Raw genomic sequence first — 56,674 nt, forward strand, 5'->3', positions numbered from 1 at the left:
GGCCGCGCTGACCTTGACCGCGACCAGCAACACGAAAACCTACGATGCGACGACGGGCGCGGCCGCTGGCCCCTCCATCAGCGGCCTGCAAGGCGCGGATACCGTAACTGGACTGTCCGAATCCTACGCCGACAAGAATGCCGGTACCGGCAAGACCCTGTCGGTCAATGCGGGCTACGTCGTCAACGATGGCAACGGCGGCGGCAACTACACCGTCTCCACCGTCAACAACACGACGGGCGTCATCAACAAGGCCGCCCTGACCTTGACGGCAGTCAGTGACACCAAGACCTATGACACCACAGCCAGCTCGGCGGGCGCACCCACCGTCAGCGGGCTGTTCGGCAGCGATTCGGTAACCGGAATCAGCCAGTCGTTCGCGGACAAGAATGCCGGCACCGGCAAGACCTTGTCGGTCAATGCGGGCTACACGCTGAACGATGGCAACGGCGGCAACAACTACACCGTCTCCACCGTCAACAACACGACGGGCGTCATCAACAAGGCCGCCCTGACCTTGACGGCAGTCAGTGACACCAAGACCTATGATGCCACGGCCAACTCGGCGGGCGCTCCCACCGTCAGCGGCCTGCTCGGCAGCGATTCGGCAACCGGAATCAGCCAGTCGTTCGCGGACAAGAATGCCGGCACCGGCAAGACCTTGTCGGTGAATGCGGGCTACGTCGTGAACGATGGCAACGGCGGCAACAACTACGCCGTCTCCACCGTCAACAACACGACGGGCGTCATCAGCAAGGCCGCCCTCACCGTGATCGCCAACAACGACGCCAAGTTCGTGAGCAAGGCCGACAATGCCGGCTATGCGGGCGCCAGCTATACCGGCTTCGTCGGTGGCGAAGATGCGAGCGTGCTCGGAGGCTCGCTCAACATCGTGCGCAGCAACGCCGGCGTCGGCGAAGCGGCCGGCACCTATCATGGTGTCCTGAACGCCAGCGGATTCACCTCCGGAAATTACACCATCGCTTATGTCGCGGGCAATTACACGGTGGTGCCGGCCAACCAGTTGCTCGTGCGTCTGAACAACGTGAGCGCGACCTACGGCAGCACCCCGGCTTACGGCGTGCAGACGGCGCAGTACATGCTGCTTGACGGCACGGTGGTCAACGTCAATTCGACAGTCACCGGCTCGCACGTGAGCGTGAACGATGGCGCCGGTGGCAATGTCGACTTCAATATTGCGGTGACCGGCGCGGCCTACAGCACTGGCAATAACCTGAGGGTCAACAGCTATCAGCTCGACGGTGGAAACGTCACGGGCAATTCCGCGAACTTCAGCAACACGCTGACCGTGCTGGGTGCGCGCACGGTCAATCCGTTGGCCATTACCGTTTCACCCACCGGCGTCAGCAAGACCTACGATGCCACGACGGCGATGACGGGCCTGACGCTGAATCTCAATGGCGCGCTGGCGGGCGATATCGTCACCGCCGATGGCAACGGCAGCTTCGCCAGCAAGAATGCCGGCACCAACCTGGCGTACACCGTCAGCAACCTGGGCCTGTCCGGTGCCGACGCGGCCAACTACACGCTGGCCAACGGCGGAAGCACTTATAACGGCAACGATGGCGTCATCAACAAGGCCGCGCTGACGTTGACGGCGACCAGCAACACCAAGACCTATGACGCGACGACGGGCGCGGCAGCCGGTCCCACCGTCAGCGGCCTGCAGGGCGCGGACACCGTAACTGGACTGTCCGAATCCTACGCGGACAAGAATGCCGGTACCGGCAAGACCCTGTCGGTGAATGCGGGCTACGTCGTCAACGACGGCAACGGCGGCAATAACTACACCGTCTCCACCGTCGACAACACGACCGGCGTCATCAACAAGGCCGCGCTGACCTTGACGGCAGTCGCCAACACCAAGACCTACGACGCGACGACGGGCGCAGCCGCTGGTCCCACCGTCAGCGGCCTGCAAGGCGCGGATACCGTAACCGGACTGTCCGAATCGTACGCGGACAAGAATGCCGGCACCGGCAAGACCTTGTCGGTGAATGCGGGCTACGTCGTGAACGATGGGAACGGCGGCAATAACTACACCGTGAACACGGTCGACAACACGACGGGCGTCATCAACAAGGCCGCCCTGACCTTGACGGCAGTAGGCGACACCAAGACCTACGATGCCACGACCAGCTCGGCAGGCGCCCCCGCCGTCAGCGGCCTGCTCGGCACCGATACGGTGGCCGGGACAAGCCAGTCGTTCACGGACAAGAACGCCGGCACCGGCAAGACCCTGTCGGTGAACGCGGGCTACGTCGTCAACGATGGGAATGGCGGCAACAACTACACCGTGAACAAGGTCAGCAACACGACCGGCGTCATCACACCGCGGTCGATTACCGTCGCGGCACCCGATAACGTCACCAAGGCTTTCGATGGCACTAACAGTGTCCCATCATCGTATGTGCCGGTCATCAGCGGTGGTGTCGGGGAAGGCGTCCAAAGTGCATTGCTGTCGTATGGCACGCCGGATATCGGGTCTGGCAAGACGGTGAACGTGAGCAATGTGGTCATGAATGACGGCAACGGGGGGAACAACTATGCCGTCACGGTCGTCGCCAATACCACCGGGATCATCAATCCCGTCGCCGCCCCTGTCATTCGCAATGTGCAGCCCGTGCCGGAGGTCGCGTCCGCGGTGCGCCGTAACGTCCCGTCCAACGCGTCCGACATCGCGCTGGAAGTGCCGATTTCGCTGGAGGGAAGACTGCAGGCCGACGGCTACATCCAGCTGACAGATATCTTGCCGCAAATTCCCGAGATCACGACACTCACATCGGTCGCCGAAACTGGCTTGAATTCACTGCCGGCCGGAGTCAGCTACGATGCGATGCGCGGGCAATTGCAATACGAGAAGCTGACAGACATCCCATCCAACCTGACGGCCACGGGCCTTGACCGCAACAATAGGCTGCGTCACATCAAGCTCCGGCTCAGGTTCCGGCAACCGCAGGCGGACAGTCTTGCAGGTACGTTGTAATCAGACCTTGGCACCGACCGCATGCTGATGGAGGGCCGCAGCGACTGATGGAATCGCTGCGGCCATGACCACCGTCGATGCCGCCCGCGGCTGAAGCAGACCGGCAGCATGTCATCGATGGTCATGTCCCTGCTGCAATAACCGGTTGCGCATCGCGGGCGCATTTGTCACTATGCCCGCACACGAACACATCCACCGACATGCCAATCTCTTCCTACCTCGATACCACACCCCAGATCGCCGAGCGCGTCTACCTGCACCCATCGGCCCAGGTGATCGGCAGCGTCCGGCTGGACGCCGACAGCTCGATCTGGTGCAACGCCGTGCTGCGCGGCGACGTCAACGACATCGTCATCGGCCGCTGCACGAACATCCAGGACCTGACGATGGGCCACGTCTCGCACAGGACGCCCGCCAAGCCGGGCGGCTCGCCCCTCGTCATCGGCGACCACGTCACCATCGGCCACGCCGTAATCCTGCACGGCTGCCGGATCGGCAACGAATGCCTCGTCGGCATGGGCACCATCGTGATGGACGACGTGGTCGTCGAAGACCGCGTCATGATCGGCGCCGGCAGCCTCGTCCCGCCCGGGAAGACGCTGGAAAGCGGCTTCCTGTACGTGGGCCGGCCCGTCGCCAAGGTCCGGCCGCTGACCGACGCCGAGATCGCGTACCTGCGCTATTCGGCCGAGCATTATGTGCGCGTCAAGGACAACTACCTGAACGGTCCCGCTGGCCAATAGCCGTGCGCGGCAGGAACGGGGCGGGCGCGTAGAATCGGTTATCGGAACGACAACCGGAGACATCCATGCCGAAACAGCAGACGCCATCGATCACCTGGCAGGACGACGCGCCACCGTCCGACTACGAGGCTGCGGGCCACTACCTGGCCCTCGTCGACGTGCAGAAAAACATCGACAAGGCGCTGGCCGACCTGCACGCGGGCGCGATCGTCGAATACAAGGCGACGGACTTGCTGCGCGCCGCCCAACTCGCCGTGCCCAAGGCGGACGACCGCCCGACGCGCGAACAGATCAAGAAGATCAAGCGTGGCGAACCCGTGTCGCCCGTGCTCCTCGTGCGCGTGCCGGCGCTGAAGAAGGTCATCGTCGCGGATGGATTCCACCGGATTTGCGCGGCGTATCGCATCGATCCGGACGTCGTGCTGCACTGTAAGCTGGCAGGGGGGTGAGATTGCGTGCATTTTTCGGCATGGCAACCCGATACACTCGACATCATCCGCGCTGCCGTCCGTTCGGCGGCAGCGCGGTTTCCCAACGCTTGCCGGAGTGACGACCATTCGACCCATGAACACCTTCAGCCGACCGCATGCGCGTCCGGCACTGTTGCTGGCTGCCGCCCTGCTGGCCAGCCCAGTGCACGGGGCGGAAACCCGCCGTGGTCCGATGGCGACTTTGAGCGCCCTGGCCGATCGGATCTATACCCTGGGCGAAACGAGCGGCAGCGCCGCGGACATGATTGCGGCGGAGACGGCCGCAGCCGCCGAAGTAGGCCAATACATCGCCAGCGGTGCAACCGATGGCCTGTTGGGGCCGGCAAAGGGTAAATCCCCTCTTGCGACGGCGGCGTACATGGGCTACCCCGACGTCGTTGCCGCGTTGCTGGCTTCGCCGCTCGTGCGGGCGCACATCGACGATGCCGATGACATGGGCGTTACCCCTTGGATCGCGGCAAACTTCTCGATGAAGCAGAGCTTGTGGGCATGTAATCCCGCCGTGTTCGGTGACCCGTTCAAATTCGTACCGATGCTCGTCACCCAGCCGTATTACGTGTCCAACGCCGTGCCGCCGTACCGGAAGACCAGGGAACTCCTGGAGCAAGCGGGCGCCCATGCGGACATGGCCAAGGCAAAGGACGTGTGGCTCGCGAATTGCAAGAACAGGTCGCCCGCCATCGAATCCGGGATCCGCGGCGCGACCGATTTACAGAAAACCGTCCAGGCACTCGGCGCAACGACGTTGACTGAACAATTGCAGCGGATGCAGAAAAAGGCGGCGGAAGCACGGAAGCAATAAGCCGGCAGCCGAGGATGCATCTGCGCACCCTCACTCCCCCTGCGCCGCACATTCCACCGTGTGCCGCCCTCCGCCACTCCCGATCTGGTGCACGACGGCGCTGCCGTCCTCCCGGCGCGCGACGCAGAACCGCGCTTCGTACGCCGACGCGGCCCGCGCGCCGCCCGCCCGCGCGTCGATGCGCACGTTGTAGACCCGCCCCGGCGAGAGCGCCGTGGACGCCGTGCGCGGCAGCGCCGCCACCCGGCCGCCATACGGCACACACATGCCGTACGTGAGCGGGAACGTATGGCCCTTCGGCATCGCCATCTTCCACACGGGACGTGTACCGTCCCACACGGCGATCGCCTGGAAATCCGGCGCGCCCAGGCGTGCCTCGCGCGCCGCGATGGTGAAGCACGGCCCGCCGCGCGGCCCTTTGCGCACCTCGGCCTCGCCTACGCGCGCGTACGTGTGCACAGGCAGCGTGGCATACAGCAGCAGGATGGGCACTCGGATGCGGAAGGCGATGGGCATGACGGCCTCGCGGGACGTGGACGCAAGCCGCAAGCCTACGACGCCACCGCGACCGGATTTTGATGACGCGCAAGCTCAGGTGGATGCCGTCGCGCGGGCGAAGCGGCGGGCGCCGCCACGCGGCAGGTTGTCCGGGTCGCGCGGATCGGCGAGGAACCGGGCCAGCACCCGTTCGTACAAGGCCAGTTGGCCCGCGTAACGGCGCTGGCGCATGATGCGCGTGTTGCGCATGTATTTCAGCGCGAAATAATCGGCGAGCAAATCGCCCTGCGCTTCCATGTTGTAGTCGGCAAGCGTTGCATCGGGCCGCAACTCGTAGCGGTACGACAGGCCGATGCGGAGTGCGCCACGCAGCCGCACCGGGTAGCCCAGCTGGTGCTGCCATACGTGCACCATCTCGTGCATGAACCAGTGGATCGTGTGCGGATCACCCGCCGCATAATCGGGCAGGAAGCAGGAAGGGTGAAAATAGATGCTGCCATTGGGCGTCATGGCGCAGTTCTTCGGCTGCACCAGCGGCAGGTAGCGGCGGCCGTGCACGCGCACGCGCGCGAGGTCGAGGGCGCCGCCGAACAGCAGCGACGCCATCTGCATCTCGCCCGGGGTCAGGCCCCGGACCCGCAGTTTTCTCACCTTCGCTGCATATGACGGAACTCAGGCCGCCTTCAGTGCGGCCGCGGCTTTCGCGAGCTCGGTGATCAGGCCCCAGTTGCCGGCCTTCATCGCGTCGGCCGGGGTCAGCCACGAGCCGCCCACGCACGCCACGTTCTTCAGCGCGAGGAATTGCGGTGCCGTCTCGATCGAGATGCCGCCCGTCGGGCAGAACGTGATGTCCGGCAGCGGGCCGCCGATCGCCTTCAGCATGCCGACGCCGCCCGCTGGCACGGCCGGGAACAGCTTCAGCTGCTTGAAGCCGGCTTCGCGCGCCACCATCACCTCGGACGGGGTCATGCAGCCCGGCAGCATCGGCAGGCCGCTCTTCTTCGCGGCGTCGATCAGCGCCGGCGTCAGGCCCGGCGACACGCCGAACACGGCGCCCGCATCGCGCGACGCGGCCAGTTCTTCCGGCTGCGTCAGGGTGCCGACGCCGACGATGGCGCCTTCCACCTGCGACATCGCGCGGATCGCCTCCAGGCCGTGCTTCGTGCGCAGCGTGACTTCGAGCACGCGGATGCCGCCGGCGACGAGCGCCTTGGCGAGGGGGACGGCATGGTCCGGGTCGTCGATCGCGATCACGGGGATCACGACGGCGGATTTCATGATGTCCAGCAGGGTCATATCGTTACTCATCGTTGCGCTCGCTTTGCTTATTTGGATTTACGAAACAGGAAGTCTTCATCCGAGCCCGGCATGATCTCGCCGCTGTCGGTGCCTTCGTGCAGGGGAACGGTCGTCTCGATCGGCGACGGCAGCGGGAAGTGGGCGGCGCCCTCCTCGGCCGCGCTGACGGATTTGCGGAACACGTCGAACAGCTCGCGGCCCATGCCGATGTGGTTCGAGCTCAGGTCGGCCGTCGCCATCTTGCGCGCGGCCCATACGTCTTGCGGCACCAGCGCTTCCAGCGTGCCCGCCGTGGCGTCGACACGGATGATGTCGCCGTCACGCACGAGGCCCAGCGGACCGCCGGCCAGGATTTCCGGCGACACGTGGATCGCAGCCGGCACCTTGCCCGACGCGCCCGACATGCGGCCGTCCGTGACCATCGCGACGTGGAAGCCGCTGTCCTGCAGGTTCGCCAGCGCCGGCGTCAGCGCGTGCAGTTCCGGCATGCCGTTGGCGCGCGGGCCCTGGAAGCGGATCACGGCGACGAAGTCGCGGTTCAGCTTGCCGGCCTTGTAGGCATGCATGAAGTCTTCCTGCGAGTCGAACGTCAGCGCCGGCGCCTCGACGACGTGGTGGTCCTTCTTGACGGCCGAGATCTTCATCACGGCGCGGCCCAGATTGCCCTGCACGAGGATCAGGCCGCCGTTGTCGCTGAACGGGTTCGTATGCTTGCGCAGCACGGACTCGTCGCCGCTCTGTTCCGGCAGGTCGCGCCAGACGACCGTGTCGCCGTCCAGGAACGGTTCCTTGCAGTGGTTGCGCAGGCCGCGGCCCAGGATCGTGTTGACGTCGTCGTGCACGAGGCCCGCGTCCAGCAGTTCGCGGATGACGAAGGTCGGGCCGCCGGCGGCCTGGAAGTAGTTCACGTCGGCGTCGCCGTTCGGGTAGACGCGCGTCAGCAGCGGGATCACTTTCGACAGCTCGTCGAAGTCGTTCCAGTCGATGATGATGCCGGCCGCGCGCGCGATGGCGACGAGGTGCAGCGTGTGGTTCGTCGAGCCGCCCGTCGCGTGCAGCGCGGCGATGGCGTTGACGATGCACTTCTCGTCGACGATGTGACCGATCGGCATGTACTCGCCGCCCTGCTGCGAGATCTTGACGGCATGCTGCGCGGCGGCGCGGGTCAGCGCTTCGCGCAGCGGCGTGTCCGGATGGACGAACGCGGCGCCCGGCAGGTGCAGGCCCATCATCTCCATCAGCATCTGGTTGCTGTTGGCGGTGCCGTAGAACGTGCAGGTGCCGGCGCCGTGATACGCCTTGGCCTCGCCTTCCATCAATTCCTCGCGCGTGGCTTCGCCCTTCGCATAGCGTTGGCGGATGGAGGCCTTTTCCTTGTTCGAGATACCGGTCGCCATCGGGCCGCCCGGCACGAAGATGCCGGGGATGTGGCCGAAGTGCAGCGCGCCGATCAACAGGCCCGGCACGATCTTGTCGCAGATGCCGAGGTACAGGCTGGCGTCGAACATATTGTGCGACAGCGCGATGGCGGTCGACATGGCGATGGCGTCGCGCGAGAACAGCGACAGCTCCATGCCCGGCTGGCCTTGCGTGACGCCGTCGCACATGGCGGGCACGCCGCCGGCGAACTGGGCCACGGCGCCGACTTCACGCACGGCGTCCTTGATGACCTTCGGATAGGCTTCGAACGGCTGGTGCGCCGACAGCATGTCGTTGTACGAGGAAACGATGGCGACCGAAGGCTGCTTGTATTCGCGCAGCTTGAGCTTGTCGTTGGCCGGGAACGCGGCGAAGCCGTGCGCCAGGTTCGTGCACGCCAGCACGCTGCGCTGCACACCCTTCACGCGCGCCGCGTCGAGATGCGCCAGGTAGGCCTGGCGCGACGGCCGGCTACGCTTGATGATCCGGTTGGTGACCTGTTCTACTACGGGGTGCAGCGCCATGATCTGTTCCTTGTGAATTAGATTTATGAAATTTTACTACGAAATGCGCATTGCCGCGCATTTGTCGAATAATGTGGGAATTGAAAGCGGGTGTCGGATGTGGATATCGCACGGTCGTCGGCAAGTGCGTCGCGGTAGGGTGGGCACCCCGTGCCCACGCGTCCAACCAGCCCATACTCATCCGCAGCTTCGCAACACGACGAATTTTGTGTAGTGAATTTACGCTCGCATCCTGTATGATTCGATAACCTGCACAAAATGACATCATACCGTCCATCACCATGCGCCAACCATCCCTGACCAGCACCGCAAGTTACCAGGCCCTCCAGTCCCACGCCAAGGACGCCCAGCAATGGCAGATGCGCGACCTGTTCGCGCAAGACCCGCAGCGCTTCGAGCGCCTGTCGAGCGAAGCCGCGGGGCTGTTCCTAGACTATTCAAAAAACCGCCTGGACGGGCGCACGCTTGCACTGCTGGCAGACCTGGCGCGCGAACGCGGTGCCGAGAAGCTGCGCGACGCCATGTTCAACGGCGACAAGATCAACCTGACGGAACACCGCGCCGTCCTGCACACGGCGCTGCGCGCGCCGAAGGACAAGCAGATCACCGTCGACGGCCAGGACATCACGGCCGACGTGCACGGCGTGCTCGCACGTATCAAGGCCTTCAGCGACGCCGTCCGCAACGGCCAGTGGCTGGGCCACACGGGTAAGGAAATCACGGACATCGTCAACATCGGCATCGGCGGTTCCGACCTCGGCCCGAAGATGGTCTGCCTCGCGCTGCGCCAGTACGCGCACCCGCGCCTGACCATGCACTTCGTATCGAACGTCGACGGCCACGACATGGACGCGGCGCTGTCGCGCGTGAATCCGGAAACGACGCTGTTCATCATCGCGTCGAAGACGTTCACGACGGCCGAGACGATGATGAACGCGAACACGGCACGCCAGTGGTTCCTCAAGCACGCATCGGAAGCGGCGCTCGCGAAGCACTTCGTCGCCGTGTCGACGAACGTCGAAGCGATCAAGAAATTCGGCATCGATCCGGACAACATGTTCCCGTTCTGGGACTGGGTCGGCGGCCGTTATTCGGTGTGGTCCGCGATCGGCCTGCCCGTCGCGCTGTGCGTGGGCTACGGCTATTTCGCCGACTTCCTCGCGGGCGCGCACGCGCTGGACGAGCACTTCCGCACGGCCCCGATCGAAGAGAACTTGCCGATGATCCTCGCGCTCGTCGGCTTCTGGAACCGCGAATTCCTGGGCTGCGCGTCCGTGTCGATCGCGCCGTACCACCAGGACCTGAACCGCTTCCCCGCCTACCTGCAGCAGCTCGAGATGGAAAGCAACGGCAAGCGCGTCACGCGCGCCGGCGACACCATCACCGACTACGAAACGTGCCCCGTGATCTGGGGCGACGTGGGCACGAATGGCCAGCACGCCTACTTCCAGCTGCTGCACCAGGGCACGGACGTGACGCCGATGGACTTCATCGCCACGCTGCGCCCCGCGCACGAATTCCAGAACCACCACGCCGCGCTGCTCGCCAACTGCTTCGCGCAGTCGGAAGCCTTCATGAAGGGCAAGACGGCGGACGAAGTACGCGTGGACCTCGCCGGGCAAGACCCGGCCGAGATCGAGCGCCTCGTGCCGCACAAGACCTTCCCCGGCAACCGTCCGAGCAACACGATCCTGATGGAGTACCTGACCCCGGCCACGCTGGGCGCCCTCATCGCGCTGTACGAGCACAAGACGTTCGTGCAGGGCGCGCTGTGGGACGTGAACAGCTTCGACCAGTGGGGCGTCGAGTTGGGCAAGGTGCTGGCGAAGAAGATCGAGGCGGAACTGAACGGCGACGCGCAGCCGGCGCAGCACGACGGCTCGACCAACGGCCTGATCGCGCGCGCCAAGGCCGCCGTCTGAGGAGCGTTCCATGAAGAGCGAAAAATTCCACATCGTGCATGACGAGCCGATGCTGGTCGGCGAATCGGCCGTCTGGCATGCGATCGAATCGGCACTGTACTGGGTCGACATCGACGGCAAGTCGGTGCATCGCCTGCATCCGTCGAGCGGCAAGTACTCGCGCTGGAGCACGGCGACGGAGCCGTCGGCCATCGCCGTCGACCAGGACAACAACCTCGTGCTGGCCACGCGCGCCGGCTTCGTCTACCTGAACACGACGACGGGCGAGCTCACCGACATCGCGCCCGCGCCGTACGACACGAACATCATGCGCTTCAACGACGGCCGCGTCGACCCCGTCGGCCGCTTCTGGGTCGGCACGATGTACGAGCCGCGCGACCAGCCCAAGGCCGAGATGTACGTGCTGGACAAAGGCCAGCTCAGCCAGGCGTGGGCTGGCGGCATGACGAATTCGAACGGCCTGTCGTTCAGCCCGGACGGCAAGACGATGTACCACGCCGACACGACGACGCACCGCGTCGACGCGTACGACTACGACGTCAAGACGGGCACGGCATCGAACCGCCGCAACCTCGTCACCTTCTCCGACGACAAGAAAGCGCCGGACTACGGTGGCCGTCCGGACGGCGCGGCGGTGGACAGCGAAGGCAATTACTGGGCCGCGATGTTCGAAGGCGGTCGCCTCGTCAAGCTGTCGCCGACGGGCGAGCTGCTGCAGGTAATCGAGCTGCCCGTGCGCTGCCCGACGTCCGTCGCGTTCGGCGGACCGGACCTGCGCACCCTGTACGTCACCAGCGCCAGCAAGGGGCGCTCGAACGACGAGCTGGCGAAGTATCCGCACAGCGGCAAGGTACTGGCGTTCAGCGTCGACGTGCCCGGCATCGAGCAGGCCGAGTACCGAGCCTAATCCAACGGCTGTGCATTATTGTAGGGTGGGCACCCCTGTGCCCACGCGAACGCAGGCATAACGCGAACGTACGCTTGGGCACGGGGTGCCCACCCTACGCGCCTTTTTCTCTTGCGCCCACACCTCCACGGATGTGGCACCATTAACTCCAAGCCCATACGAATTCGTAGTAAATTTTCTTGCGCTATCAATAATCGTGTAGTAAATTTACAGCATTTCCTTCCTCGACAGACACCATGGCTCTTTCCGATTTCGATCTCGTTTTCTTCGGCGGCAGCGGCGACCTCGCGATGCGCAAGCTGCTGCCGGCGATGTTTGCCCGTGACGTGTGCAACGACCTGCCCGCAACGGCGCGCATCATCTGCGTCGGCCGTGACGAAATGTCGCAGGAGGCCTTCATCGAGATGGTGGAAACGAACGCGAAATCGCACGTGAAGGAGAACGTCGACGCGGCCGCGTGGCAGAAATTCCTCGATCGCATCACCTATGTCGCCGTCGACGCGGGCAACGTCGCGACCTATGCCACGCTCGCCGAGGCGCTGCGCAAGGACTCGTCGCTCACGCGCGTGTACTATCTCGCAACGCCGCCGCAGCTGTTCGCGCAAATCTGCGAGAACCTGGCCGCCGTGGGCCTGGCCACGCCGAATTCGCGCGTCGTGCTGGAAAAGCCGCTGGGCCGCGACCTCGCGTCGGCCAAGCAGATCAACGCCGACGTCGGCAAGGTGTTCGCGGAATCGCAGATCTACCGGATCGACCACTACCTCGGCAAGGAAACCGTGCAGAACCTGCTGGCGCTGCGTTTCGGGAACATCCTGTTCGAGCCGCTGTGGCGCCGCGAGTGGATCTCGGACGTGCAGATCACCATCGCCGAAAAGATCGGCGTCGGCAACCGCCTCGGCTATTACGACAACTCGGGCGCGCTGCGCGACATGCTGCAGAACCACCTGTTGCAGCTGCTGTGTATCGTCGCGATGGAACCGCCGACGTCGATCGCGCCGGACGCCGTGCGCGACGCCAAGCTGCAGGTGCTGCGTTCGCTGAAGCGCTTCACGCCGACGACGCTGTCGCAGAACATCGTGCGCGGCCAGTACCGCTCGGGCTATGTCGACGGCCAGCCGGTGCCGGGCTACCGCGAGGAACCGGGCGCGCCGAAACAGTCGAAGACGGAAACCTTCGTCGCGATGAAGGCCGAGATCGATACGTGGCGCTGGGCCGGCGTACCGTTCTACCTGCGTACCGGCAAGCGCATGGCCGACCGCCTCGCGGAAATCGTCGTGCGCTTCAAGCAGATTCCGCATTCGATCTTCAACCAGCCGACGTCGAGCTTCCAGCCGAACAGCCTCGTGATCCGCCTGCAGCCGGACGAAGGCCTGTCGATGAACCTCATGGCGAAGACGCCGGGCGACTCCATGCGCCTGAAACAGGCCGAACTCGAGCTGGACTTCCGCGAACAGTTCAAGTCCCCGCGCATGGAAGCGTACGAGCGCCTGCTGCTGGACGTCCTGCGCGGCCAGCTCACGCTGTTCATGCGCGGCGACGAGCTGGAAGCCGCCTGGGAATGGGTCGAGCCGATCCTCGAATACTGGGACCAGGACGACACGACGCCGGCACCGTACACGTCGGGCACGTGGGGCCCTGCCGCCGCGTCCGCGCTGATCGGCCGCGACGGCCTGCAATGGCGCGAAGAAGCGCTGCCGGAAGATTAAGGAAGACGCCGTGCTGCTCGATTCGATCCGCACCCAGCTCGACTCGCTGTCGAAATCCGAGCGCAAGGTGGCGCTCGCCGTGCTGGCCGCGCCCAGCGCCACCGTGAGCCAGAACATCACGGCGCTGGCGCGCAGCGCGCAAGTGTCGGAGCCGACCGTCGTGCGCTTCTGCCGCACGCTCGGCTACGACGGCTGGCACGAGTTCAAGCTGAAGCTCGCGCAGGGCCTCGCGCTCGCGCTGCCCGGCGCCAGCGAGCAGCCGGCGCAGGACGACCTGGCCGCGGACCTCGTCAACAAGATCTGCAGCCGCTCCATCAACACGCTGCTCGACCTGCGCAACAACCTGAAGCCGGAACTGATCCAGAAGGCGCTCGACATCCTGTCGCGCGCCAACAAGATCGAGTTCTACGGCCAGGGCACGTCGGGCTTCGTCGCGGCCGACGCACAGCACAAATTCTTCCGCTCCGGCGTGCCGACCGTCGCGTACACCGACCCCGCGATCCACGCCATCGCGGCCGCGCTGCTGCGCGAAGGCGATGCGCTCGTCGCGATCTCCCAGCGCGGCAACAACCCGTCGCTCACGCGCTCCGCGAAGCTGGCGCGCCGCGGCGGCGCCGAGGTGATCGTGCTGGCGCCGTCCGGCACGCCGCTCGCCGACATGGCGAGCCTCCTGATTCCGATCGACCTCGTGTTCGCGATCGACCCGTACACGCCGATCTCCGCGCGCCTCGCCTACCTCGTCGTGATCGACGTGCTGGCGGTGGGCCTCGCGCTGCAGCGCGGTCCGGAATTCCGCAAGAAGATGCAGAATGCGCAGAAGGCGCTGCAGGAATTCGACCTGCAGTTCGATTCGTTCATCGGCTAGCTTCTTTACAAACCGTCCGTCGGCGCCTAAAGTCGAGCTATTTGAACGTGGCTCGACACATGACCTTCAGCGCTTCGAAATGCCTGCTCGCCGCCGCCGCGCTGGCGGGTGCCGCATTGTCCTGCACCGCGTCCGCGGCGTGTCACAAACCGCAATATCCGAAACTGTCCCTGCGGGAAAGTGAAGACGGCGTCGCCATCGTGGCGTTTCTCGTCCACGCCGACGGCACCGTTGGCGATTCGGTCGTCCTAGCGTCCACCGGATTCCCCGCCCTGGACCGGGAGACCCGGGAAGCGCTAGGGAAATGCGTGTTCAAGCCCATGACAGAAAACGGCAAACCCGTCGAGGCTTGGCAGCCCGTCCAATACTTCTGGAGACTCGTGGACGACCCCGACATGGCCAATGCCAAGCATGTCGCTGCCGAGGCGGTCCGCAAAGGCGACGTCAATGCGCTGTATCGCTTGAGTATCCTGCTGAACGCGGCCCCTAAATCCGGCGAGGACCGCGAGAAGGTCGTCGTGCTGCTGAAAAGCGCCGCGGAGCGGGGCGCTGCAGCCGCCCAGTACGAACTGGGCCGCCGTTACGAGAAGGGTGACAAGATAGAGGCGAATCTCGAGGAAGCGATGCGTTGGTACGAGAAAGCCGCCGCGCAGGGCGACGTGCTTGCCATCCAGCGCCTGCGCATGGGCGAACTCACCTACCAGCCGTAAGCCTTCATCGGATGACCACCCCCGTTTTCTTCGAGGACGCACAAGCCTTCCGCACCTGGCTCGCGGCACACGCGCACGAAGCGCGCGAACTGCTCGTCGGTTTTCATAAAGTCGGCACGGGCAAGCCGTGCATGCGCTGGTCCGACTCGGTCGACCAGGCGCTGTGCTACGGCTGGATCGACGGCGTGCGCAAAGGTATCGACGAGCACACGTACACCATCCGCTTCACGCCGCGCAAGGCCGGCTCGATCTGGAGCGCCGTGAACATCGACAAGGTCGCGAAGCTGCGCGAGCAGGGCCTGATGACGCCGGCCGGCGAAGCCGCGTTCGCGGAGCGCTCGGAAGCGCGCTCGCGCGTGTACTCGCACGAGCGCGAAACGCCCGCCGAACTGGAAGCCGCGGACCGCGCCCGCTTCAAGCGCCACAAGGCCGCGTGGGCCTATTTCGAGGCGTGTCCGCCCGGCTACCGCAAGCGCATGCTGCACGTCGTGACGAGCGCGAAGAAGCCGGAGACGCGGGCCGCGCGGCTCGAGCGGCTGATCGAGGCGTGCGCGGAGGGGCGGCGGCTCGACGAGTGGCAGCCGGCGAAGAAGACCTGACACGACCTGTCGAGCGGACACGCCCGCACATCCGATAGAACCTTTTGCCATCGAAGGGGCATCAACCGGGGAACACGCATTACTCGCCCTCGCGCCGCGCTCGGTGCGGGAAGGCGGAAGGAGGAACTATCATGCGTACGACAACGACATTGGCGCTGGCCCTGCTATTGGGTGGCTGCGCAACGCAGGCGGACCGCGCCGCAGAGCAGCAGCGCGAAGTGGACGAGATGATCGCGGTGTACGGGCCGGCGTGCGAACGGCTCGGCAACGCGCGCGACTCCGAACAGTGGCGCTCGTGCATTCTCGCGCTGGATACGCGGAATGCCGTGCGCTACCGGACGGCGCCGACGACGACCACCTGCTTCGGCCATCGCGGCTTCTTCAACTGCTCGACGTTCTGATCAATACCCGACCGTGAACCGCTCGCGCACGTGCGCGGGCTTCTCGATCTCGTCGACCAGCGCGACGGCATAATCTTCGTACGAGATCGTGCTGCCCTTCTCGCTCACCAGCAGCTCGTCCTTCGCGAGGCGGAACTTGCCTGTGCGCTCGCCCGGCACGAACAGCGCGGACGGCGAGATGAACGTCCAATCGAGATCGGTCACGCCACGCAGCGCGTCGAGGAAAGCGGCGCCCTTCGTCGCCTCGTCCTTGTAGGCGGCAGGGAAATCGGGCTGGTCGAGCAGGCGCTTGCCCGGTGCGACGAACAGGCTGGCGGCACCGCCCACGACCAGATAGCGTTTGACGCCGGCCTCGCGCACGGCACCGATCAGCGCCTGCGGATCGCTGTCGAGGAAGCGCACGGCGCTGATCACTGCGTCGTGGCCCTTCAGCACCTCGGCCAGGCCGGCGGGGTCGGCGACGTCGCCGCGCGCCGCGGTCACGCCCGCGCGCGCCGGGACTTTCGCCGGGTCGCGCACGATGGCCGTGACCTGGTGGTTGCGCGAAACGAGTTCGTTCAGGATGCGCGTGCCGACGTTTCCGGAGGCGCCGATGAGAGCAATGCGTGCCATATGGTTCCTTTAGTCTGTGGTTGATGGCAGGTCTAAAATCCAGACCGATAAAGCATCTTATGCTAGTCTGCGCATGCCGCACAAGAAGTCAGCGCGGCGTGATCAGGTCAGCGCGAACTGACCGCTACCCCCAGGAACATCATGGTCAAGACGAATCTGTTGGCCGCCGACGGCGGCTTCGAACAACCCTGCCCCATCCGCGACGTGCTGGACCGCATCGGCGACCAGTGGAGCCTCCTCGTGCTCGAGGCCCTCGAAGGCGGCACGAAGCGTTTCAATGAATTGATGCGCGAACTGGGCGACATCTCCAAGCAGATGCTGTCGCTGACCTTGAAGCGCCTGGAAGAAGACGGCTTCGTGCGCCGCACCGTGTATCCCGAAGTGCCGCCGCGGGTCGAGTACGACCTCACGCCGCTGGGCCACTCCTTCCTCGTGCCGATGAAAAGCCTCGTCGCATGGGCCGACGAGCATCACCGGCTGGTGTGCGAGGCGCGTACCCACTACAGGGCCGCTGCGAGGTAATGAAAATAATTCCCTGGATTGATTTTTATTTATAATAAACAATCGACGATGCGCACCCGGCATCACCGACTCACAACAATCACAGGAGATAACATTGGGCAAAGCAGGTCATCAACACATCAACCTCGGTCGGCGTCGCGTGCTCGGTACGATGGGCCTCGCCGCCGCCGCGACCGGCATGCCCGGCCTGGCCGGCGCAACCGTCGTGGCGCGTACGGAGGCCGGACGTGAACAGCTGGCGCTGTGGTACGAACGCCCTGCCAGCCCGTGGGTCGAAGCCCTCCCCGTCGGCAACGGCCGGCTCGGCGCGATGGTGTACGGCCGTCCGTTGCAGGAGCGCCTGCAACTGAACGAGGACACGCTGTGGGCCGGCGGTCCGTACCGATTCGACAATCCGGAATTCAAGACGGCGCTGCCGCGCGTGCGCGCGCTGATCGACGCGGGCCGCTTCATCGAAGCGCGTGACCTGGTGGCGCAATCGCTGATCTCGAAGCCGGCCACGCAGATGCCTTACGGTACGGCCGGCGACCTGCTGCTCGATTTCCATGGACTCACGCCGACGCAAGCGTACCGCCGCTCGCTCGACCTCGACACCGCCATCGCCACGACGCGCTTCGAGAGCAACGGCGCGCGCCACGTGCGCGAGGTGTTCGCGAGCGCCCCCGACCAGGTTATCGTGTTGCACCTGAAGGCCAACGGCGGCGGCACCCTGGACTTCGACGTCGGTTACCGCCATCCACGCCAGGTCGATTACGGCAAGACCAATTACGACGGCAAGTCCGCGCAGGATCCCTCGGCCGCCACGGGCGGCCCCTGGGACATGAAGGAAGATCTGGAAGAATCGAAGCGACCGGCCAGCCTGGTCGTCCGCGCGGACGGTCCACGGGCCCTGCTGGTCGAAGGCGGCAATGCGGACGCCGCCGGCATCAAGGGCGTGCTGCGCTACGCCGTGCGCGTCATGGCGCTGGGCGACGGCAAGGTGACCGTCGAAGGCGACCGCCTGCGCGTGCGTGGCGGACGCGACGTCACGGTGCTGATCGGCGCCGCGACCAGCTTCGTCAACTTCCGCGACACGAGCGGCGACCCCGCGCAGTCCGTACGCGCGCGCATGGACGCCGCCGCGCGCAAGCCGTATGCGCGCCTGCGCGCCGACCACGTCGCGGCGCACCGTGCGCTGTTTTCGCGCCTGTCGCTGCGCCTCGGCCGCGCGGACGCGGGTGCCGCCGTCCCCACCGATGCGCGCATCGCTGCCGTCCCGCAGACGGACGACGCCGCGCTCGCGGGACTGTCCGCGCTGTACGCCCAGTACGGCCGCTACCTGCTGATCTCGTCGTCGCGGCCGGGCAGCCAGCCCGCCAACCTGCAAGGCATCTGGAACGAAGGCATCTATCCGCCCTGGGGCGGCAAGTACACCATCAACATCAACACGGAGATGAACTACTGGCCGGCGGAAGCGGCCAACCTGGGCGAGTGCGTGGAGCCGGTCGTGAGAATGGTCGAGGAACTGGCCGTCAACGGCGCCGACGTCGCGCGCGACAGCTACGGTGCCCGCGGCTGGGTCGCGCACCACAACACCGACCTGTGGCGCGCGGCGGCGCCCATCGACGGTCCGAACTGGGGCATGTGGCCCTGCGGCGGCGCGTGGATGTGCAAGACGCTGTGGGACCATTACGAGTACACGCCGGACGACGCCTATCTGCGCCGCATCTACCCGCTGCTGAAGGGTGCCTCGCAGTTCTTCGTCGACGTGCTCGTCGAGGACCCGCAGGGCCGCGGCCTCGTGACGTCGCCATCGATCTCGCCGGAGAACACGCACCATCCGGACGTGGCCGTATGCGCGGGTCCGGCGATGGACCGCCAGATCGTGCGCGACCTGTTCGCGTGGACGCTGGCCGCGCACGAGCGCGTGGGCGATCCGGACATGGAGTTCCGCAAGGCGGTGGAAACGAAGCGCGCGCGACTGGCGCCGGACCGCATCGGCGCCCAGGGCCAGTTGCAGGAATGGCTGGAGGACTGGGACGGCCAGGCGCCGGAACAGCATCACCGCCACGTCTCGCACCTGTACGCGGTCTATCCCAGCGAGCAAATCAACGTGCGCGACACGCCCGACCTGATCAAGGCCGCCAAGACGACGCTGAACACGCGCGGCGACCTTTCCACCGGCTGGGCAACCGCATGGCGCCTGGCGCTGTGGACGCGCATGGGCGAAGGCGAGCGCGCCTACGGCATCCTGCGCGGCCTGCTGGGCCGGGAGCGCACCTACCCGAACATGTTCGACTCGCATCCGCCGTTCCAGATCGACGGCAATTTCGGCGGCTCGGCCGCGATCCTCGAGATGCTCGTGCAGTCGTGGGGCGGCGAGATCCGCATCCTGCCCGCGCTGCCGCGCGCATGGCCGGAAGGCGCGGTGCACGGCGTGCGTGCCCGCGGCGGCGTCGAGGTCGACCTGGACTGGGCCGGCGGCCGCGCCACGCGGCTCACGCTGCGCGGCAAGCCGGGGCAAGCGGTGCAGGTGCGGATCGGCCAGCGTCTCGCGTCCATCAAGCTGGATGCCTCCGGACGCGCGCGGCTGTCCGGGGCGGCGCTCAGTTGACGGCGCCTTCCGCGACCGGCGCAGGGACGGCCACGCGGCGCCGTCCCGCCAGCACGACCAGCGCGGCGATGCCGCACGCTACCGCTGCCGTGTAGACGGCAGGCGAATACGTGAACGAGATCGTGCGGACGCGGCCCGCGCCGTAGGCCGCCACGGCCGCACCCAGCTGGTGGCCGGCGAACACCCAGCCGAAGATCATCGGCGCGCGCTTGCCCCAGGCCTGGGCGGCCAGGCGGACGGTCGGCGGCACGGTCGCGATCCAGTCGAGGCCATAGAACATGGCGAACAGCGACAGGCCCGTGAGCGTGAAGTCGGCCGACGGCAGCCAGGCCAGCGACAGGCCGCGCATGCCGTAGTACCAGCACAGCAAATAGCGGCTGTCGTAGCGGTCCGACAGCCAGCCGGACAGGATCGTGCCGACGAGGTCGAACGTCCCCATCATCGCCAGCACGGACGCGGCCGGGACGGCGCCGAGGCCCGCGTCGCCGCACAGCGAAATGAAGTGCGTCTGGATCAGGCCATTCGTCGACAGGCCGCAGATGAAGAAGCTGCCGAACAGCACCCAGAACACGCGGTCGGCGCGCACGCTGGCCAAGGTGGTGAACGGCGTACGGATCGACACGGCGCCACGCGCCGGCACGACGGGCTGCACGGACGTGTCGCCACCAAACGGCGCGAGGCCCAGTTCCTGCGGATGGTCGCGCACGAACAGCAGCGCGAGGACGGCCACGAGCGCGCAGCTGGCCATCACGGGCAGCAGCGCCATGCGCCAGCCGCCGTGCTCGATCAGCCACGTGCCGACCGGCAGGAACACGAGCTGGCCCGTCGCCGAGCTGGCGGTCAACAGCCCCATCACGAGACCGCGGCGCCGTTCGAACCAGCGGTTGGCGACGACGGCGTTGAGCACGAGGGCCGTCATGCCGGAGCCGATCCCCAGCATCACGCCGAGCAGCAGCACGAGCTGCCAGAAGGCCGTCATCTCGCGCACGAGCGCGAGGCCGGTCCCGATGACGGTCAGCGCCGTCACCATCACGTTGCGCAGGCCGAAGCGCTCCATCAGCAGCGCGGAAAATGGGCCCATCAGGCCGAACAGGGCGAAGCGCACGGCAAGCGCCGACGAGATCTGGTCGACGCTCCAGCCGAATTCCTGGCTCAGGGGTTTCAGCAGGGCGCCAGGCAGGCCGAGGGCGGCGGACGACGACAGGGCCGTCAGGAAGGTGATCGCGGCGACGAGCCAGCCGTAGTGCAGGCCGTGGCGGCCGAGCCGCTGCGCAAGACGTGTGGAAAGCATGGTGATCCTCGATGAAGGCGCGGGTGCACGTGCTTACGCGCGGGTGGATGGGAGCAGGCGGTCGACGGCGGCCGCCAGGATGTGGCGGGCGTACGCGTCGTCGTCGACGGCGCGCGCCAGCACGAGCGCGCCGACCATCGTCGCGAACGCGGCGAGCGCATCGTCCGGCGTCGCGGCCGGATCGGCCTGGCGCAGGGCGCTGCCGAGGATCTCGACGAAGGTCTTCACGCCCGCCTCGAAATGGCGCGGCAGGTCGGGGCCGTGGCGGGACGCGTCCGCGCCGAGCGAGGCGATGACGCAGCCCGTGCCCACGCGGCCGCGGTGCCCCGGCGTCAGGTAGCGGCGCACGAGGGCCGCATAGGCGCTCTCCCCCGCCTCGGCCGCGGCGCGCCGCCAGCCGTTGATGCCCGTCTCCAGCGCGCGGTCGCAGGCCTGGGCGATGAGGTCGTCCTTCGACTTGAACTGCTTGTAAAACGCGCCGTGCGTGAGGCCGGCGGCAGCCATCAGCTCGGCGAGGCCGACGCCGTCGAAGCCCCGTTCGCGGAACAGGCGGCTCGCCGCATCGATGACGGCCTGGCGGTTTTCCTCCGCCTGGATTCGATTGACCCGCATGGCTTTCTCCGTGGGAGTGTCAAAAATGGATGTCAATCATAATCCATTTTCGAAAATAGATGTCAAGTACAATCTATTTTACCGACCGGCAGCGAATGGCACGCTGCCGTAAAATACGGCTTTCGACAACGCCTCATCCGTCCGCCATGCACATCAATCCCGAACGCAGCGCCCGCCCCGACTATGGCCTGCTGGTGCGCCAGGTCGCCAGCATCCTCGAGGGCGAACGCGACCTCACCGCCAACGCGGCGCAATTCTCCGCGCTCGTCTACGACACCCTCGCCGACTTGAACTGGGCCGGCTTTTATCTGACCGTCCCGAGCAAGTCGGGCGATGGCTCCGACCTGCTCGTCGGCCCGTTCCAGGGCAAGCCGGCCTGCGCCCGCATCCCGTTCGGCCGCGGCGTGTGCGGCGCGACGGCCGTCCGGCGCGAAACCATCGTCGTGCCGGACGTGCACGCGTTCCCGGGGCATATCGCCTGCGATTCGGCGTCGAATTCGGAAATCGTCATCCCGCTCGTCAAGAATGGGAAGCTGGTCGGCGTGTTCGACATCGACAGCCCTCTGCTCAACCGTTTTTCCGACGAGGACAAGGCCGGTCTCGAGGCCATGGTGGCGGCGTTCCTGGATGCCACCGATTGTTGATTTAGGATGCATTTGGTGGGCACAGGGTGCCCACCCTACGTTTTATGTCGCAGCCGTAGGGTGGGCACCCCGTGCCCACCATCGCAGGCCCGGCGATTGGTACAATAACGGTCTACTCCCCTTTTCCGCCGCATCATGAACCAACTCGAACAGCTCAAGCAGTACACCACCGTGGTGGCCGACACCGGCGACTTCCAGTCGATCAAGGCCTACGCCCCGCAGGACGCGACGACGAATCCGTCGCTGATCCTGAAAGCCGTCCAGAAGCCGGAATACCGTCCGCTGCTGGAAAAGACCATCGCCGCCTTCCCGACCGCGTCGACCGAGGAAATCGTCGACCGCCTGCTGATCGCATTCGGCACCGAGATCCTGAAGTTCGTGCCGGGCCGCGTGTCCACCGAAATCGACGCCGCCCTGTCGTTCGACACGGCCGCCACCGTCGCCAAGGGGCGCGAACTGATCGCCCTGTACGAAGCGGCCGGCATCAAGCGCGAGCGCGTGCTGATCAAGATCGCGTCGACGTGGGAAGGCATCCGCGCCGCCGAGATCCTCGAGAAGGACGGCATCCGCTGCAACCTCACGTTGCTGTTCTCGCTGTGCCAGGCCGTCGCCTGCGCCGAAGCGGGCGTGCAACTGATTTCGCCGTTCGTCGGCCGCATCTACGACTGGTACAAGAAATCGACCGGCACCGACTACCAGGGCGCGGAAGATCCGGGTGTGCAGTCGGTCAAGCGCATCTACCAGTACTACCGCAAGTTCGGCTACAAGACCGAAGTCATGGGCGCGAGCTTCCGCAACACGTCGCAGATCCTGGAACTGGCCGGTTGCGACCTGCTGACCATCTCGCCGGACCTGCTGCAGAAGCTGGCCGATACCGAAGGCACCGTGGAGCGCAAGCTCGTGGCCGATACGACGGCGGACATCCAGAAGATCGCGCTCGACGAAAAGACCTTCCGCTTCATGCTGAACGAAGACGCGATGGCGACCGAGAAGCTGGCCGAGGGCATCCGCGCGTTCTGCGCCGACTCGGGCAAGCTGAAAAAGATGATCGAAGAAATGCGTTAAGCTCCACCGCGGCGCAAACGAAAACGGCAGCCCGCGGGCTGCCGTTTTTCATGGCCGGATGGCGTGTTCTCAGGCGTGCGCCAGTGCGCGCACCGGTTGCATGGCCACCTCGTAGGCCGGCTCGTACGATGCCTCGTGCGCGTCGAGACGGAACACGCTGACCAGCTGGTCCAGCGCGGCCGCCTGTTCCTGCAGGCTCTGCGCCGTGCTGGCGGCCTGCTGCACGAGGCCCGCGTTCTGCTGGGTCACCGTGTCCATCTGCGTGATGGCCTGGTTCACCTGCTCGATGCCGGCGCTCTGCTCGCGGCTCGCATGGCTGATCTCGGCCATGATCGCGTGCATCTGCTCGACACTCTTCAACACGTCGGTCATCGTCGCACCCGCTTCCGCCACAAGCAGGTTGCCCGCCTCGACCTGCTGCACGGAGCTGCCGATCAATTCCTTGATCTCTTTTGCCGCGGCGGCCGAACGCTGCGCCAGGTTGCGCACTTCCGTCGCGACGACAGCAAAGCCGCGGCCCTGCTCGCCGGCACGCGCAGCTTCCACGGCTGCATTCAGTGCGAGGATGTTCGTCTGGAACGCGATGCCGTCGATGACGGAAATGATGTCGACGATCTTTTGCGACGACGCGTGGATCGAGCCCATCGTGTCGACGACGCGCGCGACGGCGCTACTGCCCTTCTGGGCGACTCCGGCGGCCGAATCGGCCAGCGCGTTCGCCTGGCCTGCGTGGTCGGCGTTCTGGCGCACGGTCGACGTCAGCTGTTCCATCGACGCGGCCGTCTCTTCCAGCGAGCCGGCCTGCTGCTCCGTGCGCGCCGACAGGTCGAGGTTGCCGCTGGCGATTTCGTCGGACGCCTGCGAGATCGTCGCGGTGGCGCCGCGCACGTCGCCCACGATCTTCGCCAGGTTGTCGCGCATGGACTTCATCGCGAACAACAGGCTCGACGCGTCGCCGGCACGGGTTTCGACGCGCACCGACAGGTCGCCGGCCGCGATGCGGCTGACGATCTCGGTGGCGTAATCGGGCTCGCCGCCAAGGCGGCGCATCAACCAGCCCGTGATGAACGCTGCACCGGCCGCACCCAGCACGACGCTGCCGAGCACCAGCGAGATGATCCACACGCGCGACGCCGAGTAGCGTGCATTGCCCTCGACGGCCGCGGTACGGCCGCCTTCCGTGTACATGTCGACGATCTTGTCGACGTGGCCGCGCAGCGCGACGATCAACTTGTTCGATTCGCCGCGGAGCAATTGCTTGCCTAAGTCATCGTCATTCGCACGACCGGCGGCGCGGATCTTCGCGTCCTCGACCATGTAGCGGTCCCACATCTCGAGGAGCTGTGCATACATCTGCTTTTCCTCGGGCGACGCGAGCAGCTTCACGTAGTCGTCCTGCATCTTGTGCAGGTCGTCGAGGTCCTTGGCGATGACCTTGTCGTATTTATCCATTTCCGACTGTTCGTTGGAAAGAATGTATTGCAACTCACGCGTACGAATACGGGCGATTTGCGATTTGATGTCTTCGATGACACGAATGCTCGGCATCCAGTGCGACGACAATTTCATCGACGTGTCATTCACTTGTGCTAATTGCCAGATCGCGACTGCACCGACGAACGCGGTCAGCGCCAGCACGGCAGCGAATGCAATTCCTAATTTCGTAGCAAGACGCAAGTTTGATAAATATCTCATTTTGACCGTTTTAAATGTTGGCTTTCATGTTACAATGTTTCCGCACATCAACAATGATACTCGACATGGGATGTCTACACATCTTCAATCTTCATTCCTGTCGAGTTTTCGCCACACAAGAACTGTCAAATTTTTTGAATTAAAAGTTTGAAATAAGTTTATTTCAACACTGAAATACAACGATACGAACGCCACATATCTTTTAGAATACCAAACTTTCCGTACGGCAACTTTTGGAGCTCCTGATGCTTTCGTCCATTTCTTATCTTGGCAAAGTCGCATTCGCGAAATGCACCTTCTCGTGGAACTCGGATCTCGATTCCATTTTCGAAATATTGTCGAATCGCTTCGATAGTTTTAATGACAATGGCTTCTACCCCCATCCGGACGAAATCGAGTTGCGCAAGGAATTGGGCACGGTGCCGACGCTCGCCCATCTGGCGGAAGGCGTACGCGGCCTGCAGGCCCATGGCGTCGTGCTGTACGACCTGGGTCTCGCGCACCTGCCGGAAGACCGCCGCAACGCCGCGCTGTACGCCATCACCTTGATGCTCGGCTACCCGACGTCGACGGACCAGCGCACGGGTCGTGTCGCCTGGGACGTCCGCGCCCGCCCCGTCGAAGAAATCGACGGCCGCTTCACGACGTTCTCCGAACGCATCGGCAGCGCCGACATGCACACGGATTCCTCGTTCTATCCGATGCCGGAAGAGCAGTTCATCCTGTACGTCGTGAACGCCGCCCGCTGCGACGGCGGCCACTCGCTGCTCGTCGACGGCGAGGACATCTACCAGGCGCTGCAGCAGACCGAGGAAGGCCGCAAGGCGTTCGACCTGCTCAGCACGACGCCGGTGCCGTTCCGCGTGCCCGCCATCTATGCGGCCGGAGAGGACAACGTCGAAGTCAACGTCGCGCTCGTGTTCGGCCCGGCCAAGCGTCCCGGCACGCGTTTCACGATGCGTTGGCGCTACGACTCCATCAAGAAGGGCCTGGCCGCGCGGCCCGACCTGGAAACGCCCGAGCTGCGCGCCGCGCTGGAGTTGATGAACGACGTGGCCGAGAACCGCGCCGTGCGCTTCAAGGACCAGTTGCCGACCGACACGCTGATGTTGGCCGACAACCACCACATGCTGCATGGCCGCACGACCTACACGGACGAGCGCCGCCACCTGATCCGCATTCGCATTTCGGACGTGCCGAACGCCGAGCGCATTGGCCCGTCGGGCGTCGTCAGGGATTGACATGACCGACACCGTTCTCGACCGGGCCGCCGCATCCGTCGCGGCAGCCCGTCCCGCCACCGTCCCGGCCGACGGCCTGCCGCCGGCGCAGCGTCGCTGGGCGATGGTCGCGCTGATGACGGGCGTGTCGATGGCATCGCTCGACACGGCCATCGCCAACACGGCCCTGCCCGAACTGGCCCGGCAGCTGCATGCGGGCGCCGCCGCCTCCGTCTGGATCGTCAACATCTATCAGCTGGCGATGGTCGCCACCCTGCTGCCGTTCGCGGCGCTGGGCGAGCGCGTCGGCTACCGGCGCGTGGCGACGGCCGGGCTGGCGCTGTTCACGCTGGCCTCGCTCGCGTGCGCGCTGGCGTGGAACCTGCCGCTGCTCGTGGGCGCGCGCCTTCTGCAGGGCCTCGGTGCCAGCGCGCTGATGGGCGTGACCACCGCGATGATGCGCGCCATCTACCCGGCGCGCCTGCAAGGCCAGGGTTTCGGCCTCAACGCGCTCGTTGTCGCGGTGGCGTTCGCCGTCGGGCCGACGCTCGCCTCGCTGATCCTGGCGCTGGCGTCGTGGCCGTGGCTGTTCGCCATCAACGTCCCGATCGGCACGGCCGCGTTCCTGCTGGCGCGCCGCGTCCTGCCCGACAACGCGCGCGCAGCGCAGGGCTTCGATGCGGGCGCCGCGCTGTGCAACGCGGGCGCGTTCGGCCTGCTGATCCTGCTGCTGGGCGACGCGGCCCACGGCGCCGCGCCCGCGCGCCTCGCCGTCGAGGCGGTGGGCACGTTCGCCTGCTTCGCGCTGCTGCTGCGGCGCCAGCGCGGCCAGGCGGCGCCGATCCTGCCGACCGACCTGCTGGCGCGGCCGCTGTTCGCACTGTCGGCACTGACGGCCGTGTGCACGTTCGCCGTGCAAAGTCTCGCCTTCGTGGCGCTGCCCTTCCACTTCGAGCAGGTGCTCGGCCGTTCGCCCGTGGAGACGGGCTTCCTGCTGACGCCCTGGCCCGTCCTTGTCGCGATCATGGGACCGGTCTCGGGCCGCCTGTCCGACCGCTACGAATCGGGCCTGCTGGCCGGGATCGGGCTTCTCGTGCTGTGCGCGGGCGTGCTGGCGCTGCTGTGGATGCCGGCCGCGCCGAGCGCCGTCGCCATCGCGTGGCGGATGGCCGTGTGCGGCGCCGGCTTCGGCCTGTTCCAGGCGCCGAACATGAAGGCGATCATGGGCAGTGCGCCGAACGAACGGGCCGGCGGCGCGAGCGGCATCGTCGCCACGGCGCGCCTGACGGGCCAGGCCGGCGGCGCCGCGCTGGTGGCCGGATGCCTCGTGCTGTCGGACCGCCACGGCACGACGTACGCCCTCGCGGCGGCGGCGATCATCGCCCTGCTGGGCGCCGCCATCAGCTTCGCGCGCCTGCACCGGCGCGTGCGCGGCTGACGCGGGCCGGACGAGGGGCCAACGTCAAGCCCTCGGACCGGCCACTCTCTTACCGACGTCCCCTCCGCAACCCGTCCAGATACGGATCGATCACGCACTTCCCCAGCGCGATCAGATCGAAGTGCTGCGGATCGAACATCCAGCTGTGGATCAGGCCATCGATGATGATCCATAAGGCCAGCGCCACGCCGTCGGGCGCGACGTCGCGGCCGATGACGCCCTTGTCCACGGCCAGCCGGATGCGGCGTTCCGCGCGGCTCATCCAGTTGGCCATGTTCTGCTGGCGGCGCTGGCGCACGGCGTCCATCTCGCCCACGAACTCCACCTTCAAGGTCGCGATCTCGAACACGCGGCGCGCGACCGGGTCCTCCACCGTCCGGCGCAACACGGCCAGCATGTAGTTGCGCAGGTCGACGAGCGGGTCGTCCGATTCCGCCTGGTCCAGCACCTGCATCTCCGCTTCCAGGGGCAACGTCGCGCGCTCCATCATCGCGTTGAACAGCGCGCCCTTGTCGTCGAAATGCCAATAAATTGCCCCGCGCGTCACACCGGCGGCGGTTGCGATATGCTGCAACGTCGTGCGCGATACACCTTGTTCTACGAACAATTTTTCCGCAGCATCCAGAATGCTGTCACGGGTCGCGGCCGCCTCTTCTTTGGTTCTGCGGGCCATCCGTCTATTCTCCGTTTTTTATAGGTGGGAAACATTAAACATACACTCGTGATAGTATCTCGGGGTTTTCCCAAAAGCCAGCGATAAGCCCGAAGCCGTGCCGGTGGAAGCGTCGAACTGCCTGCCGCGTGTTGCGTTTTTTGCACCGCGGCCCGTTCGAGCACCCGAGAAAAGCGTCGCGGATCGGTTTGTCCTTTTTTCCACAAGAAGGAAGCACTGAATGCGCTCTGCCAACTCCTCTTCTCTGACTCTGTCCAGGATCGCCGCGTCCACCCTGGTCGCCATGGCCCTGCTGTCGGCCTGCGGTTCCAAGGATAATGCCCAGGCCGGCCCCGGGGCGGGCCCCGGCGCCAAGATGCCGCCGCCGCAAGTCGGCGTGATCACCACCAAATTCCAGCCGGTCGCGCTCGAGACCGAGTTGCCGGCCCGCGTCGAGGCGATCCGCACCGCGCAGGTGCGCGCGCGCGTCAACGGCGTCGTTCTGAAGCGCCTGTTCACCGAGGGCAGCCTCGTCAAGCAGGGCCAGTCGCTGTTCCAGATCGATCCCGAGCCGTACCAGGCCCAGTTGAACGCGGCCCAGGCCACGCTCGGCCGCGCACAGGCCAACCTGACGTCGACGTCGGCCACGGTCGAGCGCTATAAGCCGCTCGTCGATGCGCAGGCCGTCAGCAAGCAGGAATTCACGAACGCCGTGGCCGCGCAGAAGCAGGCCGAGGCGGACGTCAATTCGGCCAAGGCCCAGGTGCGCATCGCCAAGATCAATTACGACTACGCGAACGTCTACGCGCCGATCTCGGGCCGCATCGGCCGCGCGCTCGTGACTGAAGGCGCGCTCGTCTCCGCCACCGAGGCAACACAGATGGCGCTGATCCAGCAGACGGACGACGTCTACCTGAACATCACGCAATCGGCCGCCGAACTGCAGCGCCTGCGCAAGGATGCCGGCGGCAAGGGCATCGGTTCGAGCGTCCCCGTGACGGTGGTGATGGACGACGGCACCGTGCTGCCGCAGAAGGGCAAGCTGCTGTTCTCCGACATCTCCGTCGACCCGACCAGCGGCCAGGTCACGCTGCGCGCCGAGGCCGCGAATCCGGGCAACGCCCTGCTGCCGGGCCAGTACGTGCGCGTGCGCCTCGCGCAGGCCGAGCTGCCGTCCGGCATCCTCGTGCCGCAACAGGCCGTCACCCGCGGCGGCCCGAACGGCGATACCGTCACCGTGATCGGGCCGGACAACAAGCCAACCCCGCGCACCATCAAGATCGGTTCCCAGAACGGCGACAACTGGGTCGTCACGGACGGCCTCAAGGAAGGCGAGAAGGTGATGGTCGACGGGTTCCAGAAGCTGCAGATGCTGCCGCCGGGCACGCCGGTGCAGCCCGTCGCCTGGACGCCGGCCGGCGCACCCGCAGCCCCGGCCGCCGCACCCGCTGCCCAGCCTGGCGCGGCCGGTGCCCAGACCGCCGCAGCCGCGCCCGCCGCGAGCGCGCCCGCCGCCGGGGCGCCGGCCGCCGGATCGCCGGCCGGTTCGGGCAACACCCGCCAGTGACAAGGCAAGGCTAGATAAACAGGAACCACAATGGCACGTTTTTTTATTGACCGCCCCATCTTCGCCTGGGTGATCGCGCTGTTCATCATGGTGCTTGGCGGCGTCGCCATCAAGCAGCTGCCGATCGCGCAGTATCCGACCGTGGCGCCGCCGTCGATCGTCGTCAGCGTCGCGTATCCCGGCGCTTCGGCGCAGACGCTGGAAGATTCCGTCATCTCCGTCATCGAACGCGAGATGAACGGTGCCGAGGGCATGATCTACATGGAGTCGACCAGCCAGGCCAACGGCACCGGCTCCATCACGATCAGCTTCGAGACCGGCACCAATCCGAACCTGGCCCAGGTCGACGTCCAGAACCGCCTCGCGCGCGCCACGCCACGCCTGCCCGCCGCGGTGACGCAGCAGGGCGTGCGCGTCGACAAGGCACGCTCGAACTTCCTGCTGTTCACGATCCTGTCGTCGGACGACCCGAACTGGGACACCGTCGCGCTGGGCGACTACGCGTCGCGCAACGTGCTGCCCGAGATCCAGCGGATCAAGGGCGTCGGCCAGGCCCAGTTGTTCGGCACCGAGAAGGCGATGCGCATCTGGATCGATCCGGCCAAGCTGGTCGGCTTCAACCTGTCGCCGGCCGACGTCAACACCGCGATCGCCCAGCAGAACGCCCAGGTGGCGTCGGGCACGATCGGTGACCTGCCGGTTGCGAAGGGCCAGCAGATCACGGCCACCGTCGTCGTCACGGGCCAGCTGTCCACCGTCGAGCAGTTCGGCAACATCGTGCTGCGCGCGAATCCGGACGGCTCCACCGTGCGCCTGAAGGACGTCGCCCGCATCGAGATCGGCGGCCAGGCCTACGTCACGTCGACGCGCCTGAACGGCAAGCCGTCGACCGGTATCGGCGTGCAGCTGTCGCCGACCGGTAACGCGCTGGAAACGGCGAAGCTGATCAAGGAGCGCATGCAGCAGCTGCAGCGCTACTTCCCGAAAGGGATGAAGTACTCGATCCCTTACGACAGCACGAAGTTCATCCAGATCTCGATCAGCCAGGTGGTGGAAACGCTGATCGAGGCCGTGATCCTCGTGTTCATCGTGATGTACATCTTCCTGCAGAACATCCGCTACACGATCATCCCGACCATCGTCGTGCCGGTCGCCCTGCTCGGCTCTTTCGCCACGCTGCTGGCGATGGGCTTCTCGATCAACGTGCTGACGATGTTCGGCATGGTGCTCGTGATCGGTATCGTCGTCGACGATGCGATCGTGGTCGTGGAGAACGTCGAGCGCATCATGTCGGAGGAAGGCCTGCCGCCGTTGCAGGCGACGCGCAAGGCGATGGGCCAGATCTCGGGCGCCATCATCGGCGTGACCGTCGTGCTGATGTCCGTGTTCGTGCCGCTCGCATTCTTCCAGGGCGCCGTCGGCAACATCTACCGCCAGTTCTCGATCGTGATGGTGTCGTCGATCGGCTTCTCGGCGTTCATGGCGCTGTCGCTCACGCCCGCGCTGTGCGCGCACCTGTTGAAGCCCGTCGAGGCGGGCCACCACATGGAGAAGAAAGGCTTCTTCGGCTGGTTCAACCGCACGTTCACGACGGGCGCCAAGCGCTACGAAGGGTTCGTTGCCAAGATCCTCAAGCGGGCCGGCCGCGCGCTGGTCGTGTTCGCGGTGCTCGTGGCCATCGTGGGCCTGATGTTCGCGCGCCTGCCGAATTCGTTCCTGCCGAACGAGGACCAGGGCTACATCATCGCCAACATCCAGCTGCCGCCGGGCGCCACCGCGGAGCGCACGAACGTCGTGCTGCACGCGATGGAAGACTATGTGCTGAAGCAGCCGGAAGTCGCCGACATGGTCGCCGTGACGGGCTTCTCGTTCACGGGCCAGGGCCAGAACATGGGCCTCGCGTTCATCCCGCTGAAACCATGGGACGAGCGCAAGGGCAAGGGCCAGGACGCGCAAGGCCTCGCAGGCCGCATCACGGGGCACATGATGGCGCTGCGCGACTCGTTCATCTTCGTCGTGAGCCCGCCGCCGATCCCGGAACTGGGCCGCGGCACGGGCTTCTCGTTCCGCCTGCAGGACCGCGGCGGCCTCGGTCACGCCGCCCTGCTCCAGGCGCGTAACCAGCTGCTGGGCATGGCGATGCAGAGCAAGGTGCTGACGGGCATCCGTCCGGAAGGCCTCGAAGACGCGCCGCAGCTGAAGCTGAACATCGACCGCGACAAGGCACAGGCACTGGGCGTCACGTTCGGCGCCATCAACACGGCGCTGTCGACGTCGCTGGGCTCCGCGTACGTGAACGACTTCCCGAACGCGGGCCGTCTGCAGCGCGTGATCGTGCAGGCCGACGCGCCGGAGCGCATGCAGCCGGAAGACCTCCTGCGCATCAACGCGCTGAACACGAAGGGCCAGCCGGTGCCGCTGTCCGCGTTCGCGACGACGCAGTGGATCACGGGTCCGATGCAGACGACGCGCTACAACGGCTACTCCGCGATGAGCATCACGGGCGACGCCGCGCAAGGCTATTCGACGGGCCAGGCGCTGGACGAGATGCAGGCGCTGGCGGCCAAGCTGCCGCCGGGCTTCGCGTTTGAATGGACGGGCCAGTCGCGCGAGGAGATCCTTGCCGGTTCCACCGTGTTCGTGCTGATCGGCTTCGCGCTGCTGGCCGTGTTCCTCGCGCTCGCCGCGCTGTACGAGAGCTGGTCGATCCCGGTCGCCGTGCTGCTCGTCGTGCCGCTGGGCGTGCTCGGTTCGCTGCTCGCGGCGTCGCTGCGCGGGCTGTCCAACGACGTGTACTTCAAGGTCGGCCTGATCACCATCATCGGCTTGGCCGCGAAGAACGCGATCCTGATCGTGGAATTCGCGAAGGACCTGCAGGCGCAAGGCAAGTCGCCGTTCGACGCGGCGCTCCAGGCGGCGCACCTGCGCTTCCGTCCGATCCTCATGACGTCGCTCGCGTTCATCCTCGGCGTGCTGCCGCTGGTGGTCGCCAGCGGCGCCGGCGCCGCGTCGCAGCGCGCGATCGGTACCGGCGTGATGGGCGGCATGCTGACGGCGACGGCACTGGGCGTGTTCTTCGTGCCCGTGTTCTTCGTCGTCATCCGCGGGTTCTTCAAGGGCAGCGAACGCCAGCGCAAGAAGTACGCGCACGAAGAAGACACCACTGCCATCGACTCGAAAATCTGATGAACGCCATGAAACGACTCACTCCCCTCGCCCTCGCGCTCGTGCTGGCCGGCTGCGTGAACCTGGCGCCGAAATTCGAGCGCCCGGCCGCGCCGGTGGCGGCCGCCTTCCCGACCGTGGCAGGCACCGTCAACAGCGGCAATCCGGTCGCGAGCGAAGCGCCCGCCGCCATCGCGTGGCAGCACTTCTTCACCGATCCGCGCCTGCAGCAACTGATCTCGCTGGCCCTCGCCAACAACCGCGACCTGCGCGTTGCCGTCCTCAACATCGAGGCGGCGCGCGCGCAGTACCAGATCCAGCACTCGAACCAGTTCCCGGCCATTAATGCCGGCATTTCGGGCCAGCGCCAGACGACGGGCAAGGACCAGCCGATCAGCAGCATCTACCAGGCCGGCCTGTCCGTCTCCGCATTCGAGCTGGACTTCTTCAGCCGCGTGAAGAACCTGTCCGACGCCGCGCTGGCACAATTCCTCGCGACCGAGGAAGCGCGCAAGACGGCGCAGATCAGCCTGATCGCGCAGGTCGCCAACACGTACCTGACGTACCTCGCCGACGAGGAATTGCTGGCCCTCGTGCAGCAGACCCTCAAGACGCGCGAGGAATCGCTGCGCCTGACCAATCTGCGCTTCGAGAACGGCGTCTCGTCCAAGCTCGACCAGCAGCAGGCCGTCTCGCTCGTCGAACAGGCGCGCACGACGCTGGCCCAGGCCCAGCGCCAGCGCGCACAGGACCTGAACTTCCTGACGCTGCTGATCGGCCAGCCGATTCCGGACGCCCTGCCCGCCGGCGCCACGCTCGCGACGACGAACCTGCCGGACCTGCCGGCCGGCTTGCCGTCCGACCTGCTCGCGGTGCGCCCGGACATCCGCGCCGCCGAGCAGCAACTGGTCGCCGCGAACGCCAACATCGGCGCGGCGCGCGCGAACTACTTCCCGCGCATCACGCTGACGGGCACGGCGGGCAGCGCCAGCAAGGAATTGTCCGGCCTGTTCAAGAGCGGCACGTTCGGCTGGACGTTCGCACCGCAGGCGATCCTGCCGCTGTTCGACTTCGGCCGCACCCGCGCCGGCGTCGAAGGCGCGCGGGCCCAGCGCGACATCGCCGTCGCGCAGTACGAGAAATCGATCCAGACGGCGTTCCGCGAAGTGGCCGACGCGCTGGCCGGCCAGGCCACGTACAGCGAGCAGCTGCGCGCCCAGCAGGCCGTGGCTGCCGCCGAGACGGACCGCTTCAACCTGTCCGATCTGCGCTACCGGAACGGCACGGCCAGCTACCTCGACCTGCTCGATGCGCAGCGCTCGCTGTTCACGGCGCAACAGCAGGCCATCCAGGCCAATCTGCAGCGCCTGCAGAACCAGGTCACGCTGTACCGCGTGCTGGGCGGCGGGTGGAGCGAGCCGGGGCCCGCGACGGCAGCGCGCTGATTCTGCCGCGCGGAATCATTTCCGCGCACCATTGAGGGCGATCCCGACCGGGGCCGGCCGCGATTTCGGTATCATGAAATCGCAGGCCGGCCCCGGTTTTACATTGCATGCACGAGCGGCCCCGGCAGCCGTCGCCGGACGGCGTCCGCCAGGACCGCGACGCGCGCCGAGCCCGGCCTGTCGACCGCGGTCGCCTCTTGCGCCGCGCTCCATGCCATGCGAACTTTTCTTCGTGCACATTGGAAATCCATCGTCGCCATCGCCCTGCTCGTGCTGCTGGCCATGGCCACGGTGAATCCCGGCGCCGCCATGCCGGCCCCGCCGCTGGCCGCGCGCCTGCGCGCGCACGTGACGGCGCTCGCGGCCGGCACCACGGCAGCCGACGCACGCCGCGCGGATGCGGCCGCCTACATCGACAAGGTGCTGCGCACGGCCGGCTATGCCGTGCAGGACCGCGCCGCGCCGGGCCGGCGGCATGACATCGAAGCCGTGCGGGCCAACGTGGCGCCAGGCGCAACGGCGGCGCGCACGTTCATCGCCGGCGCCCGCTTCGACGGTGCGGCCGGCGCCGATCCGGACGCCGCGGGCAGTGTGGCCGCCGTGCTGGAACTGGCCCGCCTGCTGGCCGACGTGCAGCCCAGCCGCGGCACCGAGATCCGCTTCGTGTTCTTCCTGGCCCCGCAGGCGCGGCCGGCCGCGCCTGCGGGGGCGAGCCTGGACGACCTCGTGCGCCTCCTCGCGGACGCGCCGGACGACCATCCGGACAGCTTCATCGCCTACGTCGGCAGCCTCGCCTCGGCGCGCGACGTGCAGGATGCGCTGTCGGCCTTCCAGAGCATCGCGGGCCTGCCCTCGCACGGCCTCGCGACGCCGGCCTATCTGCAGGGCGTGACCTTGTTCGGCACCGGCCTGCCTACCCTCGTCCTCACCGATACGTCGTTCACCCGCTTCCCGTTCCGCCAGGCGCAGGACAGCGCGCCCGCTGCGGACGAGCCGCCCGAGCAGGCTGCGCAGGCCGTGTTCGACGGCATGGCGCGCGTCGTGAGCGGTCTCGCGCGTACGTTGACGGCGCTGGCGGCCGGGCAGCGCGGCTAGGCGACGACGCGGTCGGCCGGCGCCCGTTCCGCGAGCTCGGCCACGACGGCGCGCGGCGCGCGCGGATACAGCCACGACGACACGCACCCGGCCGCCGCCGCGCCGGCCAGCTGGGCCAGCACATAGCCCGGCACGTCGGCGAGACGGATGCCGGCGCAAGTGCCGGTGGCCGCGCGCGCCAGCGTGAGGGCCGGGTTGGCGAACGACGACGACGCCGTGAACCAGTATCCGGCGACGATGAACAGCGCAGCGGCGTACGGCGTCGCGGCCGGCCGCGTGCGCGTGCAGCCGGTGATGGTGGCGATCAGGCCGAACGTGGCGACGCCTTCGCTCCACCACAGCCCCGCCCCCGTGCGCGCCTGCGCCGCGGCCGCGAACACGGGCTCGCCGAACATCAGGTGCGCGACGGCCACGCCCGCGAACGCCCCGGCGACCTGCGCGCCGGCATACGGCAGCGCCAACCCGGCCGGCAGGTTGCGCTGCCATGCCTCGGACAAGGTGACGACGGGATTCAGGTGCGCGCCCGACACGGCGCCGAACGCCAGGATCAGCACGACGAGCCCGCAGCCGGACGCGATCGAATTGACGAGCAACGCGATGGCCGCGTTGCCGCCCGCCAGCCGGTCGCCCATGATGGCGGAGCCGACGACGACGGCCAGCAGCAGCGCGGTGCCGAGCCCTTCCGCGACGAGACGGCGCGCGAGCGTCACGGTGCCCGGGGTGCTGGCGTCGTCGGGGATAAGGATGGTGCGGGCGGGATGCGTCATGCCGCCATTGTGCGCGCCCGGCCCCGCGTCCCGGTACCGTCACCGCGATATGGTCAGCCGGTACTTGTTCAGCCGATACGGCGCGGCTTGCGGGTCACGCGCCGTGGCCGATGAGGGATGGAATGATGCCGAGGAGGCCGGCCATCGACACGGGCTTCGACAGGAACCGCACGCCGTCGGGCATCTTGCCCGCCTCGATGGGATTGCCCGAGATGACGAGGGCCGGCAGGCCGGGCTTCAGGCGGCGCAGCGCGTGGATCACCTCGATGCCGTTCATGCCGGGCATGCGGAAGTCGGTGATGAGGAGGTCGAACGGCCCCGCCTCGCCGGCGCGGACCGCATCGAACCCATTGTTGGCGACGGCCACGTCATAGCCGGCGACACTGAGGTAGCGCTCGAACACGTAAAGAATCGCTTCTTCGTCGTCGACGACGAGGATGCGTGGCGTTGCGGAAAGAGGCATCGGCCTGCTTGCCTTTCATTGAAACTCATGCAAGAAACTACTTTAACACATGGTTACGTGGATATCCGACACGTTTCACCTTGCCTACAATCAAGGTTGGCATACCGCCGAGGCGGCGTCATCAAATATGTCGATATTTCCGTTCAGAACCACATGTTTACGTTGTAATTACCGCACATTTGGCCTGAAAATTGTCGAAATTAATTTTGACAAGGATCGTTCGCTGTTATGCTGCTCGTATTTCCAAGTGGCAATAAACATTGTCACTTCACCGAAATGTCAGGAGCGGCCGTGTTTAGTGTCAAGAATTCCAGCGTGCGCAACCAGTTGCGCCTCGCGTTCACCCTCGTGATTGCCCTTTCCTTCCTGTCGAGCGGCCTCGCCATCTGGCGGCTGAACGCGCTCGCGGCGGAGACGCAGGCGCTGACGTCGACGCCGCTCGTCAAGGAAAGGCTGATTTCGAACTGGCTGCTGAACATCTCGGTCGCCGCCAAGCGCACGGCGGCCGTGGCCCGGTCGGCGGATCCGGAACTCGCCGCGTACTTCGCGGCCGACGCCGGGGAGTCGGCGGCCCGCTCGTCCGCGCTGCAGAAACAGGTGGGCGAGCTCGTCGCCGGCGCGGACGAACAGGCGCTGTTCGACGAGATCGGCGTGCTGCGCAAGCGCTACACGACCGACCGCGACCGCATCATGCAGCTCAAGAAGGACGACCATGGCGCCGACGCGCTGGCGGTGTACGACGGCAGCTTCGCGCCGCATACGGCCCAGTACGTGGCGAAAGTGCAGGACTTGCTCAGCCTGCAGCGCCGCGCCATCGACGGCCGGGCGCAGGCCGTGCTTGAGACGGCACACCGCAGCCAGACCGTGCTGCTGGGCCTGTGCGTGGCGACCTTGCTGGCCAGCGCCGCGGCCGGCGTCCTGTTCGTGCGCGCCCTGTTCCGCCGCCTGGGCGGCGAGCCGGCACTGGCGGCTGCGGTCGCGGCAGCGATTGCCGAGGGTAACCTGGACGTGCCGATCGCCGTGGCGCCGGGCGACGAGGACAGCCTGATGGCCGCCATGCGCCGCATGCGCGACAGCCTCGGCGGCATCGTCGGCCAGGTGCGTGCGAGCACCGCGGCGATCGGCGGTTCGGCCGACGTCATCGCGGCGGAAGCGCACGACTTGTCGGGCCGCACGGAGCGGCAGGCCGCCGCGCTGGAAGAGACGGCGTCGTCCATGGAACAGCTGACGCAGACCGTGGGCCTGAACGCCGACCACGCGCACGAGGCCAGCGCCCTCGCCGCGCAGGCAGCCTCCGTGGCGCGCCAGGGCGGCACCATCGTCGAGGAACTGGTCGTGACGATGGGCTCGATCGACGCGTCGTCCAAGCGCATCGTCGACATCATCGGGGTCATCGACGGCATCGCCTTCCAGACGAATATCCTCGCCCTCAATGCGGCCGTGGAAGCGGCGCGCGCCGGCGAACAAGGCCGCGGCTTCGCCGTCGTGGCAAGCGAAGTGCGGGCGCTGGCGCAGCGCTCGGCGACGGCTGCCAAGGAAATCAAGGGCCTGATCGACGACTCGACGGAGCGGGTGGAACAGGGCGCGGCGCTGGCGCAGAAGACGGGTGCGACGATGGGCGGCATCGTCGGCGGCATCGAGCGCGTGGCCGGCATCATGTCGGAGATCGTGGCGTCGAGCCGCGAGCAGTCGGACGGCATCGCCCAGGTCGGCCAGAGCGTCACGCAGATGGACCAGGCGACGCAGCAGAATGCCACGCTCGTCGAGGAGGCGGCGGCAACCGCCGTGGCCCTGCAGGAACAGGCGGCACACCTGGCCGCCATGATTGCGCGCTTCCGCACGGGCAAGCCGGACACGCGCGCGCCGCAGCGGCACGCGGCGCACCAGCCGGCCCGGCCGGCGCTGCGCGCCGCCTGACGCGACGTTTATTTAGGACGGTACAGGGCGCAGAGCTTGTGGCCGTCCGGATCGCGCACGTAGGCCAGGTACAGCTGTCCGAGGCTGCTCTCGCGCAGGCCCGGCGGCGCTTCGATCGACTTGCCGCCATGCGCCACGGCCGTGTCGTGGAATGCGTGGACCTGGTCGGGGGAATCGCATTTGAAGCCGATCGTGGCGCCGTTCGCGCACGTCGCCTCCGCCCCGTCGATGGGTTGCGTGACGCAGAACGCGCTGCCGTTATGCCGGTAGAACAGGCGCTTGTGGCCGGTGGGCGCCTCGTTGGGGAAGGCCTCGCCGGCCCCGAGGACGCCCAGCACGGCGTCGTAGAACCGCCGGGAACGTTCGAGGTCGTTCGACCCGATCATGATGTGACTGAACATGTGTCTCCTTTCGCGCCCTCGCGGGCAGGTGGATGGTCGTTACAGCGGATCGCAGTCTGGCACAAGCAGGGGTCACTCTGCAACGATTCCCTTGGTACAATGACATCACCATGAACAAGACCGCCCTCTTCCTCGTCGCCGGCGCGACCCTGTCCGCCGCGCTGTCCGCCTGCGGCGGCAAGACTGCCGCCAACGAAAAGAATTTCGCCGTCACGGTCACCCAGTACTTCGACAAGAAGGGCGACCTGTGTCTTGATCCCATCAAATTGCCCGTCGACGTGTACGAGATCGACCTGCGCCAGCAGAAGCTGTATCCGGACGGCACCGCCGGCCAGATGGCGGCGCTGGAAGCGGCCGGGCTGGCCAGGAGCGAGGACGTCGAACTGCCGGGCACGGTCGTCGACGGCAAGGCGACCGGCGTGAAGGTCAAGCGCTACACCATGACCGACGCCGCGCAACCGTTCCTGCATGCGAAACCCGGGCGGCAGCCGCGTATCTGCTGGGGCCGCAAATCGCTGGACAAGGTCGTGCGCTGGGCCGATCCGGCCAAGGTGGGCGACCATCAGGAGTCCAGCGTCCTCTACACGTTCAAGCTGTCGAACGTGGCGCCGTGGGCCAGGAAGCCGCAGGTCAAGGAAGCCTTCCCGGAGCTCGGCCGCAACGTCGACGGCGAGCACACGCAGAAGGAAAAGCTGTACGTCAAGCTCACGCCGCAGGGCTGGGAAGCGCTCGGCCTGAACGACTGACGCGCGGGACGCGCTCGCGTCAGGGCCGCGTCAGCTGGCCGATGACGCTCGCGACCTTCGTCGTGATGACGTCGACGGCCGGGTCGTTGGCGCCGTGCGGCAGGATGACGTCGGCGTGGCGCTTCGTGGGCTCGATGAATTGCTTGTGCATGGGGCGCACCGTGTCCAGATACTGATTGACGATGCTCTCCAGCGTGCGCCCGCGCTCGGCGATATCCCGCTGCATGCGGCGAATGAAGCGCACGTCCGGGGCGGTGTCGACGAAGATCTTCAGCGACATCATGTCGCGCAGATCGGCGTCATACAAGGCGAACAGCCCTTCGATCACGATGACGGGAGCAGGTTTGACGGAGATGGTCTTCTCGGAGCGGTTGTCGATCGTGAAGTCGTATTCCGGCATCTCGATCGCCTGGCCGTTGCGCAAGGCGCGGACGTGCTGCACCAGCAGCGGCCAGTCGAAGGCCTGCGGATGGTCGTAGTTCTGCTTGCGGCGGACGTCCGGAGTGAGGTGGGACTGGTCGCAGTAGTAGTCGTCCTGCATCACGACCGACACCACGTCGGCGCCGAACGACGCCAGCACCTGTTGCGACACGGTCGACTTGCCACTGCCGCTTCCGCCGGCGACGCCGATCACGAACGGAACGAAGGAAATCTCATTCATCCCGTCATGATACCGGAGCGGCGGGCGGACTGACAGGGACGGATCATGCAATGTGGTGTGTTCACCGATCGTGCCAGTCGAGCAAGGTCATCGTTGCCCCGGCGGAAACATCATCTATCGGAACGTTTTGCAGTAACAGCGCTGTTTTCTCGATGACTGTGGGAACTCTCCTAAGCAACCGTTCAACGAACGCGACAGCATCGAACGCGGCGCCATCCGGTCCCGTGATGCGTACGCGAACTGGCTTTCCACCGCTCAAGCCAATCACGTCATCGATGACGACGACCGTACCCCGATGGGTGATGTCGAAGACCTCGACGATCGCGTACGAACGACTCTCCATGCTGCCTCCCGGATTCCCATCACCCTAATCCAGCAGTTCGACATCCGGCAAATTGGCCAGCACCTGATCCCACGTGTCGTACCGCGCCAGCGTCTCGACGACGACGGGCAGCGGCTCGGCCCAGATCTCGGGCAGCATGCGCTCCTGCCGCTCGCGGACAGGGAACGCCAGCCGCTCCAGTGGCGGATCGAAGCGCGCGTCGATGCCGGGCTTGTTGCCGCGGGCATCGATGCGGTACCAGCCGGAGTCCTTCAGGTACACGGCGTTCAGGCCGTGCAGGCAGTACGGCGCGCCTTCCGTGCCGACGGACAGGCGCTGGTAGCACAGCCCCGCCGGGATGCCGTTCGCCCTCAGCAGCGCGGCGAGCAGGTGGCTCTTCGCATAGCAATAGCCCGTCCCGTGGCGCAGCGCGTCGGACGCCTTGCACGTCACGGGGTTCAGCTTGAAATCGACGCTGTGGCGGATCTCGTCGCGCACGAATTCGAAGCATGCGCGCACGACCTCCTCCTCGGACGCCCTGCCCTCGGCCAGCCGGCGCGCGGCGGCGCGGACGTCTTGCGTGTCGAAGTCGATGTACGTGCTGGCGGACAGATAGCGTTGCATGGTTCTCCTTCAGTCTTCGGTCAGGAAGATTTCCTGTAAATCGTTGAGGAAGCGCTGGCCCAGTTCCGTCGGCCGGATGATGCGGAAGTCGCGGTAGATCAGGCCTTTCGCCTCGGCCTCGTTGAGCGGCTTCTCGATGGCGTTGATCGGCATGCCCGTGCGTTCGCCGAACAGGTTCGGGTCGAATCCTTCCGTCAGGCGCAGCGTGTTGAGCATGAATTCGAAGCCCAGCTCGGCGCGCCCGATCTCGCGTTCCTCGGCCACGGCATTGCCCTTCGACGCCGCCTCCATGAACGACGCCGGCTGCTTGTAGCGCGCCTGGCGCAGCACGCGGTGCGGGAACGACAGCTTCGAATGCGCGCCCGCGCCGATGCCGAGATAGTCGCCGAACAGCCAGTAATTCAGGTTGTGGCGGGCGCGGTGGCCCGGCTTCGCATAGGCCGAGACCTCGTAGTGGCCATAGCGGGCGGCCGCCGTGCGTTCGGCGATCATGTCCTGGATGTCGGCGCTCTCGTCGTCGCTCGGCAGCACGGGCGGGTACTTCGCGAACACCGTGTTCGGTTCCATCGTCAGGTGGTACAGCGACAGATGCGGCGGCGCGAAGCGCAACGCGGTGTCGATGTCGGCCTGCGCCTCGGCCAGCGTTTGTCCCGGCAGCGCATACATCAGGTCGAGGTTGAAGTTGTCGAAGTTGGCATGCGCGATCTCGACGGCCTTGATCGCCTCGTCCGCGTCGTGGATGCGGCCCAGCGCCTTCAGGTGCGCGCCGTTGAAGCTCTGGATGCCGATCGACAGGCGGTTGATGCCGCTGGCGCGGAACGCCTTGAACTTGTCGGCCTCGAACGTGCCGGGGTTCGCTTCCATCGTGATCTCGGCATCGAGGTCGAGCGGCAGCAAGGTGCGCAGGTCCGACATCAGGCGGTCGAGACCCGCCGCCGACATCAGGCTCGGCGTGCCGCCGCCGATGAACACGGTGTGGATCTTGCGGCCCCAGATCAGCGGCAGCGACTGTTCGAGGTCGGCGCGCAGCGCGTCCAGGTAAGCCTGTTCCGGGATCGGCCCATTCGACTCGTGCGAGTTGAAGTCACAATACGGGCATTTGCGCACGCACCACGGCCAGTGGATGTACAGCGACAGCGGCGGCAGCGCCGCCAGGTTCAGCGCGCCCGGCTGCAGGTATTGGAGGGCCGCGCTCGCGGCGTTGCGCGGCGTGGCGTCCGGACCGACGGGCTTGATCGGAATCATGCGAGCTTCCCGAGCTTGTCGACGAGCGCGCGCAGCGCCTGGCCGCGGTGCGACACGGCGTTCTTTTCTTCCGGCGCCAGTTCGGCGGCCGTGCGGTCGAAATCGGGCACGAGGAAGTACGGATCGTAGCCGAAGCCGTTGGCACCGCGCGGCGTATCGATGATCCGGCCGCGCCACATGCCGTCCGCGATCACGGGCTGCGGGTCGTCGGCATGGCGCACGTACACGAGCACGCAGTAGTAATACGCGGATTTGTCGGCGTGGCTTGCTAAGTCGGCGACGAGCTTGGCGTTGTTGCGCGCATCCGACTTCGGTTCGCCGGCAAAGCGCGCCGAATACACGCCGGGCGCGCCGCCCAGGGCGTTCACGCACACGCCGGAATCGTCGGCGAGGGCCGGCAGGCCCGTGAGGCGCGCGGCGTGGCGGGCCTTCTGCAGCGCGTTCTCGACGAAGGTGCCGAACGGTTCTTCCGCCTCGGGGACGTTGAATTCGCCCTGCGGATGGAGTTCGAAGCCGATCGGGCCGAGTAATTCTGCGAATTCCTTGAGCTTGCCCGCGTTGTTGGAAGCAAGGATGAGGCGTTGGGTCATTGCGGTCTCGGTCTGGACGAAGAACTGCGTATTTTACCGCTCATCCCGCCATAAGCGCAGCCGGTCACGCGGCGGTCGCACGGCGCCCCGTGCCTTTCTATCATCGCGCCATTACAACTACAACGGGAGGCCATCATGCCATTTCGCCAAGCCGCCGGACGCGTGGGCAAGGTGAAACTGGCCGCGTGCGCGTCGACCGTCGTCCTGCCGCTGCTGCTGACGCGGGCGCTGGGACTGTGGCGCGCCGTCGGCCTCGGCCTGGACCGGCTGCGCCCAACGCCGTTCTTCTACGCCTGCTTCGTCCCCGTGCTGATGTTCGCCGCGCTGGGCGTGCGCCTTGACGCGCGGCCCGACGTCGCCGGCGAAGTGCTGATGCAGTTCGTGAACGCGTTCGGCGAGGAACTGCTGTTCCGGGGCGTGATCGTCGCCCTGCTGCTGCGCCTTCCCGTGTGGCAGGCCATCGTCGTCAACGGGCTGCTGTTCGGATCGATGCACCTGATCCACGGCTCGGTGGACGGCGACTGGCCGCGTGCCGTCGTGTGGGCCTTGATGAGTGCCTGCGCCGGCACGATGTTCACGGCCGCGCGCTACCGCACGGGCAGTCTGTGGTTGCTGGTGCTGCTGCACATGGCGCTGAACCTCGCCAGCATCTTCTCGAACGTGGCGTTCGTCGCGGGGCCGGAGGTCAACCTGCTGGTGCAGCGGGCCACGAAAGTCGTCGAGCTGGCGCTGGCGGCCTGGGTGATGGTGGGCGCCGCGCGGCGTCCGGTGGCGCTCGGCGCCGCCGGCTAATCGCGGCTGCGGACCATGACCAGGACGGCGGCGAGCACGCTGAACGCCGCGCCTGCGTAAAAGGTCGCGGCGGCGCCCACGCGCTCCCACAGCACGCCGGCGACGACGCTCGCCGCCAGCATCGCGATGCCGGCGACGAGGTTGAACATGCCGAACGCCGTCCCCTTCAGGTCGGGTGGCGCGGCCTGCGCCACCATCACGGCCAGCAAGCCTTGCGTCATCCCCATGTGCAGGCCCCACAGGCCCACGCCGAGCAGGACGGCGGGCCACCGGCCGCTGTGGGCGAGCACGAGGTCGGCCAGCACGAGGAAGACGAGCCCCGCGACGAGCAACCGCGCGTGGCTCACCCTGTCGGCCAGCTTGCCGAACGGGTAGGCGGACAGCATGTAGACGGCGTTCATGGCGACCATCACGAGCGGCACGAGGGCCGGCCGCATGCCGCCCTGCATGGCGCGCAGCACGAGGAACGCTTCGCTGAAGCGCGCCAGCATGAACACGGCGCCCGTTGCGACGACCCACCAGTACGCGCCCGACAGCCGGCGCAGGCTCGCGCGGCTGAGCGGGTTGACGCCTTTCGATTGCGCCGTCTTCGCCGGCTCGCGCACGCCCAGCGCCAGCAGCAGGACGGCCAGCACACCCGGCACGAGCGCGATCCAGAAGATACGCCGGTAATCGTTCGCCCACAGCAGCATCAGGCCCGCGGCGAGCAGCGGTCCGGTGAAGGCGCCCACCGTGTCCAGGGCCTGGCGCAGGCCGAACGCGGCGCCGCGGTACTGTGGCGGCGTGATGTCCGCCACGAGCGCGTCCCTGGGCGCGCCGCGCAGGCCCTTGCCGATGCGGTCGGCGAAGCGGGCCGCGAGCACGACCTCCGCCGACGCGGCGATGGCGAAGAACGGCTTGCTGGCGGCGCCGAGCGCATAGCCGGCGACGGCAAGCCATTTGCGGTTGCCGAGGTAGTCACTGAGGCTGCCGGAGAAGATCCTGACGATGAGCGCCGTCGCTTCGGCAATGCCTTCGATCAGGCCGACCGCCGTCATGCTGGCGCCCAGGCCCGCGACGAGAAACATCGGCAGCAGGCTGTGGACGATTTCGGACGAGATATCCATCAGCATGCTGACGAAGCCGAGGATCCAGATCGGGCCCGGGATGCGGCGCAGCGTGGAGAATCGCCGGTCCGTCATTCGGCCGCCCCGCGCTAGGCCTGCGGAAACACCATGCGCGCCTCGAACCCCGGCTCCGCGGCGCGCAGCGCGAGCGTGCCTTCGTGCAGCTGCGTGATGGCGGTGACGATCGACAGGCCCAGGCCATTGCCCGGCAGGTGGCGGCTCTGGTCGACGCGGTAGAAGCGCCGCGTGATCTTCTCCATCTCCGGCGCCGACACGCCGGGGCCATAGTCGCGCACCGTCAGCACCGGTGCGCCATCGATCATGTCCACCGCGACGTCGACCTTGCCGCCGCTGCGGCCGTACTTGATGGCGTTGTCGATCAGGCTCGCGAGGGCGCTGGCCAGCAGGTCGCGGTCGCCGCGGATCGTCGTCGGCCGGCCCGCGAAGCGCAGCGCGACGCCCTGCTCGTCGGCGGCCGCCTCGTAGAGTTCCGTCATGTCGTGCGCGATGGCGGCCAGGTCGAGCTTTTCGAACGTGCCCGCGCGCACGCCCGATTCCAGCGCGGCGATCTGCAGCAGCTTGTCGAACAGCGAGATGACGCTGTCGATGTCCTCGATGGCGAGGCGCGCGTCCGCCACGAGCGCGTGCGGGTCGGTCGACGCCTGTAGCGCGCGGTCCAGGCGCGAGCGCACGCGCGACAGGGGCGTGCGCAGGTCGTGCGCGATCGAGTTCGACACGTGGCGCACGCCTTCCATCAGGGCTTCGATGCGGTCGAGCATGCGGTTGATGTCGTCGCCGAGGCGCGCGAATTCGTCGTTGCCCATCACGACGATGCGGCTGGACAGCTCGCCCGCCGCGATGCGCGCCGTCGTGCGGCGGATGCGGCCAATGCGCGCTTCCAGGCGCGAGCGGAAGATCTGCGCACCGAAGAACGCGAGCAGGATCGACACGGCGCCACTGAGCAGCAGCGCGCGCTCGACGACGCTGCGGATCGCATCGAGTTCGATCAGGTCGCGCCCGACGATGAGCCGGGTGCCGTCGTCCAGCTGCGTCGCGATCAGGCGCACCGACACTTGTGCGCCGTTGCGCTGCATCTGGCCGAACGCCAGCTCGCCGGACGACGGGAGGTCGCCGTTCCAGCGCCCCACATTGCCCGCCAGGACGCGGCGCTTGGCGTCGACGAGGCCCAGCACTTCCGTGTCGGTGTCGATCAGGTCGTGCAACTGGGCGTCGATCTCGCGCACGAGGCCGGGACGGCCTTCGCGTTCCCAGGCATCGGCCAAGCGGCTCTCCACGCTCTTGATCTTGTTGTCGATCGAGCGCTCGAACACGCCGACGGTGCCGAAGTAGACGATGGCGGACAGCGCGGCCATCGACGCGGCGAGCAGCACGCCGTAGCCGACCGCGAGACGGAACGCGATCGAGCCGCGCAGGCCCGGGCTCGCGCCCCCGAGCGGCTCAGCGCGCGGACGGTCCATACGTCGGGGCGGCGCTCAGCACGTAGCCGGCACCGCGCACCGTGTGGATCAGCGCGGGGCTGAAGTCCTTGTCGATCTTGCTGCGCAGGCGGCTGATCTGGACGTCGATGACGTTGGTCTGCGGATCGAAGTGGTATTCCCACACGCCTTCCAGCAGCATCGTGCGGGTGACGATCTGGCCTTCGTGGCGCATGAGGTATTCGAGCAGCCGGAATTCGCGCGGCTGCAAGGCAATGGTAGTGCCCTGGCGCGTCACGCGCATCGTGCGCACGTCGAGCTGCAGGTCGGCCACCTGCAGCACCGTGACGTCGCGCGACCACGCGTTGCGCCGGCTGAGGTTTTCCACGCGCGCCAGCAATTCGGACATGACGAACGGCTTGGTGAGGTAGTCGTCGCTGCCGGCGCGCAGGCCGCGCACGCGCTCGTCGACGCTGTTCAGTGCGGACAGGATCAGCACGGGCGTGCCGTCGCCGCGGGCGCGCATCTGCTCGAGGATGCCGAGGCCGTCGACCTGGCCGGGCAGCATGCGGTCGAGCACGACGACGTCCCAGCGCGTCTCCTGCAGGCGGCGGTTGCCGGCTTCGCCGTTCGCTTCCGTCTGCACCGCGTAGCCGGCCGCGCGCAACCCGCTGCACAGGTAGTCGCGGGTTTCGGTATCGTCTTCGATCACGAGGCAGTTCGGCATGGTTCGGCTCCGGGTGGACTATAGCATGGAAGACAGGTGCGCCATCACGGCCACGACGTGGTCGATCTGCTCGCGCGTGTGCGCCGCGTTGAGCATGAAGCGCAGGCGCGCCTGGCCCACGGGCACGGCCGGGAACTGGATCGAATCGACGTGGATGCCCTCCGCGCGCAGGGCGCGCTGGAAGCGCTGGCAACGCTCGGCGTCGCCGATCAGCACGGGCACGATCGGCGTCTCGGTCGACGTCAGCGTGTAGCCCAGCGGGCGCATGCGCTCGACGAAGTAGCGCTGGTTGTCCCACAGGCGCGCGCGGCGCTGCGGCTCTTCCTGCAGCAGGTCGAGCGCGGCCAGCAGCGCATTGGCCTGGTCCGGCGGCGGCGGGCAGGTGAAGCCGTACGCGGAACTCGTCAGGCGCAGCACGTCGGCCATCTCGCGCTCCAGCGCCACGAAGCCGCCGATGGCGCCCAGCGCCTTCGACAATGTCCCCATCTGCATGATGGTGGGGCTGTAGCAGCCGTAGTGCTCCGACGTGCCGCCGCCGTTCGCGCCCAGGATGCCGGTGGCGTGGGCGTCGTCGACGTACAGGATGGCGCCGTATTTCTCGGCCAGCGCCGTCAGTTCGGGCAGCGGCGCGATCGTGCCTTCCATGCTGAACACGCCATCGCTGACGATGATCGGGCTGACGCCGTCGGCCGCTTTGAGCAGCGACTCCAGGTGGTCCATGTCGGCGTGGCGATACGTGTGCTTGTCCGCGCCCGACATCAGGATGCCTTCGCGGATGCTGATGTGGTTGTACTCGTCCGTGAAGTACGCGTACTTGCGGCGCTTCTTCGGGCGATAGCCGTGGATGCGTGCCAGCACGCCGACCTTGACGAGCGTGGACAGCACGCCGATGTTCGTCATGTAGCCGGTGACGAACAGCACGGCGTCCGTCTTGTGCTTGAGTTCACCCAGGCGGCGCTCCAGCTCGCGGTACACGGGCAGGTCGCCGCCCAGCAGGCGCGATTCGCAATTGCCGACGCCATAGCGCTCGAGGCCCTCCTTCGCCGCGCTCACGAGGCGCGGATGGTTCGCCAGCGCCAGGTAGTTATTCGTGCTGAACGACACGGCCGCTTCGCCGTTCACGCGGAAGACAGGGTCCGGCAGCGTGTCGTGGACCGGAGTCTCGTGGTGAATGGCATGGGTTTGCAGCCAGTCTGCAATATCGGCGAGGTCGTGCATGGTTCGGGAGCGGCTTTGCGTGCTTGAGGGTGGGGGCGCCGGGTCGGCATGAACATGGCGCTGCGGTGCAGTATAGGCGACAGGCAAGCACGTAAAAATTACAATCAGGTAATGTCACTACCGTTAAGCACGACTGTCGCGTAACGACCCCACATTACAAAACTGTAATTATGCAAGAAGGTGACGACCGCTATCATCCACCGCGGTCTCCGACCGTCCCGCCGCCGCGCGTTTCGCGCGCGCGTAGACCTTTCCTGCGTCCTTGCCGAATGTCATCGCGGTGCAACATTCCGCAGCCACGATGTCGACCGATGCGCCCGGATATTTCCTTGACGCTAGAAAGGACGGCCACGTAGAATCCGACCGTTTTCATTTCATGGAGTCCCTTTCATGGGCACTTGTTCGAGTGGCAGTTGTTGCCGGCTGAACGCCGGTCCGGCCCCGGCAAGATAACGCAGGTCCTTCCTCCTGCCGTCATCTCGCCTCGGGCGAATGATGGTATCCGCGTCCCGCTCGCCGGGACATCGCATTCCACGACAAACGAATCCTGCTTCAAGCGCGAATGAAAGGTATGCCGTTCACCGACGGAGATACCGATGTTTCGTTGTTCCGATGTTGTTCTCGCCGCCTGGCTGCTGCCGGCGGCCCTGATGGCCACTTGCGCCCGTGCCGGCGACCTGCCCGAGCAGGAAGCCTGGAATGCGCACGTCCAGGCCACGTACGTGTGGCAGGCCAAGCCCGCCTTCGACGCCGCGTACAGCGGCCCCGCCAGCCTCGCGCCGTGGCGCGAGACGGGCTATTCGTTCAGCGCCACCGCCGCTTTCGGCCTGCGGCCGTGGCAGGGCGCCGAACTCTACTTCGACCCCGAAGTCGTGCAGGGCAAACCCATGTCCGGCCTGCACGGACTGGGCGGCATGACCAATGGCGAGCAGCAGAAGACGAGCGGGCTGACGCCCACGGTCTACCGCGCCCGCCTGTTCCTGCGCCAGACCTGGGAGCTCGGCGGCGACCGCCAGGCCGTCGCGTCCGACATGAACCAGCTGGCGGGAAGCGTGGCTGCGCGCCGCGTCGTGCTCACGGCCGGCAACCTGGCCGTGTCCGACATCTTCGACAACAACAGCCAGGCGCACGACGCCCGCAGCCAGTTCCTCAACTGGGCGCTGCTGGCGCACGGCGCGTGGGACTTCGCCGCCGACGCGCGCGGCTACACGTGGGGCGCGGCGCTCGAGTACTACGACGGCGACTGGGCCGTGCGCGCAGGCCGCTTCATCATGCCGGCCGAGTCGAACGGCCTCGCGCTCGATACCCGGATCTTCCGGCATTATGGCGACCAGGTGGAACTGGAACATCGCCATGCGTGGCTGGGCCAGGCGGGCACGGTGCGCCTGCTCGCATTCCACGACCGCATGCGGATGGGCGGCTTCCGTGACGCGCTGGCGGCCGCGACACCGGGCACGGCACCATCGGTGGCCGATGTGCGGCGCGAGCGCGGCAAGACGGGCTTCGGCGTGAACCTCGACCAGGCGCTGGGAGAGAATGCCGCCGTGTTCGCGCGCGCGAGCCGCAACGACGGGCAGTCGGAGACGTATGCGTTCGCCGAGATCGAGCGGTCGCTGTCCGCCGGCGTCACGCTGCAGGGCGCGAGCTGGGGCCGCGCGGGCGACACGCTGGGCGCTGCCGTGGTGCGCAATGGCCTGACGCAGGCGCACCGCGACTACCTCGCGGCCGGCGGCGTGGGCGCGTTCATCGGCGACGGCCGCCTGGACTACCATCCCGAGCGGATCGCCGAGGCCTATTACAAGGTTGGGCTGGGCGAGCATGCCGCGCTGTCGCTGGACTGGCAGCACGTCGCGAACCCGGCGTACAACGGCGCGCGCGGACCGGTGGACGTGTTCGGCCTGCGCCTGCACGGGCAATACTGACGGAGACGAGCCATGTTCGAACTGTTCACACCGGGCCGCACCGGCCGCTCGTTCCTCACGACGACCCCGAACCGCTGGGACTGGGCGCTGCTGCCGCTCGTCCTCGTCGTGCTGGCGCTGGCCGCGTACGGCGCGATGCAGATGGCGCGCCCGTTCGTGCTGGGCCAGCCGACGCCGATCTCGCTCGACCCGGCCTACCTGCCCTACTACCTGCTGCGCACGATCCTGCGCATGTTCAGCGCAATGGGTGCCGCATTGCTGTTCACGTTCGCGTTCGCCGTCGTCGCCACGCGCTGGAAGAGCGCCGAGAAGATCATGGTGCCCCTGCTGGACGTGCTGCAGTCGGTGCCGATCCTGGGATTCCAGGCCATCGCCATCGCCCCGTTCATCGCCCTCTTCCCCGGCAACCTGCTGGGTGTCGAGTGCGCCGCCGTGTTCGCGATTTTCACGTCGCAGGCGTGGAACATGGCGTTCAGCCTGTACCAGTCGATGAAGACGATCCCGCCCGAACTGGCGGAAGCGGCGCGCGTGTTCCGGCTGTCGCCGTGGCAGCGCTTCTGGCGCCTGGAACTGCCGTACGCGATGCCGGCGCTGCTGTGGAACATGATGATGTCGATGTCCGGCGGCTGGTTCTTCCTCGTCGCCGCGGAGGCGATCTCGGTGGCGGGCCAGGACATCAAGCTGCCCGGCATCGGCGCCTACATCGCCGTCGCCATCGAACAGAAACAAGGCAGCGCCATCGCGTGGGCGATCGCCGCCATGTTCGCCGGCATCCTGCTGTACGACCAGTTGTTCTTCCGTCCGCTGCTTGCGTGGGCCGATAAATTCCGTTTCGAGGAATCGCAGGGCGAACACGCGCAGCAATCGTGGGTGCTGGACTGGGGCCGCCGCAGCGTGTGGATCCGCGCCCTCACCGACCGCATGTGGGGGGCCCTCGCCCGCACGCTCGGCTGGTTCGGCACGCGCGAACTCGCCGACGTGGCGCCGCGGCCCGCGCGCTTCACGCTGTCCACGCGCGCGATCGACCGGATCGTCCTCGTGCTCGCGCTGCTGGGCGCGTGGCGCTTCATCCTGTTCATCCACGCGCAGGTGGGCTGGGGCGAAGCGCTGCGCGTCGTGGGCCTCGGCTGCATCACGCTCGTGCGCGTGATGCTGCTGATCGGCCTCGCGTCGCTCGTGTGGGTTCCCGCCGCCGTATGGATCGGCCTGCGCCCGCGCTACGCGCAAGCCGTGCAGGCACTCGCGCAATTCCTCGCCGCGTTCCCCGTGAACCTGATGTTTCCTATCGTCGTGTACGCGCTCGTGCACCTGCACCTGAACCCGAACATCTGGCTCAGCCCATTGATGGTGTTCGGCACCCAGTGGTACATCCTGTTCAACGTGGTCGCCGGTGCGTCCACGTTGCCGAACGAGTTGCGCCTCGCCGCCGACAACCTGGGCCTCACGGGCTGGCTGAAATGGAAGCGCGTGTACCTGCCCGCGGTGTTCCCCAGCTTCGTGACGGGCGCGATCACGGCGAGCGGCGGCTCGTGGAACGCGAGCATCGTGGCCGAATACGTCACGTGGGGCAAGACGTCGCTCGTGGCCGATGGCCTGGGCAGCTACATCAAGCAGATGACGGACGCGGGCGACTTCCACCGCATCGCGCTGGGCATCGGCGTGATGTGCGTGTTCGTCATGCTGCTGAACCGCTTCTTCTGGCGCCGGCTGTACCTGCTGGCCGAGGACCGCGGTCGTTGATACGCTTGGTGGGCACGGGGTGCCCCCCGACCGCATATCGTCACCGTTGAATCGAATACCGTAGTGTGGGCACCCCGTGCCCACCAAGCCAAATTGGACCGATCATGGAAAACCTGGTTGAACTGAAAAATGTGAAAAAAGCCTTCCGCAGCGCCGACGGCGCGCCGCGCACGGTGCTGGAAGGCGTCGACTTCACGCTGTCCGACGGCGAGATCGTCGCCCTGCTCGGCAAGTCCGGCTCCGGCAAATCGACGTTGCTGCGCATCGTCGCGGGCCTGATACCGGCCGACGCGGGCAAGGTCGAATACCGCGGACGCCCGATCCGCGGGCCGCTGTCCGGCGTCGCGATGGTGTTCCAGTCGTTCGCGCTGTTCCCGTGGCTGACGGTGCAGCAGAACGTGGAGCTCGGCCTGGAAGCGCAGGGCGTGGCCCCGGCCGCGCGGCGCGAGCGGGCCGACGCGATGCTCGACCTGATCGGCCTGTCCGGCTTCGGCAGCGCGCTGCCGCGCGAGCTGTCGGGCGGCATGCGCCAGCGCGTGGGCATCGCGCGCGCGCTCGTCACGCACCCGGACGTGCTGCTGATGGACGAAGCCTTCTCCGCGCTCGACGTGCTGACGGGCGAGACGCTGCGCGGCGACATCCTCGACCTGTGGGACGGCAAGCGCATTCCCACGCGCGGCATCCTGATCGTCTCGCACAACATCGAGGAGGCCGTCATGATGGCCGACCGCATCATCATCTTCTCGAGCGATCCGGGGCGCGTGCGCCACGAGATCCGCATCGACCTGCCGCGCCCGCGCAATGCCGACGCGCCGGAAGTGCGCGCGCTCATCGACGAGGTCTACGGCCTGATGACGATGCGCCCCGCCGCCACGCCCGCGACGGCGCGTGCGGCCGCCATCGACTACCGCGTGCCTGACACGGACGTGGGCCGCATGGAGAGCGTGCTGGAACTGCTGGCCGGCGCGCCGTACGACGGCCGCGCCGACCTGCCGCAGCTGTCGGAAGACACGGAGCTGCCGGACGAGGAACTGTTTCCCACCTACGAGGCACTGGGCCTGCTCGGTCTCGCGCACGTGGAACGGGGCGACATCGCGCTCACCAGCCTGGGCCGGCGCTACGTCCAGGCCGACCAGGCGCTGCGCCAGGCGCTGTTCGGCCAGCAGTTGTTGAAGAACGTGCCGCTCGCGGCGCGCATCCGCCGCCAGCTCGAGGACGAGCCGGGCGGCGCGCTGCCGGAAGATCCGTTCATCGACCTGTTGGAAGACACGCTGGAAGCGGACCAGGCCAAGCGCATGCTGGAAGTGGCGATCGAATGGGGCCGCTACGGCGAATTGTACGAATACGACTATCACACGGGCCGCCTGAAACTGCCGGGCACGGGCAACGCGAAGGAGTGAGATGGAACCGAACGAGATTCTCGACGACGTGCCGCCTTCGGGCGACAACAAGCTCGATCGCAAGGTCGCGCTGACGGTGGCGCTGCTGGCGTCGTTCATGGGCGTCTGCAAGATCAAGGACGACAACATCGTGCAGGCGATGCAGCAGGCGCAGGCCGACAAGATCGACCACTGGTCCTTCTACCAGGCGCGCAACCTGCGCCAGGAACAGGCGCATACGACCCTGCTGCAGCTGCGCCTCGCCGCGGCGTCGCGCCCTGCGAACGAACAGCCTGGCTACGCCACCGCGATCGCCGAGCTGGAAAAACTGGAGCACGACCAGGCGCAGAAGAAGGGCGACGTGCTGGCGCAGGCGAAGCAGGACCAGGCGACGTACGACGCGCTGAACTACCGCGACGACCAGTTCGACCTGTCCGACGCGGCGCTGGCGCTCGCGCTGTCGCTGCTGGCGGTGACCACGCTCACGCGCCAGCGCTGGCTGTATCTCGCGGCGCTGGTGCCGACGGCGCTGGGCGTGTTTTACGGCGTGGCAGGGTTGTTCGGGTTGCCGTTTCATCCGAGCTGGTTGACCGGATTACTTTCGTAAGTCGTTACAACCGCAGGGTGGGCACCCCTGTGCCCACGCGTAACGCCAACATATCGCAAACGTCCGCGTGGGCACGGGGTGCCCACCCTACGATCGGCGCAGGTAACCGTACGTCGCACGCCGCGTACGTTACGCCACCAGGCCCAGCGCCTGCTTCTGCAGGCCCACCAACTCCTGGATACCCTGCTCCGCCAGGTCGAGCAACCGATCCATCCCGTCCCGATCGAACGCCTCGCCTTCCGCCGTACCCTGCACTTCGACGAAGTGCCCGGCCTCCGTCATGACCACGTTCATGTCCGTATCGCAGCCGGAATCCTCGATGTAATCCAGGTCCAGCACCGGCACGCCGCCCACGACGCCGACCGAGATCGCGGCCACGAAATGCTTCACCGGCACGGCCGGCACGAGCCCCGCCGTCACGAGCTTCGAAAACGCGTCGTAGGCCGCGACCATCGCGCCCGTGATCGACGCCGTGCGCGTGCCGCCGTCGGCCTGGATCACGTCGCAGTCGAGGTGCAGCGTGCGTTCGCCGAACGCTTCCAGGTCGAACGCGGCGCGCAGCGAACGGCCGATCAGGCGCTGGATTTCCTGCGTGCGGCCCGACTGCTTGCCGCGTGCCGCCTCGCGATCCATGCGCGTGTGCGTGGAGCGCGGCAGCATGCCGTATTCCGCCGTCAGCCAGCCCTGCCCTTTTCCCTTCAGGAAGCCGGGCACTTTTTCCTCGATGCTGGCGGTGCAGATCACCTTCGTGTCGCCGCATTCGATCAGCACGGAGCCTTCCGCGTGCTTCGTGTACTGGCGGGTGATGCGGATGGCGCGCAACTGGTCGACGGCGCGGCCGCTGTGGCGGATCGGTTGAATCATGAATCTCCTTGGTGGTGAGTGTGTGACTACTTGAGGACCTGCGACGACTTCTCGATCGCGTCGCGGATCTCGGCGATCGCCTTTTCGATGTCGTCTTCGTCGAACGGGTCGTCCGGCCCGGGGGCGGCGGCAGCCGGCGCATCGATGCGGCTCGTGACTTCGCCGTCCGGCACCATCTGCGTCGACACGACGCTCGGATCGGCGGCGCTGGCCGGCGTGCCCGCGCCCTGCCACTGGATCGCGAGCGCGGTCGTGTTGTCGCCGCGGCTGCCGGCGATGGCGGTCGCCGTCGCGACCATCTCCGGAATGGCCTGCACGATGCTCGTCGCGGCCAGGCGCTGCGCGATCTGCTCGTCGGGCAGCATGGACCACAGGCCATCGGAGCACAGCAGCAGCACGTCGCCCGGCTCCAGGCTCGCGCCGCGCGCCACCTCGACCTTCGGCGGCGTCGACGCACCGAGGCAGTTGTACAGCTTGTTGCGGTCCGGGTGCGTGGCGCGCTCGCTCGCATCGGCCTGGCCTTTCGCGATCAGGTATTCGATGTGCGAGTGGTCGCGCGTGCGCCCGACGACCTGGCCGCGGCGCAGCCAGTACAGGCGCGAATCGCCGCAGTGGGCCCAGACGGCGGCGTTGTGCTGCACGAGGCAGGCGACGATCGTCGTGCGCGGACTGTCCGGCATCGCGTGGTCGCGCGTGTACTGCAGGATGTCGGCGTGGGCCTGCTGCAGGGCTTCCTCGAGGAAGCGCTCGGGCTTGCGCACGTACGGCGTGGCCTGCGCCTTGAAGCGCGTGGCGATGCTCTGGAGCGCAATCGTGGCCGCGATCTCGCCGCGCAGGTGGCCGCCCATGCCGTCCGCCAGCACGAGCAGGAGCGCCTCGCGCGTGTACAGATAGCCCATGCGATCCTGGTTGATCTTGCGGCCGCCGATATGGCTTTGCTGGTAGACGGAAAATTGCATGGCTGTCCTCAGGCGCGTCCACGGCCGAAGCCGATGCGTTCGACGAAGCCACGCCAGCCCGATGCCGGCGCCTCCGCCACGGGGTCCTGCGCGTCGCCGGCTGCGGCAGGTGCCGCGGACAGGCCCGCCTGCAGCGCCTTCTGCACGGCGAACACGCTCTGCGGCCGTGCCAGCGGGTCGAGGGCGAGGCACGCCTTCACCATCGCCACGAGCCCGGGCGTGTACGCGCCGTCGAGCTGCGCGAATTGCTGCTCCATCGTGTCCGCCGCGCGGCGCTGGTCGGCCGGTTGCGGCGGTGCGCCCGCCATGCAGGCGAACATGGAGGCGCCGATGCTGTAGATGTCCGTCCACGGCCCGAGCGCGCTGCCTTTCGCGTACAGCTCGGGCGCCGCGAAGCCGGGCGTGTACATGGGCGCCAGCGTGGGCGCGTCCGTCTGGATGGTCTGGCGCGCCGCGCCGAAGTCGAGCAGCATGGGCGAGCCGTCCGTGCGCAGGTAGATGTTGGCAGGCTTCAGGTCGAGGTGCAGCAGCTTGTTCGCGTGGACTTCGCGCAGGCCCGCGCAGACGCCGTTGAAGACCTGCCGGGTGAACGGCTCGCCCGCGCGGCTGCCTTTCGCGACGAGGCGCGCCGCGTATTCCTGCAGCGAGTGCCCGGATTCGTAGGCCATCACCATATAGA

General features: G+C 66.9%; 52 protein-coding genes (1 of these 52 only partly in view). 28 read left to right on the forward strand and 24 right to left on the reverse strand.

From position 1 onward, the window contains the following. From HAV22_RS07885 to HAV22_RS07900, 4 genes are all read left to right on the forward strand, one after another. Positions 1-3,007, forward strand: a 3,007-nt coding sequence (locus HAV22_RS07885) for a beta strand repeat-containing protein (RefSeq protein ID WP_229421138.1), incomplete at its 5' end; no start/stop codon positions are given. Positions 3,008-3,207: 200 nt separating this feature from the next. Further along, positions 3,208-3,750: a gamma carbonic anhydrase family protein gene (locus HAV22_RS07890; RefSeq protein WP_166858272.1), complete on the forward strand. Its 543-nt coding sequence runs from the start codon at positions 3,208-3,210 to the stop codon at positions 3,748-3,750. A 65-nt stretch (positions 3,751-3,815) separates the two neighbouring features. Further along, positions 3,816-4,199, forward strand: coding sequence for a hypothetical protein (locus tag HAV22_RS07895; RefSeq protein WP_166858274.1), 384 nt, complete (start codon positions 3,816-3,818; stop codon positions 4,197-4,199). A 115-nt stretch (positions 4,200-4,314) separates the two neighbouring features. Next, positions 4,315-5,043 (forward strand): hypothetical protein, encoded by a 729-nt coding sequence (locus tag HAV22_RS07900; RefSeq protein ID WP_229421139.1) that lies wholly within the window; start codon positions 4,315-4,317, stop codon positions 5,041-5,043. Positions 5,044-5,073: 30 nt separating this feature from the next. On the opposite strand, the gene HAV22_RS07905 is transcribed toward HAV22_RS07900, so the two are convergent. The 4 genes from HAV22_RS07905 to edd form a co-directional block, all read right to left on the reverse strand. Beyond that, entirely contained in the window at positions 5,074-5,559 is a 486-nt protein-coding gene (locus HAV22_RS07905; protein WP_166858276.1) for a hypothetical protein, read from the reverse strand. 75 nt (positions 5,560-5,634) lie between these two features. After that, a complete protein-coding gene (locus tag HAV22_RS07910; protein WP_371869575.1) occupies positions 5,635-6,192 on the reverse strand; it encodes a Rhs element Vgr protein in 558 nt (185 codons plus the stop codon). A 21-nt stretch (positions 6,193-6,213) separates the two neighbouring features. Beyond that, the gene (gene eda / locus HAV22_RS07915) at positions 6,214-6,837 is read right to left on the reverse strand and encodes a bifunctional 4-hydroxy-2-oxoglutarate aldolase/2-dehydro-3-deoxy-phosphogluconate aldolase (RefSeq protein WP_166858781.1); all 624 of its coding nucleotides are present in this window, start codon (positions 6,835-6,837) and stop codon (positions 6,214-6,216) included. Positions 6,838-6,866: 29 nt separating this feature from the next. Continuing rightward, entirely contained in the window at positions 6,867-8,783 is a 1,917-nt protein-coding gene (gene edd, locus HAV22_RS07920; protein ID WP_166858278.1) for a phosphogluconate dehydratase, read from the reverse strand. 281 nt (positions 8,784-9,064) lie between these two features. On the opposite strand from edd, the gene pgi reads away from it, so the two are divergent. The 7 genes from pgi (at position 9,065) to HAV22_RS07955 (ending at position 15,893) form a co-directional block, all read left to right on the forward strand. Further along, complete coding sequence (gene pgi / locus HAV22_RS07925; protein ID WP_166858280.1) at positions 9,065-10,705, forward strand: glucose-6-phosphate isomerase; 1,641 nt, start codon at positions 9,065-9,067, stop codon at positions 10,703-10,705. 10 nt (positions 10,706-10,715) lie between these two features. Continuing rightward, positions 10,716-11,612, forward strand: a complete 897-nt coding sequence (locus HAV22_RS07930; protein WP_229421140.1) for an SMP-30/gluconolactonase/LRE family protein — start codon at positions 10,716-10,718, stop codon at positions 11,610-11,612. Positions 11,613-11,848: 236 nt separating this feature from the next. After that, complete coding sequence (zwf, locus tag HAV22_RS07935; protein WP_166858282.1) at positions 11,849-13,318, forward strand: glucose-6-phosphate dehydrogenase; 1,470 nt, start codon at positions 11,849-11,851, stop codon at positions 13,316-13,318. 10 nt (positions 13,319-13,328) lie between these two features. Continuing rightward, the gene (locus HAV22_RS07940; protein WP_036233661.1) at positions 13,329-14,183 is read left to right on the forward strand and encodes an SIS domain-containing protein; all 855 of its coding nucleotides are present in this window, start codon (positions 13,329-13,331) and stop codon (positions 14,181-14,183) included. Between the two features lie 59 nt (positions 14,184-14,242). Next, positions 14,243-14,893: a TonB family protein gene (locus tag HAV22_RS07945; protein WP_166858284.1), complete on the forward strand. Its 651-nt coding sequence runs from the start codon at positions 14,243-14,245 to the stop codon at positions 14,891-14,893. A gap of 11 nt (positions 14,894-14,904) precedes the next feature. Continuing rightward, positions 14,905-15,492, forward strand: coding sequence for a YdeI/OmpD-associated family protein (locus HAV22_RS07950; protein WP_166858286.1), 588 nt, complete (start codon positions 14,905-14,907; stop codon positions 15,490-15,492). 131 nt (positions 15,493-15,623) lie between these two features. Then, on the forward strand, positions 15,624-15,893 hold the full coding sequence (locus HAV22_RS07955) for a hypothetical protein (RefSeq protein WP_166858288.1): 270 nt from the start codon (positions 15,624-15,626) through the stop codon (positions 15,891-15,893). On the opposite strand, the gene HAV22_RS07960 is transcribed toward HAV22_RS07955, so the two are convergent. Beyond that, positions 15,894-16,505, reverse strand: a complete 612-nt coding sequence (locus HAV22_RS07960) for an NAD(P)-dependent oxidoreductase (protein WP_166858290.1) — start codon at positions 16,503-16,505, stop codon at positions 15,894-15,896. Between the two features lie 141 nt (positions 16,506-16,646). Here HAV22_RS07960 and HAV22_RS07965 point away from each other — a divergent pair, with 141 nt between their 5' ends. Together HAV22_RS07965 and HAV22_RS07970 are read left to right on the forward strand one after the other, a co-directional pair. Continuing rightward, a complete protein-coding gene (locus tag HAV22_RS07965; RefSeq protein WP_166858292.1) occupies positions 16,647-17,027 on the forward strand; it encodes a winged helix-turn-helix transcriptional regulator in 381 nt (126 codons plus the stop codon). 94 nt (positions 17,028-17,121) lie between these two features. Then, complete coding sequence (locus HAV22_RS07970) at positions 17,122-19,620, forward strand: glycoside hydrolase family 95 protein (protein WP_208296111.1); 2,499 nt, start codon at positions 17,122-17,124, stop codon at positions 19,618-19,620. Here HAV22_RS07970 and HAV22_RS07975 read toward each other — a convergent pair. Continuing rightward, positions 19,613-20,911, reverse strand: coding sequence for an MFS transporter (locus HAV22_RS07975; protein WP_166858294.1), 1,299 nt, complete (start codon positions 20,909-20,911; stop codon positions 19,613-19,615). The genes HAV22_RS07970 and HAV22_RS07975 overlap by 8 nt on opposite strands. Before the next feature lie 33 nt (positions 20,912-20,944). Then, positions 20,945-21,523 (reverse strand): TetR/AcrR family transcriptional regulator, encoded by a 579-nt coding sequence (locus HAV22_RS07980; protein ID WP_166858296.1) that lies wholly within the window; start codon positions 21,521-21,523, stop codon positions 20,945-20,947. 146 nt (positions 21,524-21,669) lie between these two features. Here HAV22_RS07980 and msrC point away from each other — a divergent pair, with 146 nt between their 5' ends. Further along, the gene (gene msrC, locus HAV22_RS07985) at positions 21,670-22,167 is read left to right on the forward strand and encodes a free L-methionine (R)-S-oxide reductase MsrC (protein ID WP_166858299.1); all 498 of its coding nucleotides are present in this window, start codon (positions 21,670-21,672) and stop codon (positions 22,165-22,167) included. Between the two features lie 135 nt (positions 22,168-22,302). Then, positions 22,303-23,232 (forward strand): transaldolase, encoded by a 930-nt coding sequence (tal, locus tag HAV22_RS07990; RefSeq protein ID WP_166858301.1) that lies wholly within the window; start codon positions 22,303-22,305, stop codon positions 23,230-23,232. A 69-nt stretch (positions 23,233-23,301) separates the two neighbouring features. Here tal and HAV22_RS07995 read toward each other — a convergent pair whose 3' ends face one another. Then, positions 23,302-24,927 carry a methyl-accepting chemotaxis protein gene (locus HAV22_RS07995; protein ID WP_166858303.1) on the reverse strand — a complete coding sequence of 542 codons (1,626 nt, stop codon included), beginning with the start codon at positions 24,925-24,927 and terminating at the stop codon, positions 23,302-23,304. Between the two features lie 398 nt (positions 24,928-25,325). Here HAV22_RS07995 and HAV22_RS08000 point away from each other — a divergent pair, with 398 nt between their 5' ends. After that, complete coding sequence (locus tag HAV22_RS08000) at positions 25,326-26,168, forward strand: TauD/TfdA family dioxygenase (protein WP_166858304.1); 843 nt, start codon at positions 25,326-25,328, stop codon at positions 26,166-26,168. A 1-nt stretch (position 26,169) separates the two neighbouring features. After that, entirely contained in the window at positions 26,170-27,585 is a 1,416-nt protein-coding gene (locus HAV22_RS08005) for an MFS transporter (protein ID WP_166858306.1), read from the forward strand. 49 nt (positions 27,586-27,634) lie between these two features. On the opposite strand, the gene HAV22_RS08010 is transcribed toward HAV22_RS08005, so the two are convergent. Then, positions 27,635-28,258 carry a TetR family transcriptional regulator gene (locus HAV22_RS08010; protein WP_166858308.1) on the reverse strand — a complete coding sequence of 208 codons (624 nt, stop codon included), beginning with the start codon at positions 28,256-28,258 and terminating at the stop codon, positions 27,635-27,637. A gap of 220 nt (positions 28,259-28,478) precedes the next feature. On the opposite strand from HAV22_RS08010, the gene HAV22_RS08015 reads away from it, so the two are divergent. The 4 genes from HAV22_RS08015 to HAV22_RS08030 all read left to right on the forward strand — a co-directional run bounded on the left by HAV22_RS08015 (position 28,479) and on the right by HAV22_RS08030 (position 35,509). Then, the gene (locus HAV22_RS08015) at positions 28,479-29,804 is read left to right on the forward strand and encodes an efflux RND transporter periplasmic adaptor subunit (protein ID WP_166858310.1); all 1,326 of its coding nucleotides are present in this window, start codon (positions 28,479-28,481) and stop codon (positions 29,802-29,804) included. 30 nt (positions 29,805-29,834) lie between these two features. Next, positions 29,835-32,990 (forward strand): efflux RND transporter permease subunit, encoded by a 3,156-nt coding sequence (locus tag HAV22_RS08020; protein WP_166858312.1) that lies wholly within the window; start codon positions 29,835-29,837, stop codon positions 32,988-32,990. Between the two features lie 8 nt (positions 32,991-32,998). Then, complete coding sequence (locus HAV22_RS08025) at positions 32,999-34,414, forward strand: efflux transporter outer membrane subunit (RefSeq protein WP_166858314.1); 1,416 nt, start codon at positions 32,999-33,001, stop codon at positions 34,412-34,414. Positions 34,415-34,630: 216 nt separating this feature from the next. Further along, positions 34,631-35,509, forward strand: coding sequence for a zinc-binding metallopeptidase family protein (locus tag HAV22_RS08030; RefSeq protein WP_166858316.1), 879 nt, complete (start codon positions 34,631-34,633; stop codon positions 35,507-35,509). Here HAV22_RS08030 and HAV22_RS08035 read toward each other — a convergent pair. Both HAV22_RS08035 and HAV22_RS08040 read right to left on the reverse strand, forming a co-directional pair. Beyond that, positions 35,506-36,276 (reverse strand): aquaporin, encoded by a 771-nt coding sequence (locus tag HAV22_RS08035; protein ID WP_208296112.1) that lies wholly within the window; start codon positions 36,274-36,276, stop codon positions 35,506-35,508. The genes HAV22_RS08030 and HAV22_RS08035 overlap by 4 nt on opposite strands. Positions 36,277-36,370: 94 nt before the next feature. After that, entirely contained in the window at positions 36,371-36,739 is a 369-nt protein-coding gene (locus HAV22_RS08040; RefSeq protein ID WP_166858318.1) for a response regulator, read from the reverse strand. Positions 36,740-37,030: 291 nt separating this feature from the next. On the opposite strand from HAV22_RS08040, the gene HAV22_RS31635 reads away from it, so the two are divergent. Then, entirely contained in the window at positions 37,031-38,656 is a 1,626-nt protein-coding gene (locus tag HAV22_RS31635) for a methyl-accepting chemotaxis protein (protein WP_371869576.1), read from the forward strand. Positions 38,657-38,664: 8 nt separating this feature from the next. Here the strand turns inward: HAV22_RS31635 and HAV22_RS08050 are convergent, their stop codons facing one another. Continuing rightward, positions 38,665-39,057, reverse strand: a complete 393-nt coding sequence (locus HAV22_RS08050) for a VOC family protein (RefSeq protein WP_166858320.1) — start codon at positions 39,055-39,057, stop codon at positions 38,665-38,667. A 110-nt stretch (positions 39,058-39,167) separates the two neighbouring features. Here HAV22_RS08050 and HAV22_RS08055 point away from each other — a divergent pair, with 110 nt between their 5' ends. Continuing rightward, positions 39,168-39,803: an SEN1982 family lipoprotein gene (locus tag HAV22_RS08055; RefSeq protein ID WP_166858322.1), complete on the forward strand. Its 636-nt coding sequence runs from the start codon at positions 39,168-39,170 to the stop codon at positions 39,801-39,803. 19 nt (positions 39,804-39,822) lie between these two features. Here the strand turns inward: HAV22_RS08055 and udk are convergent, their stop codons facing one another. The 5 genes from udk to rdgB form a co-directional block, all read right to left on the reverse strand. Further along, complete coding sequence (gene udk / locus HAV22_RS08060) at positions 39,823-40,464, reverse strand: uridine kinase (RefSeq protein ID WP_166858323.1); 642 nt, start codon at positions 40,462-40,464, stop codon at positions 39,823-39,825. Between the two features lie 61 nt (positions 40,465-40,525). Further along, the gene (locus tag HAV22_RS08065; RefSeq protein ID WP_166858325.1) at positions 40,526-40,807 is read right to left on the reverse strand and encodes a hypothetical protein; all 282 of its coding nucleotides are present in this window, start codon (positions 40,805-40,807) and stop codon (positions 40,526-40,528) included. 24 nt (positions 40,808-40,831) lie between these two features. Then, positions 40,832-41,410 carry a transglutaminase-like domain-containing protein gene (locus HAV22_RS08070; RefSeq protein ID WP_166858327.1) on the reverse strand — a complete coding sequence of 193 codons (579 nt, stop codon included), beginning with the start codon at positions 41,408-41,410 and terminating at the stop codon, positions 40,832-40,834. A gap of 9 nt (positions 41,411-41,419) precedes the next feature. Continuing rightward, on the reverse strand, positions 41,420-42,655 hold the full coding sequence (gene hemW / locus HAV22_RS08075) for a radical SAM family heme chaperone HemW (protein ID WP_166858329.1): 1,236 nt from the start codon (positions 42,653-42,655) through the stop codon (positions 41,420-41,422). Continuing rightward, positions 42,652-43,245, reverse strand: coding sequence for an RdgB/HAM1 family non-canonical purine NTP pyrophosphatase (gene rdgB / locus HAV22_RS08080; protein ID WP_166858331.1), 594 nt, complete (start codon positions 43,243-43,245; stop codon positions 42,652-42,654). The genes hemW and rdgB overlap by 4 nt, the downstream gene beginning before the upstream one ends. Positions 43,246-43,380: 135 nt before the next feature. On the opposite strand from rdgB, the gene HAV22_RS08085 reads away from it, so the two are divergent. Next, a complete protein-coding gene (locus tag HAV22_RS08085) occupies positions 43,381-44,037 on the forward strand; it encodes a CPBP family intramembrane glutamic endopeptidase (protein WP_166858333.1) in 657 nt (218 codons plus the stop codon). On the opposite strand, the gene HAV22_RS08090 is transcribed toward HAV22_RS08085, so the two are convergent. The 4 genes from HAV22_RS08090 to HAV22_RS08105 are packed head-to-tail and all read right to left on the reverse strand — an operon-like array spanning position 44,034 to position 48,524. Then, a complete protein-coding gene (locus HAV22_RS08090) occupies positions 44,034-45,218 on the reverse strand; it encodes an MFS transporter (RefSeq protein WP_166858335.1) in 1,185 nt (394 codons plus the stop codon). The genes HAV22_RS08085 and HAV22_RS08090 overlap by 4 nt on opposite strands. 14 nt (positions 45,219-45,232) lie before the next feature. Continuing rightward, positions 45,233-46,621, reverse strand: a complete 1,389-nt coding sequence (locus HAV22_RS08095) for a sensor histidine kinase (protein WP_166858337.1) — start codon at positions 46,619-46,621, stop codon at positions 45,233-45,235. After that, positions 46,602-47,306, reverse strand: coding sequence for a response regulator transcription factor (locus HAV22_RS08100; RefSeq protein WP_166858339.1), 705 nt, complete (start codon positions 47,304-47,306; stop codon positions 46,602-46,604). Before HAV22_RS08100 ends, HAV22_RS08095 begins: the two co-directional genes overlap by 20 nt. An 18-nt stretch (positions 47,307-47,324) precedes the next feature. Further along, positions 47,325-48,524, reverse strand: coding sequence for an aminotransferase class I/II-fold pyridoxal phosphate-dependent enzyme (locus HAV22_RS08105; protein WP_166858341.1), 1,200 nt, complete (start codon positions 48,522-48,524; stop codon positions 47,325-47,327). Between the two features lie 596 nt (positions 48,525-49,120). Here HAV22_RS08105 and HAV22_RS08110 point away from each other — a divergent pair. From HAV22_RS08110 to HAV22_RS08125, 4 genes are all read left to right on the forward strand, one after another. Next, complete coding sequence (locus HAV22_RS08110; RefSeq protein ID WP_229421141.1) at positions 49,121-50,446, forward strand: carbohydrate porin; 1,326 nt, start codon at positions 49,121-49,123, stop codon at positions 50,444-50,446. Between the two features lie 12 nt (positions 50,447-50,458). Further along, positions 50,459-52,186, forward strand: a complete 1,728-nt coding sequence (locus HAV22_RS08115) for an ABC transporter permease (protein WP_166858343.1) — start codon at positions 50,459-50,461, stop codon at positions 52,184-52,186. 104 nt (positions 52,187-52,290) lie between these two features. Beyond that, positions 52,291-53,586, forward strand: a complete 1,296-nt coding sequence (locus HAV22_RS08120; protein ID WP_208296113.1) for an ABC transporter ATP-binding protein — start codon at positions 52,291-52,293, stop codon at positions 53,584-53,586. A 1-nt stretch (position 53,587) separates the two neighbouring features. Next, on the forward strand, positions 53,588-54,172 hold the full coding sequence (locus HAV22_RS08125) for a DUF4337 domain-containing protein (protein WP_166858345.1): 585 nt from the start codon (positions 53,588-53,590) through the stop codon (positions 54,170-54,172). Between the two features lie 129 nt (positions 54,173-54,301). Here HAV22_RS08125 and rph read toward each other — a convergent pair whose 3' ends face one another. The 3 genes in view from rph to HAV22_RS08140 are tightly spaced (at most 26 nt apart) and all read right to left on the reverse strand, a layout consistent with a single transcriptional unit that may run on beyond the window. Then, entirely contained in the window at positions 54,302-55,036 is a 735-nt protein-coding gene (rph, locus tag HAV22_RS08130; protein ID WP_166858347.1) for a ribonuclease PH, read from the reverse strand. Positions 55,037-55,062: 26 nt separating this feature from the next. Next, positions 55,063-55,995, reverse strand: a complete 933-nt coding sequence (locus tag HAV22_RS08135; RefSeq protein ID WP_166858348.1) for a PP2C family protein-serine/threonine phosphatase — start codon at positions 55,993-55,995, stop codon at positions 55,063-55,065. An 8-nt stretch (positions 55,996-56,003) separates the two neighbouring features. Further along, a protein-coding gene (locus HAV22_RS08140) for a serine/threonine protein kinase (protein WP_166858350.1) crosses the window boundary here: on the reverse strand, positions 56,004-56,674 show its 3' portion. 322 nt of this gene lie beyond the right edge of the window; the window shows 671 of its 993 coding nt (coding positions 323-993); its start codon lies beyond the right edge, outside the window; its stop codon occupies positions 56,004-56,006.

Source organism: Telluria antibiotica (assembly GCF_011682055.1).
GTDB lineage: Bacteria > Pseudomonadota > Gammaproteobacteria > Burkholderiales > Burkholderiaceae_D > Telluria > Telluria antibiotica.

What these genes read in the sequence shown, in the direction of transcription:
- HAV22_RS08070 (WP_166858327.1), bottom strand. Translation starts at nt 41,410, where the DNA reads ATGCAACGCTATCTGTCCGCCAGCACGTACATCGACTTCGACACGCAA.
- HAV22_RS07965 (WP_166858292.1), top strand. Translation starts at nt 16,647, where the DNA reads ATGGTCAAGACGAATCTGTTGGCCGCCGACGGCGGCTTCGAACAACCC.
- HAV22_RS08025 (WP_166858314.1), top strand. Translation starts at nt 32,999, where the DNA reads ATGAAACGACTCACTCCCCTCGCCCTCGCGCTCGTGCTGGCCGGCTGC.
- HAV22_RS08120 (WP_208296113.1), top strand. Translation starts at nt 52,291, where the DNA reads ATGGAAAACCTGGTTGAACTGAAAAATGTGAAAAAAGCCTTCCGCAGC.
- HAV22_RS08110 (WP_229421141.1), top strand. Translation starts at nt 49,121, where the DNA reads ATGTTTCGTTGTTCCGATGTTGTTCTCGCCGCCTGGCTGCTGCCGGCG.
- HAV22_RS07995 (WP_166858303.1), bottom strand. Translation starts at nt 24,927, where the DNA reads ATGAGATATTTATCAAACTTGCGTCTTGCTACGAAATTAGGAATTGCA.
- HAV22_RS08055 (WP_166858322.1), top strand. Translation starts at nt 39,168, where the DNA reads ATGAACAAGACCGCCCTCTTCCTCGTCGCCGGCGCGACCCTGTCCGCC.
- HAV22_RS08015 (WP_166858310.1), top strand. Translation starts at nt 28,479, where the DNA reads ATGCGCTCTGCCAACTCCTCTTCTCTGACTCTGTCCAGGATCGCCGCG.
- HAV22_RS08040 (WP_166858318.1), bottom strand. Translation starts at nt 36,739, where the DNA reads ATGCCTCTTTCCGCAACGCCACGCATCCTCGTCGTCGACGACGAAGAA.
- hemW (WP_166858329.1), bottom strand. Translation starts at nt 42,655, where the DNA reads ATGATTCCGATCAAGCCCGTCGGTCCGGACGCCACGCCGCGCAACGCC.
- rph (WP_166858347.1), bottom strand. Translation starts at nt 55,036, where the DNA reads ATGATTCAACCGATCCGCCACAGCGGCCGCGCCGTCGACCAGTTGCGC.
- HAV22_RS07890 (WP_166858272.1), top strand. Translation starts at nt 3,208, where the DNA reads ATGCCAATCTCTTCCTACCTCGATACCACACCCCAGATCGCCGAGCGC.
- udk (WP_166858323.1), bottom strand. Translation starts at nt 40,464, where the DNA reads ATGAATGAGATTTCCTTCGTTCCGTTCGTGATCGGCGTCGCCGGCGGA.
- HAV22_RS08020 (WP_166858312.1), top strand. Translation starts at nt 29,835, where the DNA reads ATGGCACGTTTTTTTATTGACCGCCCCATCTTCGCCTGGGTGATCGCG.
- HAV22_RS07980 (WP_166858296.1), bottom strand. Translation starts at nt 21,523, where the DNA reads ATGCGGGTCAATCGAATCCAGGCGGAGGAAAACCGCCAGGCCGTCATC.
- edd (WP_166858278.1), bottom strand. Translation starts at nt 8,783, where the DNA reads ATGGCGCTGCACCCCGTAGTAGAACAGGTCACCAACCGGATCATCAAG.
- HAV22_RS07905 (WP_166858276.1), bottom strand. Translation starts at nt 5,559, where the DNA reads ATGCCCATCGCCTTCCGCATCCGAGTGCCCATCCTGCTGCTGTATGCC.
- HAV22_RS07945 (WP_166858284.1), top strand. Translation starts at nt 14,243, where the DNA reads ATGACCTTCAGCGCTTCGAAATGCCTGCTCGCCGCCGCCGCGCTGGCG.
- HAV22_RS07895 (WP_166858274.1), top strand. Translation starts at nt 3,816, where the DNA reads ATGCCGAAACAGCAGACGCCATCGATCACCTGGCAGGACGACGCGCCA.
- rdgB (WP_166858331.1), bottom strand. Translation starts at nt 43,245, where the DNA reads ATGACCCAACGCCTCATCCTTGCTTCCAACAACGCGGGCAAGCTCAAG.
- HAV22_RS08010 (WP_166858308.1), bottom strand. Translation starts at nt 28,258, where the DNA reads ATGGCCCGCAGAACCAAAGAAGAGGCGGCCGCGACCCGTGACAGCATT.
- eda (WP_166858781.1), bottom strand. Translation starts at nt 6,837, where the DNA reads ATGACCCTGCTGGACATCATGAAATCCGCCGTCGTGATCCCCGTGATC.
- HAV22_RS07960 (WP_166858290.1), bottom strand. Translation starts at nt 16,505, where the DNA reads ATGGCACGCATTGCTCTCATCGGCGCCTCCGGAAACGTCGGCACGCGC.
- HAV22_RS07955 (WP_166858288.1), top strand. Translation starts at nt 15,624, where the DNA reads ATGCGTACGACAACGACATTGGCGCTGGCCCTGCTATTGGGTGGCTGC.
- HAV22_RS08085 (WP_166858333.1), top strand. Translation starts at nt 43,381, where the DNA reads ATGCCATTTCGCCAAGCCGCCGGACGCGTGGGCAAGGTGAAACTGGCC.
- HAV22_RS08095 (WP_166858337.1), bottom strand. Translation starts at nt 46,621, where the DNA reads ATGGACCGTCCGCGCGCTGAGCCGCTCGGGGGCGCGAGCCCGGGCCTG.
- HAV22_RS08035 (WP_208296112.1), bottom strand. Translation starts at nt 36,276, where the DNA reads ATGACGCATCCCGCCCGCACCATCCTTATCCCCGACGACGCCAGCACC.
- HAV22_RS07930 (WP_229421140.1), top strand. Translation starts at nt 10,716, where the DNA reads ATGAAGAGCGAAAAATTCCACATCGTGCATGACGAGCCGATGCTGGTC.
- HAV22_RS08100 (WP_166858339.1), bottom strand. Translation starts at nt 47,306, where the DNA reads ATGCCGAACTGCCTCGTGATCGAAGACGATACCGAAACCCGCGACTAC.
- HAV22_RS08125 (WP_166858345.1), top strand. Translation starts at nt 53,588, where the DNA reads ATGGAACCGAACGAGATTCTCGACGACGTGCCGCCTTCGGGCGACAAC.
- HAV22_RS08050 (WP_166858320.1), bottom strand. Translation starts at nt 39,057, where the DNA reads ATGTTCAGTCACATCATGATCGGGTCGAACGACCTCGAACGTTCCCGG.
- msrC (WP_166858299.1), top strand. Translation starts at nt 21,670, where the DNA reads ATGCACATCAATCCCGAACGCAGCGCCCGCCCCGACTATGGCCTGCTG.
- HAV22_RS08105 (WP_166858341.1), bottom strand. Translation starts at nt 48,524, where the DNA reads ATGCACGACCTCGCCGATATTGCAGACTGGCTGCAAACCCATGCCATT.
- HAV22_RS08090 (WP_166858335.1), bottom strand. Translation starts at nt 45,218, where the DNA reads ATGACGGACCGGCGATTCTCCACGCTGCGCCGCATCCCGGGCCCGATC.
- HAV22_RS08030 (WP_166858316.1), top strand. Translation starts at nt 34,631, where the DNA reads ATGCGAACTTTTCTTCGTGCACATTGGAAATCCATCGTCGCCATCGCC.
- pgi (WP_166858280.1), top strand. Translation starts at nt 9,065, where the DNA reads ATGCGCCAACCATCCCTGACCAGCACCGCAAGTTACCAGGCCCTCCAG.
- HAV22_RS07950 (WP_166858286.1), top strand. Translation starts at nt 14,905, where the DNA reads ATGACCACCCCCGTTTTCTTCGAGGACGCACAAGCCTTCCGCACCTGG.
- tal (WP_166858301.1), top strand. Translation starts at nt 22,303, where the DNA reads ATGAACCAACTCGAACAGCTCAAGCAGTACACCACCGTGGTGGCCGAC.
- HAV22_RS08135 (WP_166858348.1), bottom strand. Translation starts at nt 55,995, where the DNA reads ATGCAATTTTCCGTCTACCAGCAAAGCCATATCGGCGGCCGCAAGATC.
- HAV22_RS07900 (WP_229421139.1), top strand. Translation starts at nt 4,315, where the DNA reads ATGAACACCTTCAGCCGACCGCATGCGCGTCCGGCACTGTTGCTGGCT.
- HAV22_RS08005 (WP_166858306.1), top strand. Translation starts at nt 26,170, where the DNA reads ATGACCGACACCGTTCTCGACCGGGCCGCCGCATCCGTCGCGGCAGCC.
- HAV22_RS07975 (WP_166858294.1), bottom strand. Translation starts at nt 20,911, where the DNA reads ATGCTTTCCACACGTCTTGCGCAGCGGCTCGGCCGCCACGGCCTGCAC.
- HAV22_RS08115 (WP_166858343.1), top strand. Translation starts at nt 50,459, where the DNA reads ATGTTCGAACTGTTCACACCGGGCCGCACCGGCCGCTCGTTCCTCACG.
- zwf (WP_166858282.1), top strand. Translation starts at nt 11,849, where the DNA reads ATGGCTCTTTCCGATTTCGATCTCGTTTTCTTCGGCGGCAGCGGCGAC.
- HAV22_RS08065 (WP_166858325.1), bottom strand. Translation starts at nt 40,807, where the DNA reads ATGGAGAGTCGTTCGTACGCGATCGTCGAGGTCTTCGACATCACCCAT.